The organism is Longimonas haloalkaliphila (assembly GCF_055379825.1).
This window is the reverse complement of sequence record NZ_AP043948.1, coordinates 2,732,387-2,790,057: the sequence shown is the minus strand read 5'-3', so window position 1 is coordinate 2,790,057 and position 57,671 is coordinate 2,732,387. Positions and strand designations below refer to the sequence as shown.

49 protein-coding genes, 1 tRNA gene and 1 CRISPR repeat array (2 of these 51 running past the window's edge) are annotated in these 57,671 nt (G+C 59.5%); of the genes, 37 read left to right on the top strand and 13 right to left on the bottom strand.

Annotated features, from left to right (window positions below):
* The 4 genes from ACZ48V_RS10950 to ACZ48V_RS10935 all read left to right on the top strand — a co-directional run.
* On the top strand, positions 1–175 hold the 3' portion of the coding sequence (locus ACZ48V_RS10950) for a DUF6850 family outer membrane beta-barrel protein (protein ID WP_464539080.1). Its footprint begins 1,385 nt before the window's first position; 175 of the gene's 1,560 nt are visible here — the last part of the coding sequence; its start codon lies off the left edge, out of view; the stop codon is at positions 173–175.
* A gap of 41 nt (positions 176–216) precedes the next feature.
* The gene (locus ACZ48V_RS10945; RefSeq protein ID WP_464539079.1) at positions 217–1,173 is read left to right on the top strand and encodes a hypothetical protein; all 957 of its coding nucleotides are present in this window, start codon (positions 217–219) and stop codon (positions 1,171–1,173) included.
* 233 nt (positions 1,174–1,406) lie between these two features.
* Positions 1,407–2,321, top strand: coding sequence for an MBL fold metallo-hydrolase (locus ACZ48V_RS10940; RefSeq protein ID WP_464539078.1), 915 nt, complete (start codon positions 1,407–1,409; stop codon positions 2,319–2,321).
* A 290-nt stretch (positions 2,322–2,611) separates the two neighbouring features.
* A complete protein-coding gene (locus ACZ48V_RS10935) occupies positions 2,612–3,412 on the top strand; it encodes a S1/P1 nuclease (protein ID WP_464539077.1) in 801 nt (266 codons plus the stop codon).
* Between the two features lie 25 nt (positions 3,413–3,437).
* Here ACZ48V_RS10935 and ACZ48V_RS10930 read toward each other — a convergent pair whose 3' ends face one another.
* Both ACZ48V_RS10930 and ACZ48V_RS10925 read right to left on the bottom strand, forming a co-directional pair.
* A complete protein-coding gene (locus tag ACZ48V_RS10930) occupies positions 3,438–4,202 on the bottom strand; it encodes a pirin family protein (RefSeq protein ID WP_464539075.1) in 765 nt (254 codons plus the stop codon).
* A 198-nt stretch (positions 4,203–4,400) separates the two neighbouring features.
* Positions 4,401–5,003, bottom strand: a complete 603-nt coding sequence (locus ACZ48V_RS10925) for an HD domain-containing protein (RefSeq protein WP_464539073.1) — start codon at positions 5,001–5,003, stop codon at positions 4,401–4,403.
* A 370-nt stretch (positions 5,004–5,373) separates the two neighbouring features.
* On the opposite strand from ACZ48V_RS10925, the gene ACZ48V_RS10920 reads away from it, so the two are divergent.
* The 3 genes from ACZ48V_RS10920 to ACZ48V_RS10910 all read left to right on the top strand — a co-directional run bounded on the left by ACZ48V_RS10920 (position 5,374) and on the right by ACZ48V_RS10910 (position 14,618).
* Entirely contained in the window at positions 5,374–7,914 is a 2,541-nt protein-coding gene (locus tag ACZ48V_RS10920) for a hypothetical protein (RefSeq protein WP_464539071.1), read from the top strand.
* 146 nt (positions 7,915–8,060) lie between these two features.
* The gene (locus ACZ48V_RS10915; RefSeq protein WP_464539069.1) at positions 8,061–13,706 is read left to right on the top strand and encodes an alpha-2-macroglobulin family protein; all 5,646 of its coding nucleotides are present in this window, start codon (positions 8,061–8,063) and stop codon (positions 13,704–13,706) included.
* A 69-nt stretch (positions 13,707–13,775) separates the two neighbouring features.
* On the top strand, positions 13,776–14,618 hold the full coding sequence (locus tag ACZ48V_RS10910; RefSeq protein ID WP_464539067.1) for a nucleotidyltransferase family protein: 843 nt from the start codon (positions 13,776–13,778) through the stop codon (positions 14,616–14,618).
* A 79-nt stretch (positions 14,619–14,697) separates the two neighbouring features.
* On the opposite strand, the gene ACZ48V_RS10905 is transcribed toward ACZ48V_RS10910, so the two are convergent.
* The 3 genes from ACZ48V_RS10905 to ACZ48V_RS10895 form a co-directional block, all read right to left on the bottom strand.
* A complete protein-coding gene (locus ACZ48V_RS10905; protein WP_464539065.1) occupies positions 14,698–15,186 on the bottom strand; it encodes an outer membrane protein in 489 nt (162 codons plus the stop codon).
* A 179-nt stretch (positions 15,187–15,365) separates the two neighbouring features.
* Positions 15,366–15,527, bottom strand: a complete 162-nt coding sequence (locus ACZ48V_RS10900) for a DUF3309 family protein (RefSeq protein WP_464539063.1) — start codon at positions 15,525–15,527, stop codon at positions 15,366–15,368.
* Positions 15,528–15,692: 165 nt separating this feature from the next.
* Positions 15,693–15,833 (bottom strand): hypothetical protein, encoded by a 141-nt coding sequence (locus ACZ48V_RS10895; RefSeq protein ID WP_464539061.1) that lies wholly within the window; start codon positions 15,831–15,833, stop codon positions 15,693–15,695.
* 645 nt (positions 15,834–16,478) lie between these two features.
* Between ACZ48V_RS10895 and ACZ48V_RS10890 the strand changes: the two genes are divergently transcribed.
* Positions 16,479–17,624 (top strand): transposase, encoded by a 1,146-nt coding sequence (locus ACZ48V_RS10890; protein ID WP_464538259.1) that lies wholly within the window; start codon positions 16,479–16,481, stop codon positions 17,622–17,624.
* 436 nt (positions 17,625–18,060) lie between these two features.
* Here ACZ48V_RS10890 and ACZ48V_RS10885 read toward each other — a convergent pair whose 3' ends face one another.
* Positions 18,061–18,921 carry an esterase/lipase family protein gene (locus ACZ48V_RS10885; RefSeq protein WP_464539059.1) on the bottom strand — a complete coding sequence of 287 codons (861 nt, stop codon included), beginning with the start codon at positions 18,919–18,921 and terminating at the stop codon, positions 18,061–18,063.
* 251 nt (positions 18,922–19,172) lie between these two features.
* Between ACZ48V_RS10885 and ACZ48V_RS10880 the strand changes: the two genes are divergently transcribed.
* Complete coding sequence (locus ACZ48V_RS10880; protein ID WP_464539057.1) at positions 19,173–19,805, top strand: lysostaphin resistance A-like protein; 633 nt, start codon at positions 19,173–19,175, stop codon at positions 19,803–19,805.
* A gap of 54 nt (positions 19,806–19,859) precedes the next feature.
* Here ACZ48V_RS10880 and ACZ48V_RS10875 read toward each other — a convergent pair whose 3' ends face one another.
* Entirely contained in the window at positions 19,860–21,179 is a 1,320-nt protein-coding gene (locus ACZ48V_RS10875) for a GTPase family protein (protein WP_464539055.1), read from the bottom strand.
* Between the two features lie 298 nt (positions 21,180–21,477).
* On the opposite strand from ACZ48V_RS10875, the gene ACZ48V_RS10870 reads away from it, so the two are divergent.
* From ACZ48V_RS10870 to ACZ48V_RS10860, 3 genes are all read left to right on the top strand, one after another.
* Positions 21,478–22,134: an energy transducer TonB gene (locus ACZ48V_RS10870; RefSeq protein WP_464539053.1), complete on the top strand. Its 657-nt coding sequence runs from the start codon at positions 21,478–21,480 to the stop codon at positions 22,132–22,134.
* 360 nt (positions 22,135–22,494) lie between these two features.
* A complete protein-coding gene (locus ACZ48V_RS10865; RefSeq protein ID WP_464539051.1) occupies positions 22,495–23,763 on the top strand; it encodes a DUF4236 domain-containing protein in 1,269 nt (422 codons plus the stop codon).
* A 217-nt stretch (positions 23,764–23,980) separates the two neighbouring features.
* Positions 23,981–24,430, top strand: a complete 450-nt coding sequence (locus ACZ48V_RS10860; protein WP_464539049.1) for a CBS domain-containing protein — start codon at positions 23,981–23,983, stop codon at positions 24,428–24,430.
* Positions 24,431–24,521: 91 nt separating this feature from the next.
* On the opposite strand, the gene ACZ48V_RS10855 is transcribed toward ACZ48V_RS10860, so the two are convergent.
* The gene (locus ACZ48V_RS10855; protein WP_464539047.1) at positions 24,522–25,250 is read right to left on the bottom strand and encodes a polyprenol monophosphomannose synthase; all 729 of its coding nucleotides are present in this window, start codon (positions 25,248–25,250) and stop codon (positions 24,522–24,524) included.
* 381 nt (positions 25,251–25,631) lie between these two features.
* On the opposite strand from ACZ48V_RS10855, the gene pdhA reads away from it, so the two are divergent.
* The 3 genes from pdhA to ACZ48V_RS10840 all read left to right on the top strand — a co-directional run bounded on the left by pdhA (position 25,632) and on the right by ACZ48V_RS10840 (position 29,362).
* The gene (gene pdhA / locus ACZ48V_RS10850; protein WP_464539045.1) at positions 25,632–26,810 is read left to right on the top strand and encodes a pyruvate dehydrogenase (acetyl-transferring) E1 component subunit alpha; all 1,179 of its coding nucleotides are present in this window, start codon (positions 25,632–25,634) and stop codon (positions 26,808–26,810) included.
* A gap of 72 nt (positions 26,811–26,882) precedes the next feature.
* Positions 26,883–27,869 (top strand): pyruvate dehydrogenase complex E1 component subunit beta, encoded by a 987-nt coding sequence (locus ACZ48V_RS10845; protein ID WP_464539043.1) that lies wholly within the window; start codon positions 26,883–26,885, stop codon positions 27,867–27,869.
* A gap of 116 nt (positions 27,870–27,985) precedes the next feature.
* Positions 27,986–29,362 carry a pyruvate dehydrogenase complex dihydrolipoamide acetyltransferase gene (locus ACZ48V_RS10840; protein ID WP_464539041.1) on the top strand — a complete coding sequence of 459 codons (1,377 nt, stop codon included), beginning with the start codon at positions 27,986–27,988 and terminating at the stop codon, positions 29,360–29,362.
* A gap of 212 nt (positions 29,363–29,574) precedes the next feature.
* Here ACZ48V_RS10840 and ACZ48V_RS10835 read toward each other — a convergent pair whose 3' ends face one another.
* On the bottom strand, positions 29,575–29,913 hold the full coding sequence (locus tag ACZ48V_RS10835) for a tRNA-binding protein (RefSeq protein WP_464539039.1): 339 nt from the start codon (positions 29,911–29,913) through the stop codon (positions 29,575–29,577).
* A gap of 274 nt (positions 29,914–30,187) precedes the next feature.
* Here ACZ48V_RS10835 and ACZ48V_RS10830 point away from each other — a divergent pair, with 274 nt between their 5' ends.
* A complete protein-coding gene (locus ACZ48V_RS10830; protein WP_464539037.1) occupies positions 30,188–31,006 on the top strand; it encodes a metallophosphoesterase family protein in 819 nt (272 codons plus the stop codon).
* Positions 31,007–31,167: 161 nt separating this feature from the next.
* Here the strand turns inward: ACZ48V_RS10830 and pckA are convergent, their stop codons facing one another.
* Positions 31,168–32,763 carry a phosphoenolpyruvate carboxykinase (ATP) gene (gene pckA / locus ACZ48V_RS10825; RefSeq protein WP_464539035.1) on the bottom strand — a complete coding sequence of 532 codons (1,596 nt, stop codon included), beginning with the start codon at positions 32,761–32,763 and terminating at the stop codon, positions 31,168–31,170.
* A 352-nt stretch (positions 32,764–33,115) separates the two neighbouring features.
* Between pckA and ACZ48V_RS10820 the strand changes: the two genes are divergently transcribed.
* The 4 genes from ACZ48V_RS10820 to ACZ48V_RS10805 all read left to right on the top strand — a co-directional run bounded on the left by ACZ48V_RS10820 (position 33,116) and on the right by ACZ48V_RS10805 (position 36,543).
* Complete coding sequence (locus ACZ48V_RS10820; RefSeq protein WP_464539033.1) at positions 33,116–33,946, top strand: UbiA family prenyltransferase; 831 nt, start codon at positions 33,116–33,118, stop codon at positions 33,944–33,946.
* 125 nt (positions 33,947–34,071) lie between these two features.
* A complete protein-coding gene (tilS, locus tag ACZ48V_RS10815) occupies positions 34,072–35,463 on the top strand; it encodes a tRNA lysidine(34) synthetase TilS (RefSeq protein ID WP_464539031.1) in 1,392 nt (463 codons plus the stop codon).
* Between the two features lie 95 nt (positions 35,464–35,558).
* Positions 35,559–36,149 carry a hypoxanthine phosphoribosyltransferase gene (gene hpt / locus ACZ48V_RS10810; RefSeq protein ID WP_464539029.1) on the top strand — a complete coding sequence of 197 codons (591 nt, stop codon included), beginning with the start codon at positions 35,559–35,561 and terminating at the stop codon, positions 36,147–36,149.
* 178 nt (positions 36,150–36,327) lie between these two features.
* Positions 36,328–36,543, top strand: a complete 216-nt coding sequence (locus ACZ48V_RS10805) for a hypothetical protein (RefSeq protein ID WP_464539027.1) — start codon at positions 36,328–36,330, stop codon at positions 36,541–36,543.
* 983 nt (positions 36,544–37,526) lie between these two features.
* On the opposite strand, the gene ACZ48V_RS10800 is transcribed toward ACZ48V_RS10805, so the two are convergent.
* Positions 37,527–37,602: transfer RNA gene (locus ACZ48V_RS10800), tRNA-Arg, on the bottom strand.
* Between the two features lie 163 nt (positions 37,603–37,765).
* Between ACZ48V_RS10800 and ACZ48V_RS10795 the strand changes: the two genes are divergently transcribed.
* The 17 genes from ACZ48V_RS10795 to cas2 all read left to right on the top strand — a co-directional run bounded on the left by ACZ48V_RS10795 (position 37,766) and on the right by cas2 (position 52,983).
* Positions 37,766–38,749: an alpha/beta fold hydrolase gene (locus ACZ48V_RS10795; RefSeq protein ID WP_464539025.1), complete on the top strand. Its 984-nt coding sequence runs from the start codon at positions 37,766–37,768 to the stop codon at positions 38,747–38,749.
* A complete protein-coding gene (locus ACZ48V_RS10790; protein WP_464539023.1) occupies positions 38,742–39,950 on the top strand; it encodes an aminotransferase class V-fold PLP-dependent enzyme in 1,209 nt (402 codons plus the stop codon). The genes ACZ48V_RS10795 and ACZ48V_RS10790 overlap by 8 nt, the downstream gene beginning before the upstream one ends.
* Before the next feature lie 323 nt (positions 39,951–40,273).
* A complete protein-coding gene (locus ACZ48V_RS10785) occupies positions 40,274–40,819 on the top strand; it encodes a CIA30 family protein (protein WP_464539021.1) in 546 nt (181 codons plus the stop codon).
* Between the two features lie 85 nt (positions 40,820–40,904).
* On the top strand, positions 40,905–41,441 hold the full coding sequence (msrA, locus tag ACZ48V_RS10780) for a peptide-methionine (S)-S-oxide reductase MsrA (protein ID WP_464539019.1): 537 nt from the start codon (positions 40,905–40,907) through the stop codon (positions 41,439–41,441).
* Between the two features lie 71 nt (positions 41,442–41,512).
* On the top strand, positions 41,513–41,746 hold the full coding sequence (locus tag ACZ48V_RS10775) for an SEC-C metal-binding domain-containing protein (RefSeq protein WP_464539017.1): 234 nt from the start codon (positions 41,513–41,515) through the stop codon (positions 41,744–41,746).
* A 171-nt stretch (positions 41,747–41,917) separates the two neighbouring features.
* Positions 41,918–42,109, top strand: a complete 192-nt coding sequence (locus ACZ48V_RS10770; RefSeq protein WP_464539015.1) for a hypothetical protein — start codon at positions 41,918–41,920, stop codon at positions 42,107–42,109.
* Between the two features lie 288 nt (positions 42,110–42,397).
* On the top strand, positions 42,398–43,387 hold the full coding sequence (locus ACZ48V_RS10765; RefSeq protein WP_464539013.1) for a helix-turn-helix transcriptional regulator: 990 nt from the start codon (positions 42,398–42,400) through the stop codon (positions 43,385–43,387).
* Positions 43,388–43,501: 114 nt separating this feature from the next.
* A complete protein-coding gene (locus ACZ48V_RS10760; RefSeq protein ID WP_464539011.1) occupies positions 43,502–43,777 on the top strand; it encodes a hypothetical protein in 276 nt (91 codons plus the stop codon).
* Positions 43,778–43,865: 88 nt separating this feature from the next.
* Positions 43,866–44,534 carry a CRISPR-associated endoribonuclease Cas6 gene (locus ACZ48V_RS10755; protein WP_464539009.1) on the top strand — a complete coding sequence of 223 codons (669 nt, stop codon included), beginning with the start codon at positions 43,866–43,868 and terminating at the stop codon, positions 44,532–44,534.
* Positions 44,535–44,561: 27 nt separating this feature from the next.
* Positions 44,562–45,191: a transposase gene (locus tag ACZ48V_RS10750; protein WP_464539007.1), complete on the top strand. Its 630-nt coding sequence runs from the start codon at positions 44,562–44,564 to the stop codon at positions 45,189–45,191.
* Positions 45,192–45,201: 10 nt separating this feature from the next.
* Positions 45,202–45,999, top strand: a complete 798-nt coding sequence (locus ACZ48V_RS10745; RefSeq protein ID WP_464539005.1) for a hypothetical protein — start codon at positions 45,202–45,204, stop codon at positions 45,997–45,999.
* A gap of 552 nt (positions 46,000–46,551) precedes the next feature.
* Positions 46,552–47,583, top strand: coding sequence for a hypothetical protein (locus ACZ48V_RS10740; protein ID WP_464539003.1), 1,032 nt, complete (start codon positions 46,552–46,554; stop codon positions 47,581–47,583).
* A 60-nt stretch (positions 47,584–47,643) separates the two neighbouring features.
* The gene (gene cas7p / locus ACZ48V_RS10735; RefSeq protein ID WP_464539001.1) at positions 47,644–48,573 is read left to right on the top strand and encodes a type I-PGING CRISPR-associated protein Cas7/Csp1; all 930 of its coding nucleotides are present in this window, start codon (positions 47,644–47,646) and stop codon (positions 48,571–48,573) included.
* Positions 48,574–48,623: 50 nt separating this feature from the next.
* Entirely contained in the window at positions 48,624–50,870 is a 2,247-nt protein-coding gene (gene cas3, locus ACZ48V_RS10730) for a CRISPR-associated helicase Cas3' (RefSeq protein ID WP_464538999.1), read from the top strand.
* 108 nt (positions 50,871–50,978) lie between these two features.
* Positions 50,979–51,530, top strand: coding sequence for a CRISPR-associated protein Cas4 (gene cas4 / locus ACZ48V_RS10725; protein ID WP_464538997.1), 552 nt, complete (start codon positions 50,979–50,981; stop codon positions 51,528–51,530).
* A 60-nt stretch (positions 51,531–51,590) separates the two neighbouring features.
* On the top strand, positions 51,591–52,667 hold the full coding sequence (cas1b, locus tag ACZ48V_RS10720; protein WP_464538995.1) for a type I-B CRISPR-associated endonuclease Cas1b: 1,077 nt from the start codon (positions 51,591–51,593) through the stop codon (positions 52,665–52,667).
* Positions 52,668–52,719: 52 nt separating this feature from the next.
* Positions 52,720–52,983: a CRISPR-associated endonuclease Cas2 gene (gene cas2 / locus ACZ48V_RS10715; protein WP_464538993.1), complete on the top strand. Its 264-nt coding sequence runs from the start codon at positions 52,720–52,722 to the stop codon at positions 52,981–52,983.
* A 251-nt stretch (positions 52,984–53,234) separates the two neighbouring features.
* A CRISPR array of direct repeats spans positions 53,235–54,717; the repeat unit is 30 nt; unit sequence CCTTTAATCGCACCTTTGAGGTATTGAAAT.
* 968 nt (positions 54,718–55,685) lie between these two features.
* Here the strand turns inward: cas2 and ACZ48V_RS10710 are convergent.
* Both ACZ48V_RS10710 and murA read right to left on the bottom strand, forming a co-directional pair.
* On the bottom strand, positions 55,686–56,564 hold the full coding sequence (locus ACZ48V_RS10710; protein WP_464538991.1) for a hypothetical protein: 879 nt from the start codon (positions 56,562–56,564) through the stop codon (positions 55,686–55,688).
* 80 nt (positions 56,565–56,644) lie between these two features.
* Positions 56,645–57,671, bottom strand: partial view of a UDP-N-acetylglucosamine 1-carboxyvinyltransferase gene (gene murA / locus ACZ48V_RS10705; protein ID WP_464538989.1) — the 3' portion only. 293 nt of this gene lie beyond the right edge of the window; 1,027 of the gene's 1,320 nt are visible here — the last part of the coding sequence; the start codon falls outside the window, past its right edge; its stop codon occupies positions 56,645–56,647.

The following is a 57,671-nucleotide window of genomic DNA, read 5'->3' as shown; positions in this document are numbered from 1 at the left end:
CTACAGCACGGCTCGATGGGCTACGCGGATGCACATGGGTATTGGGTGGCGTTCTTCAGGTGCCGACTCGGACCGGCTCCGGCTGTCGGTGACGGGCGACTACAGCCGGGCACAAGCCCCCACCGAAGCATCACGCCATGCACTCCGCATCACGCTACACGTGCTTGGGCGATAACCATCTACCTAATTTTCTGCTCCATGTAAACGTCTTTTACCATGCGCCTCATTACTATACACACTTCGTCTCGCCCTATTCGTGTTCCGTTGCTCATTGGAGCAATCGTTACGGCATTCCTGCTGACAGGCTGTGCATCCGTCGGCCCAGACCTCGCGCAAGAGGAGACTGCATCGTGGCAAGAGGAGCCTTGCTTTCCTGTAGAGCAGTTAAACGATGACGATCGTGCACTGGCCGACTCGCTCATGCAGGATGCCGTCAACTACCAGGCTCTGTACACGCTTGTGGGCGACCTGAAACCCATGAGTACGCTGGTGCAGAAACGATTTACCCTGGCACGCCCCGACTCGGTAGTAGCAGGCGTGCGAGATGCGATGAAGGGGGAGGCAGCGCAAGCAGCCTATAACGATGCAGACCAACTGCACCGGGTGGCCGATGCGCTCTCCTGCGGGGCGGTCCAGACCGTCGTCGTTCCGTTCAACGCAACGCGCGAGGGAAACCGCACAGTGCAGACACTTCTTGTAGATCAGCGCACTTTTGAGCGTACACTGGAAGATGACGCTCCCTTCTGGGGCCAGTGGGCCTTTACGCCGAATGCAGATCCAGCAACGATTATCACAACTGTGGAGCATGAGGCATCGCTCGATCGCTTCCGCGGATACGGATACCTGTTTGGATATCCCGAGCATGCCGTTACGTTTTTCGTGGAAGCGGCACGAACTGGAGAAGATGAGGACATATTCGTTGAGCGCGACTTCTTCCACATTCCCACAGCAAAGGCTGAAACGAATCGGTTTACGTATGCCGTGCCGAAAGGGTACGTGCCTGCCGAGCCAGACTCTGCGATCCACCGTCGGGCCATGGAGATTCTAACCGTGTATCGTGAACGGCGTGCCCATCACATAGAACAAAACGACACACTGCAGCCGGTTGAACTGCTGCGTGAATGGTACCGTGAAGAACCTGAGCTTGACCCACGCCGTCCAGGCACACAGTGAAAAAGAAAGCCGACAACGAACTGGTAGACCGGTAGATGTAGGCACAGGAACGCCGTCTGCGAACAATTGCCTGCAAGCAAAGGGCTTTCACTTTCGACAGGTGATTGCACGTCACGTGCAGCAGACGGTAGGGTAGAGCCGGGATCGGCATGGGATGTATTGAGTTGATTGGCGTAACATCAGAGGTGCCTTGTACATCCTAACGATTCTCCAACCAGATCGCCGACAAACCCATGCACACACGACGTTCTTTTCTTCGCATTGCAGGTACCAGTGCGGCGGCGCTTCCGTTTTTGCCCACGTTGCTGCGGGGCCGCCCTGCACCGACCGCCTCAGACTTTGAGATGCTCCGGCGAGGGGTAGGCACCTTCACCGCGCAAGGGGGCACCATCGGGTGGCTTGTGCGTGACGGGGCGGTCGTTGTGGTCGATTCGCAGTTTCCGGATTCGGCGGAGCGCTGCTGGAACGGCATTGCCGAGCGCACCGACCGCGGACTCGATCTGTTCATCAACACGCATCACCACGGCGACCACACGGCGGGCAATGGCGTGTTTGCCGCACAAACCGACCGGCTCGTTGCCCATGCCAACGTGCCCGACCTGCAGCGCGCCGCAGCCGACGCGGATGAGGCCGATAGCCTTACGTATCCGAGCGAGACGTACAATGAAGCGTGGTCGGAGACGATCGGGGATGAGACGATCCGGCTGTATCACAATGGGGCCGCGCACACAGGGGGCGATACGGTGGTGCACTTCGAAGAGGCCAACGTAGCGCACATGGGCGATCTGGTGTTCAACCGGGTGTATCCGTTCATCGATATTGATGGGGGCGCCTCAACAGAGGGCTGGATCGACACGCTCGAAACGATGCATGCGCTCTTCGACGACGACACGATCCTGATCCACGGGCATGGCGCGCCCGATGCGGGCATTACCGGGGGACGCGGCGACCTGCTGCAGATGCGGGACTTCCTGGCGGCACTGCGCGGGTTTGTTGTTGAGGGCGTGCAGGCAGGCACTGCGGTGGATGAGCTGGCAGAGGTGAGCCGTATTCCGGACTTTGAGGAATATGCCCGCGACGACTGGCCGCTTCCGCTGTCGCGCTGCATCCGGGCGGTCTACCGGGAAGAGACGGCGAACGAGGAATAGTGAGAGGGGTGATCTGAGGCGTTGCGAGGCCGAGGCGTTGCGGGGCCGGCGTATGAAAGGGCCCAGGGCAAAGGGGCATCGCGTGGGTGTATAGCATCTGCACAGGCACACAAGCGAAGGCCGTACGCCGATGGAAACGGCGTTCTATCGGGATACGCTCAACCGGAGGCCCGGCAGCAACGCTACCCATAACACAGGATGCTGCGCCTCTCCCCTGAATAGCCACAGAGCAAAGCACACGCGCCTATTCTTGGCGCCTACTTCTTGATATCCACAGACGAGCCACACGGATGAGAACGCACAGCACACGTATCTTTTGCATCGCAGCACTCGCGCTTGGACTGGTCGCCGCGAGTCCGGTTATGGCCTCGGAGATGTGGGGGCGGGTTGGCCACTACGTAACGGGAGAGATTGCCCGGCAGCACCTGTCGGATGACGTGCTCGCTACGGTCGAGGATGTGCTGGGTGAGGAGTCGCTGGTGGAGGCGACCACGTGGATGGACCGCGTGCGCCCGACCGATGCGTTTCGGCACACCGCCGACTGGCACTGGGTGACGATTCCGCCCGACACGACCTACGACCAGGCACATAAAAATCCGAATGGCGACATCATCGCGGCACTGGAGCGGAAGATTACGGCGCTGAAGGCGGGGGGACTCGATGCAGAGACCGAGCGTGAGCATCTGAAGATGGTGATTCACATGATCGGGGACATCCACCAGCCGCTGCATGTGGGCACGGGCGAGGACGGCGGTGGCAACGACGTGCGTGTCTGCTGGCTGGGCGAGGCGTCGAACCTGCACCGCGTGTGGGACACGGGCATGCTGGTGTCGTGGAGCGACGACCATGAGACATGGGCTAATGCCATCAATCTGGCAACCGACGAGCAGGTGGCGGCCTGGCAGCAGGCTACGGTGCGCCGCTGGGCCGAGGAGTCGGTCAGCTACCGCGACGCGGTCTACGACGTGCCCGAGAATCACGAGATCGGCTGGACGTATCGTAACGAGAACATGTACATTGTGGAGAAGCGGCTGCTGCAGGCAGGCGTCCGCATCGCAGGCGTGTTGACCGATATCTACGGGGAGAGCTAACCGGGGCGTGCAAGATGCCTGTGGGCTATGTCCACAGGCGGGGAACGTTCATGCGGACGTCAAAGAGGAGTACTTCGCTGTCGGCTGTGGCAGTAAGGGTAAGCGCGTCAATGTGGGTAAGTCCTACGCCGTCGCCCGAGCGTAGGATGAGGGCGTCGGGGCCAGTTTCTATGGTGAGCTCGCCATCAACGACCTGTAGCCAGGCGCCGCGTCCGGCGTCGAGGGGATGCGTGGTCGTGTCGCCCGGAGCGAAGAGCCCCGCATACACGAACGCATCTGTGTTAATCGGCACCGTGTCCCCACGTCCGTCGGGCGAGACGTAGCCCCGGAGCTGCCCCTGGCGCTCAGCGGGTGTGTACTTTTTTTGTCCGTAGTAGAAGTCGGTGCCGGGGCGGTCGGGCACGAGCCACATCTGGTAATTGTGCTCGACGGTGTCGTGCAGATTTTCTTCGGAGTGGACCATGCCGCGGCTTCCGGCGCTGATGAGTTGCATCTCGCCTGCGTTCACCTCGGCGGTGTGGCCCTGGTTGTCGCCGTGAGTGAGCGTACCGGAGGATACGTACGTCAGGATCTCGGCATCGCGATGCGGATGCGCGCTAAAGCCTTCGTGGGGCTGGATGTGATTCTCGACCATGACGCGCAGCGGGCCAAAGTGCACCCACTCGGGGTCGTGGTAGTTGGCAAAGGAGAACGTCATCCAGTTGTCGGCCCAGCCGAAGTCCTCAAACCCACGCTCGTCGCTGCGGCGTAGGCGAATGGTGGGCGTGTCGGAGGCAGCGGTTGTAGACATAACGGTTGGTGGTCTGCACTACGAGTGGAGTATGTGAGTTCGTATGTTGCAACACGCACACGGGAGATCAACAGATTCCTTGTGTGATGCCTGTTCCGGGTTGGTTACGTGGGAGGACCGTAGCCGAAGCCTGGGGGGCCTTGGCACGAACGTCTCTGGCGGTGAAAAGAAGCTTTTGTGTCCAGGATGCAGCCTGCGCTACTCGTTCTCCTCGGCACGTCGTGCGGTTTCGGTATCGAGGACGGTGCGGATTTCAGCGAGCAGCGGATGCGCATCGGTGTAGGCGCGCCCGTACTCCAGATTGAAGCGATAGTCGAAATCGGGTGGATTGTCGCCCTGCGTGTGCTGCAGCAGCGTTTCGAGCTTGTCGAGGCCCTTCGCAAGCTGCGCTTCCGGCGAAGTGGCGGCTTCGTACTCGTCCCACAGCGCCATAAACTCGTTTTGCTGATGCGCGGGCAGCGGCGCAATGAGTGCCTGAACGTCGCGGCGTTCCTGGGTCGCCTTGTCGCCGGTATCGGACTGCTCGGGCGCGGGGATGTCGCCATGAATGGCCTCACCCAGGTCGTGGATCAGACACATCTTGATGAGGCGCATGCCATCCACCTCTGGAAACCGATCATGCAAGAGCATCGCCATCAGGCAGAGGCGCCAGGTGTGAGCGGCTACGCTCTCGGGGCGTCCGTCCTGCGTGTAGCTGGAGCGCAGCGTATCTTTGAGGGCTTCGGCGCGGCGCAGAAAATCGAGCATGCCGGTCCAGTCGGCGGGGGAGCCGTCGGGCGAAGCAGTTTCAGAGGAAGCCATGAGCGGGTGTTCAGTCCAGGGAATGCATGCGACACAACGGATGAGATGCGACGGCATGGCATCAGGGCAAGATCCACAAGGTGTATGCTGAGCATACATCTCGGCACGTCCTTCAAGCTACGTGTAGACCGTTGCTCTGCGGCATGTCCGCTCGCATCTCAAAAAACCGTGTTGTAGATTAGGCGCTATTCGGCATGGGCCCTGGGGCCGTTCTTTGTAGACGATTTTTCTTCATAGGTAGCTTATGGACGGTATACGATACACACGGCATGCAGTAGGTGTGTTTTGGACAATGCTCTGCTTCGGGGCCATAGCGTGGACGGCCCCGGCCGTTACCGCGGCGGAAAACGAGCGCCATCGACACGCAGCTATGCACACGGTGCGGCCCGACACGTTGGAACTCGACCGCACCCTCGAAGAGGCGACGGACTTCTTTCGTCAGTTGCGTGAGGAGGTAGAGACCCTGGACCACACAAGCACAGAAGTAGATCGGGCGGCTCCCCAGCAGCTTGACTGCGACCGGGTGCGGCTCTCCCAGTACGAGGCGCGCCCCTTCACGCTGATCGAGATCCGCGGCATCCCCGACGACATTGACGGCCCCATTCGACTGAATCTGCTCATCGACGGCGAGTCGGCTGGGCGCACCCTGGCAGAGCGCACGGCCTCCAACACATTCGTGATGAAGGCGCCGGTCAACCCCACATTTTCGCTGAGGGCCATTCAGGTGGAGATGCAGTTCATGGATACCCTCAGCGACTGCGATGCCTTTGCATTTGCAATTCAGCCGCTGGAAGAAGCCCCTGGGTTCTTCAACCAGGTTGTAGATGACCTGGAGACGAAAGCGGAAATGTTTGCGGTACACCAAGACGCTGCAAGCGCCGATCTGGGGGCAGAAGCTATTGAGACCGCTCTGTATCACCAGCGACCGTTGATTATGGCAACGCGCCTGGTGCAGGGATCGGAGGAGCGTCCGCCGCTGCGTGAGGCGCTGTCATATGCCTCGTACAGCGATTACATTACGCCCGAGGAATGGACGGTCATCGAGGCGATATACGCAGCGGGCACCACAACCGGCACAGCAGGGCGCCCGGTGCTTCCGCAGGGCGATGCCTTCTTTCGAGACGCTACGGGGCACCGGCAGATACTCAACCGAGCGCGCCCGCTTCTGGCCGATGCTTCGTCTATGTTTGGGCAGTCCCCTGCGAACCGAGCCCGCTATCGGCCAAGATACGCCACGGCAGAACACGCATCGAATAGCTGCGACACGCCATTCTACAGCCCAACCGCGGCAGAATTGCAAGGCTACTTTGCTGCACAGCGTGCTGCCGAGCAAGATATTGAGGTGCTCGACGACATGGGTACGTGGATCGAGAACGCCCAGGTGGCGCTTCTTGCAGTTGGGGCATTCATGGGTCCCAAAGGCGCTGCCGGGTCACGGGCCGCTGCGGTATCGCTGACCAACGCAATGGGACTGCATACTACCCTCATCAGCGCCATGAACGAAATGATGCATGCCGTCTACCCGAGCGAGCTGGGTGGACTGCGCGTTGAGCACGACGGGCCCTATGCGTTCTGGGAAGACGATGAGGTGATGGATGTGACCTGGACGGCTGCTGAGATCAACGCATACAGCCAGCGCTTCGATTTTAGCCAGGTGGCGGCCGATGTGACATGGGCCATTGGCGGCGGAAAAGCCATCGAATCCCTCTTTCGAAGAGTCCCGATCCAAGATAAATGGAAGTCCGATCTGTCTGAAGAGGCCACAGGGGTGGGGGCGGGTAATCTGATTCCTGACGTAGAATCGCAGGCGTTTCAGATCCCGGGCTGTACGTTTGGTCCGGTAGACGTGACGGACGAGCCCTGGACGATTTCGCGTCCGGGCACGCTGGGCCGCGAAGTGGTCGAGCGCATTGCGCATCAGCAGTTCAACGTGATTCGGGAAGGCCGCGGCCGGGCTACCGTCTGTGTGGCTGCTGAACTCGTTGAGCCAGGCAGCAGCGGATGCCTGGCGGCGGTTCCGTTCCAGGACATCGACGTGAACACCGAGGCGATTGACGTGCGCATCGCAACCGCCTCAGGAGCCACAGCGCGAATGTCGATGCAGGTGTCTCCGGGCGAGGCGGTCGACTTGCGGGGACGTGTGCGCTATGCCAACAACGAGAAGCTCCAGTGGAGCGTTGACACGCCCGGGCACATGGTGACCCCAATAGACAACCTGGGCCATGCGGCAACGGTGCAGACCTCGAACAACGAGGACGACTTTCCCGTCACGGTCACCGCCGAAAGCATATCCACCACCGGACTGCGTGCCCGTCCCGATTCGCCCCGCCGATACGATTGGATGGTCATTAACGCCGAGGAGGAAAACGAGACGTTCAGCTGCCTCAACGAGTTCGAGATTGCGATGACCGAGCTCGACCAGTGCTCGTTTGTGGCGTACGTAGACGGCACGCTGCCTGGAAGCGGACGCCGGGCTCCTGCGCATCCCATATCAGAATGCGTTACCGGGACGATTCAGTCGTGGCAGTCCAACGAACATGGGATGCAGCACCTTGAACTGCGAGGCACCTTCGACGACGGCACCATGCAGACCACACTTCGCTTTGATGATCCCGGGGCACACACCCTCGAAACGACTGATTTTGGCATGTACGGACGCCTCATGAAAGCCATTGAAGAGCCAATCCGGTCGCCAACAGGGGGGGCAGCTGGCACACGCAAGCAGCCGCGCCTCTCGGAAGCGCTTGAGTTGCAGACAGGCATGCTCACGGTCTATCCGCTGGCCGGCATGCCGTCGTTCTTTGGCGGACGCTTCGAAGCGCATCTGGTGCCTATTGGACGTTCAGGCCGCTTGCAGGGAACGAGTTACGACGTGCAGGGCATGCTGATGGGTGGGCCGCGCTGTCGTTAGAGGAGCTATCGTTAGAGCGTAGGAGGCGATGAGCGCTCCCAAGCACGTGCAAAGTGCAGGTGTGAACGCAAGCTGTTCGCATTCGAGGGATGCGCGTGCTACATTGCAATTAACCTGTTGCCTACGCTCTACCGACCTCTATATTCATGCCGCTTCGTTTTGATTGGATCGTGGTGCTCAGCGGGATTCTGATCGGTCTGTTGTTTGGAGGATGCGGGGGGTCCTCCTCCTCGACCAGCGAGGCCCCCGAATCCCTGAGCGACCGCGCTGTAACCGAGCGCTTTACGCCCACGCTCGACGGCCCGCTGCGCCTGCTGGCTGTGAGCCCACGCGGCACACGCACTCGGTACCAGCCGCGCCAGGCCATCACCGCCACGTTTAGCCGACCCATGGTGGCCCTGGGGGATACCGAGGCACCGCCCGATTCAGCACTCACCGTCGAGCCTGCGGTTGACGGCACCTTCCGGTGGGAGGGCACGCAGACGCTCGTGTTTACGCCCGAGCAGGACTTGCCGCCAGCTACGCAGTTCACCGTTACCGTGCATCCGGTGCTCACGTCCACCGAAGGCGATCAGATGCAGGAGCCGTACACCTGGACGTTCGAGACGGTGCGTCCGCAGATCGTGTCCACCACGCCCGCCGATGGGGAGCGCTTTGCCCCGCTCGACCAGCCGCTGCGCCTGCGCTTCAATCTGCCGGTGGATGCCACGGCCGCACAGCGCTTCCTTGACTCCGACCGCCTGCCCATTGGCCTTGCCGAGAACGACGGCGATAGCACGCTGGTGCTGCCCCTCAGCGCCGAGCTCGCACAGGGCACCGAGTACGCGCTCACGGCCGCTGCGGGCCTGCCCACCACCGCCGGACCGCTGGGCACAGCCGATGCCATGCGCATCCAGTTTCGTACCTACCCGCCGCTTGCGCTGCAGGCGCTCGACCAATCCAGCTGGCAGTATCCCGACGACCAGGGTCGCTTTGCGCCCGACCAGGGGCTCACGCTGCTCTTCAGCACGCCGGTGCGCTTCGGCGATCTGCGCGCGGCGCTCTCGATGGAGCCCGCCATCGAGTGGCCGCCCGGTACCGGCGCACGCGACAGCTATACCTCCACCGAGCACACGATCTCCGTGCCGCTGCAAGCCGAAACCAACTACACGCTCCGCATCGAAAACCTCACCGATCGCTTCGGGCAGACGCTTCCGGCAACCGAACGCACGTTCGAGACGCGCGCCTACGCGCCGTCGCTACAAGTGCCGGAGGGCGCAATGGTTGTCGAATCCAACCAGGAACGCGCCCTGCCGGTACGCTATGTGAATGTGACGGACGTGCGGATTGGCGCGGAGGTGATTTCGCGCGAGGAGATTGTGCCGGCCTACTACACGTACGACCGCCCACACCGCGAGGACGCACGAGATCCGGTGCCGTTTCAGCGCACGTGGACGCTCGACGAATCACGCACCGAGCGCCGCATCACGCCGCTGCATTTCGATTCGCTACTCACCGACAATCGCGGCGTTGTGGGCTGGCAGCTTAATCACGACCGCGACGCCGAGGATTCGCGCACGCATCGCGGGCTGGCTCAGTACACCGATCTGGGCCTCACCGCCAAGTTTAGTCCGCACCAGAGCCTGCTGCTCGTTACCACGCTCGACCAGGCCGAGCCCGTTGCCGATGCCGCAGTCGAAATCCGCAGCCGCGACAACCGTGTGCTGTGGACGGGCACCACCGGTGCCGACGGACGTGCCGACTTTCCTGGCTGGACGGAGCTGCTCGACGATCCGGGCGAGGGCGTGCCCGATCTCTTTGCGATTGTGGAGCACGAGGGGGACCTCGCCTTCACCAGCAGCGAGTACGGAAGTGGAATCCAGGCGTATCGGTTTGGGATTCAGAGCAGCTGGCGTCCCGAGCCGATTACGCGTACCGGCACCATCTTCACCGACCGCGGCCTCTACAAGGCGGGCGATACGGTGCATATCAAAGGCATCCTGCGCAGCCGCACCGATCGCGACTGGCAGCCCATCACCGACTCGCTGCGAATGGTTGTGCACGACCCGCGTGACGAGGTGGTGCTCGATGAACGGCTCACCGCCTCCGACCTGGGCAGCTTCGACACCACCTGGCGCGCTCCCCGTGGCGCCGCACAGGGCGACTACGATGTGCAGGTGGGGCTGGTCGACGATACCACCCTTACCGCCGAGCGCCGCTGGAACCGCGAAGGCATCGCCAGCGGCACGTTTCAGATCGAGTCGTTCCGCCAGGCGGCATTCACCGTCGAGGCCAGCAGCGCCGCTGATGCGTACGTAGCAGGCGATTTCTTTGAAGGTACGCTCTCGGCGCGCTACCTCTTCGGGGCCGGACTGCCCGGCGCATCCGCCTTTCTCCGTGTGCGCCAGAGCAGCACGCGCCACCAGCCGCCCGGATACGACGACTACCAGTTCGGTCCGATGAGCGGATACGACTACAACACCCTGTTGGAGCAAGACACCACGCTCAGCGCCGACAGCGACGTCTCGGTGCGCGTGCCCACTGAAGGCAATGCCGACGGCCACCCCATGCGTCTTACGTGGACGGGACGCGTCACCGACGCTGCCCAGCAAGAAATCGCTGGGCGCACCACCACGATGGTGCATCCAGGGCAGTTCTACATCGGTGTGCAGCCCTCTACCTCGTATCTCGACATGAGCGAGACCGATGCGCTTACCGTCGATCTCATCACCGTTGATCCGAACGGGCGGCCCGAGGGCGACCATGAGATCAATGTGGAACTGGTGCGCAAAGAGTGGAACAGCGTGCGCGAGGTCGGCTCCGACGGACGGATGACCTGGCGCAGCGAAGAGACCGAAGTGCCCGTGGCCGATACCACCCTCACCTCGCAGTCCGACACCGCCCAGCGCGCCGCCTTTACCATCCCTCAGGGTGGGCTCTACGAAGTGCGCGCCACCGCCACCGACATCCGCGGCAACGCCCTGAAGACCGAGGCCACCGTCTACGCCAGCGGGTCGGGCTACGTAGCCTGGCAGCGCGAAGACGACGATCAGATCGAGCTTGTATCCGATCAAGACACCTACGCGCCCGGTGAAACCGCACGCATCATGGTGCCCTCGCCCTTCGAGGAAGCCACCGCGCTCATCACCATCGAGCGTGACGGCATCTTGCACAGCCGCGTGGAAACGCTCACGGGCAGCGCCCCGCAGATCGAGATTGACATCGAAGACGACTACCTGCCCAACGTGTACGCGAGTGTCATCCTGCTCAACGAACGCACTGCGCCTCCACAAGCCACTGCCGATCCGGGAGCGCCTGCGTTTCGGGTGGGATACGTTGAGCTTCCGGTGGATGCGAGCGAACGTCGCATCTTCGTAGACATCGAACCCGACACCGACACCTACCGTCCCGGCGACACCGTTACGGTGGATATGCAGCTTCGCGATGACACCGGACAGGGCGTGCCGGGCGAGATCACCTTCAGCGCGGCGGACGCGGGCGTGCTCAACCTCATCGGCTACGCGCTCCCCGATCCGTTCGACACGTTCTACGGCACGCGTCCCCTCAGCGTAACCACCACCGAAACGCGCTCCGCGATTGTGAAGCAACGTTCAGGCGATGACAACGTCGTCAAGTCAGCGATGCCGATTGGTGGAGGAGGCGGCGAGGAGTCCATGCGCACCGATTTTTCGCCGCTTGCACACTGGGATGCTGCCGTAGAAACTGACAGCCGGGGCCGGGCACAGCTCTCATTTGAACTGCCCGAGCAGCTCACCACCATGCGCCTGATGGCCACCGGGCACACACCCACGCATCAGTTTGGCAACGGGCAGACCGACATCACCGTCACCAAGCCGCTGGTGCTGCAGTCGGGACTGCCGCGCTTTATTCACGAGGGCGACACTTTCGCGGCGCGCGTGCTCGTCACCAATCGCACCGATACCGAAGGCACCGCCGAGGTGCAGATCGACGCCGAGAACCTGGCGCTCTCTGAAACCATCACGCAGTCCGTGACGCTGGCACCGGGCGCCACCCAGGCGGTTACGTTCCGCGCCGAAGCGCCTGCTGCCGACACCGCCCGCGTGGCGTTTCGCGCCCAGATGAACGGCGAAACGGATGCCCTGCGCATCCCCCTGCCCATAACGCGCAGCACGACCACCGACGTGCAGGCCACCTTCGCCTCGACCGAGGGCACCGCCACCGAAACGTTGCGTCCGCCGCCCGACCGCGTGCCCGGTACTGGCCAACTCGACGTGCGGCTGGCCTCCACCGCGCTCACCGGACTCGACGGCGCGCTGGAGCACCTGTTCACGTATCCATACGGATGCATCGAACAGCAGACCTCGCGCATCCGTCCGCTGCTGTTGGCACCGGGTTTGGTGGATGCGTTTGGTTTGGCGCTGCCGTTCGACAGTCGCGATGCAGCTATTGCCGACTGGCGCGACGACCTCAGCCGCTTCTGGACCGGCGACGGCTTTGCGATGTGGCCCGGCAGTTCAACCGCGCAGCCGTATCTTACCGGATACGTAGCGCTGGCGCTGGCCGAGGCCGACGAAGCCGGATATGATGTGCCGCAGCCCCTCACCGAAAACGCCCTCGACGCGCTCGAAGAATGGGTGCGCAACCCGAGTGATCGTCCCGACTACTACAGCAGCGCCGTCTGGGCCGACACCCGCGCGCTGATGCTCTACGCGCTGGCCCGCCACGGGCGCGTGGTCACGTCGGAGCTCTCGGTGCTTGCCGACAATCCACCGAACTCGCCCGACGGACTCAGCTACCTGCTGCGCGCCCTGCACACCACCGACAGCGCCGCTCTCGCATCCCGCCGCACCGCCATTGCCGACCGGCTGCGCGCCCAGATCCGCGTTGAATCGACGCAGGCCTATCTTGCGGCACCCGACGACAACCGCTTCGGCTGGATCTTCGCCAGCGATGCCCGTGCCACCGCGTTTGGGCTCTCGGCGCTCCTGGTGCACGACGCATCGAGCGACTTTCAGCCGTTGGCACAGCGCATGGTGCAGTACTTGATCGACGAACGCACACAGGGACACTGGACCTCCACCCAGGACAACGCCGCTGTGGTAGAAGCCTTCGATCGCTACGTCGAGGCCTACGAAGCCGAAACACCTGACTTTGCGGCGACGGTCGAGTTGGCCGGACGTGAGATTCTGACCGCGGCCTTCCGCACCCGCACGCTCGACACGCGGAACGTGATCGTTCCTGAATCCGATCTGCCCGACGGTGAGACGCCGATCCGCATCCAAAAAGACGACGGCCCCGGACGCCTCTACTACACCGCCCGCCTGGAGACAGCAACGACCGCTCCGGTGGAGGCCCGCGAGCAAGGGCTACGCGTAGAGCGCACCCTCGAACTGCTGGACACAGATGGCGAAGTCGCACGCACGCTCAATCCCAACGCCGACGGCATGCGCCAGATCGCAGAAGGCAGCCTCGTGCGCGTCACGCTGCGCCTGAACAGCCCAACCGATCGCAACTACGTGGTCGTCGATGACCCGCTGCCTGCTGGACTGGAAACGCTGAATAGCGCGTTTGAAACGACGGATACCGGGCTGCTTCGCGATGCCGACACCGGACAGGATCGCTGGTGGGGTTCGTTCAACCACACCGAGGAGCAGGATACGCGGGTCTTGCTCTTTGCCGACTACCTTCGGCGCGGCACGCACACCTACCGCTACGTGGCGCGCGCCACCACGAGCGGCACGTTTGTGCACCCGGCCGTAGAGGCCGAGCTCATGTACCGCCCCGAGACGCGGGGGCGTACGGCCACGGAACGGCTGGTGGTGGGGGAGTGAGACCCCGGGTAGTGCCAGTCCCGTCCCATAATTCGACTATGCTTGCTCATCATCCCCACGTCCAGGTCCATGCGCGCGATTATACTTGCTGCTGGATTTGGCACGCGTCTGCGTCCGCTCACAGACGATACCCCGAAGCCGCTCCTAAAGGTTGCGGGGCGGCCGATCGTGGACTACCTTATCGAACAGGTCATCAGCTGGCCGGAGATGGATTTCATCCATGTGGCGATCAACGACCGGCATCCAGCGGCTTTTGCGGCGTGGCAGTCTGAGTGGCAGCCAACGATGAACGCGCACGGTATAGATCTGCAGCTGCACAACAACGGGGTGCGTAGCAGCGAAGAGCGGTTGGGAGCAGTCGGCGATCTGCATGCCGTTCTGGAGTGCATTGGCACCGAACAGCCAGCCCTGGTGGCAGCCGGAGACAGCCTGTTTCGCGTTGTGCTCCGGCCGATGGTCGAGCGCTTTCTGAACCACGAACAGAGTCAGGCGCTGGCCCTCTTCTCACAGGATGCAGACGAGCGGACGCATACCAGCGTCTTCGATCTTGACGATGCCGGTTCTGTGAATGCCGATCGTATGAATGCCATTCGCGTGCAGGGCCTCGTGCATGCCCCTGACGATCCGCCCTCCGTGTGGACCAGCCCGGCCTGCTATCTGCTCACGCCGCAAGCACTCGGCTACGTGGCGCCCTATCTCGAACAGGGCCGCGACGCGGATACGCTTGGACGCTTTATTGACGCGCTTGCGCAGCGGTATCCTGTAGAGGCGTTCACGATGCCCCGACAGACCGGGCTTCGGTTTCACGTAAATACGCCCGCTCAGTACCATGCAGCTAACAAAACGCTGTTCGGGGAAGACGTAATGATTGATTTCGATGCCTCTTCGAAAGAGGAGGAAAGAGAAACATAACGGCCGAATAATACCAACCGCGTACGTCTCGCAGAGACACGATTGTAATGCTTTGGCCGGTTTTGGTGTCAAATTGCTGTCATATCTTGACAAGAAATCCGGCAGAGAAACCAAGCCGGTCGAAGGTGCTTCCGAGCGTGAGTTGGGACTGAGTAAATAGAGTGATAATCTGCACATCGATTTCGAGGCCGCCTACCAGATTTAACCCCAGATCTGTTTCGCTACCGAGCCCGGTTCGTCCCGAAATGCGCGTGACCCCACCTCCAGCCCCTAAATAAGGCGAGAACCATCGCGCGAGGTCAATCAGGTAGTGGGCGTTCAGGTCGACGGTAAAGATCGTGGCATCGTCTTCGGACGCGTAGACGTCGAACGCACCGCTTGCCTGAAGAGGAAAACCTTCACCGGTAACACGGATGGTGCCCCCAATCGCCGTCTCGTCGATATCAGCTACGTCGATGGTTACCCGAGGACCGATCTTGAGATCCAGATTGCGCTGAGCATGAGCCTGCGGTACGGTCAGTAGAAGACAAGCAATTATGAGCGATGCACTTAACGGAAGAAGTCGCATGAGCAAAAGGTCGGTTGTAGAAAAAGAAAAATAGGAGACACAGCCGCTCGATAGAACGGTGTAATATCAGTCGACATGCTTTATTGGTTTATGGAGTATGGGCGAGTGAGCACGAAAAAAGAGCGCAGTGCACGTTTGCTCCTCCAGTAGTTTCCTTCAAAGGCTCTACAGAGCCAGAGCTATATATTGCCAGTCAAAAACATGATTAGGACGACGATGAGAACAAGTCCAACGACACCTCCACCTCCAGCAAGTACATTATTTCCACTTCTGTAGCCAGCACCTCCCCCAACTACAGCAAGAATCAAAAACACGATTAGAATCAACACAAGAAAACTCATATCAGACTGTTTTTTACATTTATAAAATCATGTCTGCGCGTACATCTACATTATTTTTGAACATTGCTATTGTGATTCCGAGAACTCACGTCTCCCTCCAACTCGAGTCGTCGGAGGGAGTTAAATACGTGAGTAAAGATTCCTAAACCAGCCGCAAAGCCGTCTTTATTTCTTCTCAGTCATAGGGCGTTTGTCTTTTCTCCCCTTTTCGCTCTTGGGATTCTTGTTTCTATCTTTCTCGCTCATGGGATTTTTGTCTTTTCCCTTTTGCGACGGAGATTGTTCTTTTTTCTTCGGGTTATTCATGGTAGGCCGTGTATCGGTTGGTGAATGTAACTCGTAACGCGATCAGAGAAACCAAACCATCGTAGCAGCTCAGTCTGCCTGCCTGCAGGGTAAGCCGGTCGATGTGAACGAATGTCATTCGGGCACTGACCCTCTTCCCATGCAATACCTAATATGACGAACAACGCGGTCGGCAGTACCCGATGTTTGGTGTGGCCGGTACCAACGGATTAGACCGATGCACAGTAAGAAACCGTTCTTTAACGAGGTGCGCGAAGCGGTTGGCCGCGTGTACGTTTGCAGTTTGCTTTTACCCCCCTCAACGGAGTTCCTATCGGTTCCAAGTGGATATCATCTACGCTAATGAGGACAATCCCCCTTGAGTCGTCGGATTGCTCAACCCAGAAGGGTACCGCTGAATATGATGAACAGGAGCTGCTCATCAAGAAGACAGATATGCAAGGTAGAGCTCATCAAAACGCATGTAGCGTTTACCAACATCGATCGATAAAGCAACTGCGTTTTTTCGACGACCTGGATGGTGGCATGTACACCAGTCATTCTGTGGCCCGTGCCACATCAGACATGTAGGACTTACGCAGTTGCCTAATAATTTTTGTAGTTTCAAGTTATCCACGCTTTACAATGCCGATTTAAGGTCTCCCGATGAATCCTCCCAAAGTCGACGACCTCGACTACATCCACTTTCTGATTGCCGCGCAGAAGGAGTTTACCTGCACCGAAGCGTCCCGCTCGTATCCCAAAGGGAAGAATGCTCCGGCGCACGACGCCTTCACCCGCCTGTTGCAGAGACGGCCTCCAGATACGGAGGCGTTGTGGCAGGAAGCGGAGCCGGTCGTGGAAAAAGACGAGGGACTGTTGATCTTCGACGATACGACGTTGGATAAGCCCTACGCCAACAAGATTGAGCATGTTACCTGGCACTGGAGCGGCAAGCACAAGGATGTGGTCAAAGGCATCAATTTACTGACGCTTCTGTGGCGGGGCTCCTCGAATCCGTCGTTGCCTGAGCAGTTGGAAGAGGAGCAGTTGGAAGAAGGGCAGTTGGAGGAAGAAAAGCAGGAGCCCCACGTGCCTTGTGACTTTCGTCTCTACGAGAAAGACGGGAAGACGAAGAACGAGCACTTTCGTGAGATGGCCGCCACCGCCGCTGAACGAGGGTTTGAGCCCAAACACGTCCTGTTCGACAGCTGGTACAGTGGGTTGGACAACCTAAAAACGGTTCGAGATCTGGGATGGACATTTCTCACGCGGCTGAAGAAAAACCGGAAAGTCAATCCCGACGACACCTTCAACCGACAGATTCAGGAGATTACCATTCCCGAAGCGGGACGGACGGTGCACTTGAAGGGATTCGGCTTTGTCAAGGTCTTCCGGACCGTCTCCACAGACGAAGACGCGGAAGATGCCAACGCGGAAGATGCCAACGCGGAAGATGCCAACGCGGAAGATGCCAACGCGGAAGATGGGGGCACGCAAAAACTGCAATACTGGGCGACCAACGACTTGGAGATGCCCGAAGCGAAGCGCAAGCAGCTTGCACGCCGCGCCTGGGGCGTAGAGACCTATCACCGCAGGCTCAAGCAATATTGTGGGGCCGAGCGCTCGCAATGCCAGAGCATCCAGGCGCAGCACAATCACATTCAGATGTCGATCCGCGCTTTTTTGCGGCTGGAACTACACCGCGTGGAGACAGCGATCAGCTTCTACGAGTCAAAAACGGCCATCATTCGGGAGGCCATCCGGGCCTATTTGACGGATCCAACTTACATCCTACCCTCAAGTGCGTAACTCCTAACATGTTTGTGCGTCCGTCGGAGGCCAGGCTCATATGCCGCACCGACACCCGGAGGTAGGACCACTGTACCGCCCCGGCAAACGACATTCACCCTGTTGAATCCGTTATTGTAAAGAAAGTGTATGCAACCTGCGAGACGACATATACACCGGATATCGTGGGCTTTTCGCACGACCGAAGGCCTCAAAAAAGCCCACCACAAATACCCGTTATTGCAGTGATATTTCCATTGCATAGAGTGCAAGATCTCTTTCAGGACCCGTTCCACCACACGTCATGTCCCTGTTCACGTCCCTGTCGCGCATGTCGAACGATCCAGAGCCAACCAACAAATGGGAGAGACCTCACAAGAGCCCGCGAGGCGGCTCTTTCCGAAATGCAAGCAGGATGGAGAAAGAAACGTCTGCCGGAGTGACACCGCATGGCCTGCTACCATCCCGCGTTACACAGCTGCGTAGCAATCTGTGCGTAGAAGGCATTCGCATCAAAGTTCGCCCCGCCAAACCCGGCATCCATGCCGACCTGGCGCACGTGGTCGGCATCTACCGTGCCCTTGAAGGTGCCCCACCGGGCGCTGTCGACCGAGACAAATCCGTCGTTGATGCCCTCGCGCTCGTACAGATGCGTGTTGAAGTAGCGCAGTAGCGGTGTAAGAGGCACCGACGTGTCGCGTCCCGCCTGACCCGCATAAGACCAGTACGTCACGTCCGGGTGGTCGGGCACGTTTGGGTTGAAGCTGTGCTTCATGAACGACGGCGTGAGCTCGCGCACCGTCTGGAGCGAGTTGGCCGAGCCGTCTTCAATGATATGAGTGCCCATCCAGTCGGTAATATCTGCGAGCCAGGAGCGCACCGCATCCGGCTGCTTCAACACCAGGTTGGCCAGTGTCGAACCTCGATGGGGCGTCGATACCGTCACAAGCGCTTTAATGTGCTCGTGCATCCCCATCTGTGCAATGAGGAAGCGTGCATCGAGTCCGCCCATGGAGTGTGCAATGACCGTGACGGTATCGGAGCGGGTCTCCTCCAGAATGTGCTCAATGTGGGCTTGCCACGTCTGGCAGCGTGCCCGCACCGTGTTGTACGGAGATACGTTCGGCGCATAGGCGCGCACGCCCCGCATCCGCAGGTACATCGCCTGCTCATGCAGGTGGCCGCCCCGCCGCAGCGATCCGCCGATGCCAAACCCGTGCATCATAACAACAGGCAATCGCGTCGGAATCACCGAGGGCTGCGGACGCGATTCGAGCCCGGTAAGGCGCTGAAACGCAGAAGCGGAAAAGGTAGGCATAGAAAACAGGGGGATGCGAACGGATACGCACAGCGGAAATCAACGCGTAAACCGGTAGTCGATTCGCAAAGTTGCCTGCGTCACACAAACGTGCGGTTCCTCCGCACCAGCGCATCTGTGCCGCGCAATCAGGGGTGTTCTGGATCGCCTCTCTCGGGGTAACAACCGCGTGCAGGCTTGTTCGTAGGAGCAGCGCACCGCGTCGATACGCTACATCGATACGCGATCCTACACCATAAATACACCTGTGCATGGAAACGCACGCCGAATCCTCCAACTTACCGTCGCCTGACGATAACCCGGCGCGCCCCGATACTGAGGGGCGTATGATGTTCATTACCGGGTTTGTCTTCGAGTGGATGCTGGCAGCGGTAGCGCTTGCCTGGGCCTACTGGCGAGGACTGCCGCTTCTACAGGAGCTAACATGGTCGACCGATCTGCTCATTACGAGTGTGGTGGCTACGGGTCCGCTGGTGGCGGCTCTGCTAATCATGGTGCGCGTGCAGGCCCCCTGGATGCGCAAGATCGAAGCGCACGTGCGCTCGTTTCTGGCGCCGCTGCTCCGGTACGGGGGAATCTCGGGCATGGCAGTGCTTGCTATTGCCGCAGGTGTGGGCGAGGAGTTGCTCTTCCGAGGCGTGCTGCAAGCCGAGTTCATTGCGCCGCTGGGTCCGTGGGGCGCACTGATCGTAGCCAGCATCCTGTTCGGCGTCTGCCACTGGATCACCCCAGCATATGCACTCATCGCCACGATCATGGGGGCCTACCTCGGTGCGCTGTACATGTACACAGGAGGGCTCACCGTCCCGATTCTGGTGCATGCGCTCTACGACTTCATCGCGTTTCTGTACTTTGCTTACACCAACGACCCAGATGGGGCATAGCGCCGCGGAAAGTAGCGCCGTGGAAGAGTAGTGCCTGATGAATAGCACAAGCGTCTAAGAGCCTGTGTGGGAGCCGTTCGATGACCCCTGATCGTCGATCAGGGCGTCGAGGTTGCGGGCTTCGGCAGCCCGCCGCGCCTCTTCGTGCGCCGACTCGAAATGCGCCTGCATGTCGCCCTGCTGATCGGTAATGAAGTAGAGCGTGGCGGTTTTGCCGATCGCCAGCGTAGCCGCATACGCCACACTGGCCGACACGGCCTGTCCGTATCCCGGCACAAACTGAACCAATGCGCGGGCGGCCTCGCGCAGCATGAATCCGGCGCCGACGTTCACGCCCGCGGCTGTCAGAAACTCGCGGGCTGCGCTCATGTCCATACGGCGCCCACCCAGGTAGCCAACCGACATGACGAGAAGCACCTGCGCGGTGGTGATCGGGGCGATGTCTGCAACGGGGGTTGGGGTGGCGGCGATACCGGCACACACGACTGCAGTGCTCTGTGTGAGGCGGTTTGCGAGCTGTTTTTGCAGGGCCTGCATGCGCGAGAGACGCGCAAACTCGACCTGTGCCTCGTCGGGGAGCTGCGTGATGAGGTATTCCACGAGTGCTTCGACATTCCACCGCGTATCAGCCCGTCGGCGCCCGGTCGCGTCCCACGACTGATAGAGCGCCACGCCAAACGTGCGCAGCACCGCGTCGGCCAGCGTCGGGTACGACTGCATCTTCTCGGTGAGGTGGGTCTGGATCGTCTCGATGCGCTGCATCTTCTCATCGAGCTCATCCGGGTCCTCATTTTCGGGACGGTGCAGCTGCACGTATTGCGGCTCAACCAGATCGCAGTGTGTCACAATACCCACGATAGGAGGCAGATGCCCGTGAAGCTGCTTCGCGTCGTGCGCGAGCGACGAAAGCGCCTCCAGGTCGGCATCGATCGCGGCATCAACCTCCTGTGCTTTAATGAGAAAAAGCAGCACATCCGGTGCGGTCTCCTGCATGGCCGCGCGGATCGAGGCCTCCGGCGAGGCGGCCGCATCCACCTCATTCGGATCTGACCCCTCTTGTAGCCCGCGTGTGTCGAGCATCTCGATGGTGCCGAGCGCGCTCTCGTAGGTGTACCACTGCGCCGCTCCCGTCTGGGCGGTCTCGTGGCCGACTGTTGCGACCTCTTCCCCAAAGAGCGCGTTGATGAGCGACGACTTGCCGCTCCCGCGACGTCCGACCAGCGCGAACCGGGCCGCGCGTTTTTCCAGCAGCAGCGCGCGCAGTTCAGCGATGCCGTCGCGCACCTTCCCGAGCAGACGCCCCGGGACCTTGTCGAGGTGATCTTCGAGGAGTTTCAGCGTATCCAGCAGCGGGCGGCGCGACGAGTCAGACATGGCGAGGGATAGCAGGGGCCTAGGCAGAAAGAGGCGAACAGGCGCTCAAGAGTGCAGGCGCATCTGAATCTGCAACTATTTACGATACCCTGGTCTGCAAGTTGCCTTAGACACCTTGGATGCCTGGCATGCAACGCACGCAATGTATCACACGCAATGTACCGATGCACTGGGCACAGCTGTAGGCCAGCGAGCAAACACACGCGAAACATACGTGCAACCGTTCCGTAACCCCTCATCGAACATTCAAATAGGGCAAAGCCCATTCGTACCGCGTTTTCCCGACAGAATACCCACTATGACATCTCGTAAGAAGCCCGAAGCGGATCTGCAACGCGACTATCCGCTCTACATACAGATCGGCATGGTCGTTGCCTTGCTTATCCTCGTTGGAGCGTTCAACCTGAACTACGACTCCCGAGGCGACTTCCAGGTGATGCTCGAAGAGCAGGATGTCGTTGAGATGGAAGAGATCCAGCAGACCGAGCAGGAGGTTACGCCGCCCCCGCCCCCGCGTCCGCCGGTGCCGCTTGAGGTACCTAACGACGAGATCATCGAAGATCAGGATATTGACTGGGACAGCAGCCTCGATCTCGACCAAGCCCTTGATACCGGGCCACCGCCTGCCCCGGAGGAAGAGGAAGAAGAGGAGCAAGAAATCTTCATTGCGGTTGAGGAGAGCCCTGAGCTCATCGGTGGCATGGAGGCGCTCTACGACGAAGTAAGTTATCCTGACTTTGCCCGCCGGGCTGGAATTGAAGGCCGTGTGGTTGTGCAGTTTGTTGTCGATGAAGAAGGCAACGTAACCAACCCGCGTGCCCTGAGCTCCCCGCATCGCACGCTTGAAGAAGAGGCCATTCGTGCCGTGAGCCAGATGAGGTTTACACCTGGGAAACAGCGCAACCGCGCCGTACGAGTGCAGATGTCGCTTCCGGTTGTCTTTCAGCTGAACTAACAACCGAGCCCCGTCCTATGCGGAGCCGCCGTTCCGCGGGGTAAGGTAAACGTACACACGCTACGTAAACGCGCCGTCCAAGCAGTACGCTTGGGCGGCGCGCTTTTTTTGTGGGCGGCCCGAATTCAAAATCATGCTCACAGGTCGTAGCGCGCTGCGTACTTCGTGTTGAGTCTGCATAGGGGGATGCCGGAGAAATAATGGCTGCAGATCAGCAGTATTGCGAAACAGCAACAGACTTCGTTACCCGTATTCGACTGTATTCTCGCAGTGAGGGACCATGTGCCCCGGACCATGTGCTCCCACGTATGAATTGAAAAGTCTGCTCTTCTCTCTTCAGTATCTGTCTCGCGTCGACATATGGCATTCTATCTCCGCAAGCATTTCAACATGGGGCCGCTTCGCATCAACCTCTCGAAAGGGGGTATGGGCCTCTCGGCCGGGGTCACGGGCGCTCGTGTCGGGCTCAACCGCAAGGGTGTTTACGTACATGGCGGACGCCACGGCCTGTATTACCGGAAACACCTCAAGAAAGGGCAGCGAGGTAGAGGAAAGACTGTGCCCGGGCAGCGGGCCCGTCGTGACGACGGCAAGGCAGAGCTCTTCGTGGATACGGGCGCAGCGTACCCGGCGCCGTTCACGCCCGAAGAAGCCCGTCCGCCAGAAGTCGACCTGCCAGCCCTTCCATCGCTATCGCCGCGTCTGGGGTATACGATAGGTATTGGTCTCCTGCTGTCGGTGGTGCTGCTGGTCGTCGCCCCGCCAGCAGGGGGGATTGCGCTGTTCGCTACCGGGGCCGAGGCGATCCGATTTGGATGGATGCGCTCTCGGCGCAACCGCGCTGCCCGTGTGGAATGGGAGAACGTACGTGAGGCCCTTATCGACCAGAATGACGCGTCTCCCCTGCTCGATACGCTCAACCACGCGCTCGGCCCTGCACAGCGCCGGTGGCTACACACGCGCTGCTATGCCCTGCTACTCGACCGGCTGATCGAAGACGGTGACGTGGTAGATGACGATCTCGTGGCCCGTTTCGAAGACGATGCCGCCGTTCCCACGTCTCTACGAAGCACGCTGAAGCAGGTTATCTTTGCAGAAGTCGTCGACGCGGTCGTTGAAGACCATGTACTGACCGAGGAAGAAGAGGAGGCGGTCGACGCGTTGACAGATCGGCTTGGGCTAAGCCAAAGCGACATTGCAGCTGAACGAGCCATGCTCAACGCGCTTCGTGCTGAGCGCGAAGTCCATGCTGCTCCGCTCACTCCTGTTACCAGCAGGGTGTCGCTCAAGCGGGGCGAGGAATGCTACTACGAGACCGAGGCTCGTTTTCTTGTAGAGCGTGTGCAGGAGCGATTTCAGCGCAATAATATCAAATATACGGTTCGCGGGCTGGAGGTCGACATGGAGGGCACGCTGTACCTTACGGACCGCCGCCTGCTGCTCGTGGGCGATGGAACCCGATCGTACCGGCTGCGCCGCGTCCTTGATGAAGAGCTTTCGCTTCATGACAACACCCTGCGTCTTACCCTCGACGAGCGCGTGTCGCAGGTCATCATCAGCACCCCCGATACCCATGTGCTTGCGGCCCATCTCACAAAAGTGCTACGCGAGCACCATGGTGGTGCCTGAAGAGGTACAGGTTCGAAAAGATGTATAAGAGGGCATCTATAACATAGCATCTACAGCTGCGAAGAACGCACAAGCCCCAGGATTACAGCAGGCGACTCCATACTTCAGTGAACAATGCGACAGCCACCTCATATTATCTACACATTCAAGTTCACTGATCGTTCATCTTTTTGACTAAATCGGCAGCGCCCTACGTAGCGTGCCGGGGGAATCAACTATGGAAACGCTTCCAGTCTCAAGCTTACTTGGCCAGAAAGGACGCGAGGTCATCACGACTACGCCGGAAGCCACCGTGCTTGAAGCGATCGAAACGATGGTCGACCACAACGTTGGGTCTATCCTCGCAATGAAGGCAGATCGAATCGCGGGTATCTTCACCGAGCGTGACTACCTGCGGCGTATCGTGCTGCAGGGACGCACCTCTGACACGACACAGGTTAAAGAGGTGATGACAACGGATGTGGTTACGGTGCCGCCGCGTTGTACGGTCGGGGAGTGCATGGAGCTTATGACCGCTCACAAGTGCCGCCACTTGCCTGTTGTGAACGAAGACGGTACGCTGCGCGGACTGGTATCGATTGGCGACTGCGTGAAGTACGTCTCGGAGCGTGCTAAAAACGAGGTAGAGTCGCTCAAGTCGTATATTGCAGGCGGCTACACGGGATAAGTGTATCGACATCCAGAAGCGACCGGCCTTCAGACCAGCGCTGCGCGTCCGTATCCATTATGGCCAGACGGCGGCCAAAGAAGAGCAAATCCTAAAGCCGCCCGATCCAGTCACGCAGGCGCAGTTCCCACACCTTCCAGGCGGCTTCACGTACGATCGCCTTGCTCATCTTAGACTGTCCTTCGCTCCGCTCGGTGAAGATGATGGGGACCTCCTGGATGCGAAAGCCAGCGCGCCATGTGCGAAAGTGCATCTCGACCTGGAACGCGTAGCCGTTTGAGCGCACGCGCTCCAGGTTGAGGTGGGCGGGTACGCGCCGGTGGAAGCACTTGAACCCGGCTGTTACGTCCTTAATGGGCATGCAGGTGATCGCACGCGTGTACATACCCGCCCCATACGAGAGCATCAGGCGGGGAAGCGGCCAGTCAATAACGCGAACGCCCCCTACATAGCGCGACCCAATGGCGAGGTCGGTTTCGTCGGCGGCCACGGGCGCAATGAGGCGGGGCAGATCGTTGGGGTTATGTGAGAGGTCGGCATCCATCTCGCAGATGCAGGTATAATCGCGCTCCAAGGCAAACTGAAAGCCTGCCCGATATGCCGATCCGAGTCCTTGCTTTCCGCTGCGCTCTATCAGAAATATCCGGTTCGGATGCGCGGCCTGGACGTCTTTTACGAGCGTAGCCGTCCCATCCGGAGAGCCGTCGTCAACCACGAGCGCATGCAACGCACCCGGCTGTTGCATCACCTGATGCAACACGGTCCCGATCGTCGCGGATTCGTTGTATGTAGGGATGATGACCAGGGTAGAGGAAGACACAGGCAGTGAAGAGTCGTTAGGACGACAGGATCGGGTAGCGGCGGACGTTGCAGGTGCGGCAGGCCGGTTGCAGTGCGGGCATGTTCGCAGAAAGTAGCAGGCACACAGGCCAAGCGCAATCACAGATGGATGCGGGTGGGTTGACAACCTGCACGTTGGTGCTGTATTTTAATCGAATGCTGCATACAGGGCGAGCGGTCCGGCAACTCCGCAAAGATCGATAGGAAACGCACCTGATTTCGAAAGGAACCGAAACCGTACGATGCAGGGGCTCTTAAAAGGGCTGGCATATACGCAAGCCACTTCCCAACCGGTTGCTGGCTTACGGTTTCTGGCTTAGCGCCCCACGCTATACATCACCTGGAAGATACGCATACGACTATGGCATCGAGTAAAGAGGTAGCAGAAGAAAGCAACGCCCAGGACGCCGCCAACGACGCGTCGGCTGGCGACGGTGTCGCTGAAGATACCCCCAAAGGGCCATGGACAGAACAGTCCATTGCGATTCCATCCGGCCCAATTACGGCGGAGTACAATTTCAATACGTACCCGGCGGATGCATACACGCACGAAGATATCGGGGCGGATGAGGATGAGCTCCTCGAAATGTTCAGGAGCATGATGCTGCAGCGCCGCTTCGAAGAGCGCTGCCGCCAGCAGTACCAGAAGCAGAACATCTCCGGCTTCTTGCACCTCTACATCGGTCAGGAAGCCGTGTCGACCGGGTCGGTTCACGCCATTCGTCTCGGAGAGGATTCGGTGATCACGGCCTACCGCGATCACGGAATCGGCCTGGCGATGGGCTTGGAGCCCGGGCCGGCAATGGCCGAGCTCTTCGGGAAGAGCACTGGATCCTCACGTGGAAAGGGCGGATCAATGCACTTCTTCGATCGCGAACAGCGGCTCTTCGGGGGGCACGGGATTGTTGGCGCGCACGTTCCCCTGGGGGCCGGCATCGCCTTTGCACACAAGTACCGCGGCGAAGACAATGTCTGCCTATGTTTCCTCGGCGACGGAGCCGTGCATCAGGGCGCCTTTCACGAAGCGCTGAACCTTGCTTCGCTCTACGACCTGCCGCTGGTTACCATCATTGAGAACAACCAGTATGCGATGGGCACGGCCGTAGACCGTGCCGCGGCGGAGACGGATCTCTTCAAACAGGCGCTCTCGTACGACATGCCCTCGTCGCTGGTTAGCGGGATGGACGTGTTCAGCATGAACAAGGCGGTGCAAGATCATGCCGAAATGGCCCGTAACGGACAGCCATCGCTGCTGGAGGTGCGTACGTATCGCTACCAGGGCCACTCGATTAGCGATCCGGCTTCTTATCGCAAGGAAGGCGAGCTCGACGACCGTAAGAGCGAAGACGCCATCGTGCGCCTACAGCGCTATCTAACGGAAAACGACATCGCGACCGACGACGAGCTCGATGCGATCGATGACGAGCTGAAACAGATTGTGCTCGACGCCATCGAGTTTGCTGAGGAGAGCGACTTCCCTGACGAGAGTGAGCTCTATGACCACGTATACGCGCAGGAAGACTACTCCTTCCTCAAATAAGCGCGTTCCCACCACCGGCGTACCTACGCCACGCATCCCAACCGATTCTAATCAACGACTGATTTTTCCCTGATGGCTGAACTGCAATTACGTGAGGCAATTCGCGAAGCAATGTCCGAAGAAATGCGTCGCGACGAGAACGTGTTTTTGATGGGCGAGGAGGTTGCCGAATACAACGGAGCCTACAAAGTGAGCAAAGGGATGCTCGACGAGTTTGGCCCCGACCGTGTCATCGATACCCCAATCAGCGAGCTCGGATTTGCCGGACTTGGCATTGGGGCTGCGATGAACGGGCTACGGCCTATCATCGAGTTCATGACGTGGAATTTCTCGTTTGTCGCCTTCGACCAGGTTGTCAATAACGCTGCAAATATTCGCTATATGTCGGGCGGGCAGTTCGGTACGCCGATCGTGTTCCGCGGGCCGAACGGCGCTGCCGGACAGCTGGCTGCTACGCACAGCAACTCGGTCGAAGCCATCTACGCCAACTTTCCCGGTCTGAAGGTCATATCGGTTTCCAACCCCGACGACGCCAAAGGACTGCTCAAGAGCGCTGTGCGCGATGACGATCCGGTGCTGTTCCTTGAAAGTGAACAGATGTACGGCTTGAAGGGAGAGGTCTCTGACGATGAGGACTACACGCTGCCGATTGGTAAAGCGCGTGTGGCCCGTACCGGTGGCGACGTGACCATCGTGGCGCACAACAAAAGCTACTGGCTTGCAATGGATGCCGCAGAGCAGCTGGCCGAGCGAGGCTACGAAGCGGAGGTCATCGACCCACGCACTATTAAGCCGCTCGACATTGAAACGATTGTGGAGTCGGTTGTAAAAACAAACCGCCTCGTCATCGTCGATGAGAGCAACCCGTTTACGAGCTTTGCAAGCGAGGTGTCGCAGCAGGTGCAGGAGCGTGCCTTCGATTACCTGGATGCGCCCGTGACCCGCGTAACCGCTGCCGATACCCCATCACCGTACGCCCCCAACCTGTACAAGGCGTATATGCCGAGCGCTGAGGAGACCGTGGAAGCATGCCTGAGCGTGCTCTACGCGGATGCCTGATCGCAACTGCGGTTATTCGCGGTGGCAGCAGAGCTTTCAAACAGCCTGTGCCGCTCCGCATCCCCCTGTACCACCCATTCTGTTGATACTCACCCGCTGCACCTACGCAACTGCCTATGGCTATCACGATAGAAATGCCCAAACTGAGCGACACCATGGAGGAAGGTGTCCTTTCTGCCTGGCTCGTCGACGAGGGCGATGCTGTATCGGCTGGCGATATTATCGCACAGGTCGAAACCGACAAGGCAACCATGGACTTGGAGGCGTTCGATGAGGGCGTCTTGCTCAAAAAGATGATTGACGAGGGGGATGCAGTGCCCATCGGCGATCTGATCGCGGTGCTGGGCGAGGAGGGCGAAGACATCTCGGACATCGTGGGTGGCGATGCGGCAGGCAATGGCGCGGCCGATGAGGCCTCTGCTGCGGCGTCCGGTGAAACGGCGCCGTCGGAAGACGCTCCTCCTGAGACGGCGGATACAGCTTCTGCGGCCGTGGATGCTCCCTCTGGCGATGGCTCGCTGCAAGATCGCACCCCCGACCCTGTGCCGGCGCCCACCGATGCGAGTGGCGAACGCGTGAAGGCGTCTCCTCTCGCGCGCCGGGTCGCACAGGAGCACGCCGTCGACCTGGGTACCGTCGAAGGAACCGGTCCGAATGGGCGCATTGTGCGCCGCGACGTGGAGGCGGCTCTTGCCGAGCAAGAGGCGGCCCCCGAACCAACCGAAGCAGCAGCCGACACCTCGGCCCCCGAGCCTGCTCCGCAGCCGCAACCAGCGGAGTCGGTCAAGATTGATGTGGGATACGAGACCGAGCCGATCTCACAGATGCGCAAAGCGATTTCGCGGCGCCTGGCGCAGAGCAAGTTTACGGCCCCTCACTTCTACCTTACGATCGACGTTGACATGGCGCGTGCGGCGGAGGTGCGCGCGGAACTCAACGAGCTTGCTGAAGCGAAAGATCGCTCGCGCATCTCGTACAACGACCTGATTACAAAGGCGTGCGCACTGGCGCTGACCGAGCATCCGTACGTGAATGCCTCATACCACGCCGACGAAGGGGAAATCCGCCTCTACGATGACGTGCACGTAGGCATTGCCGTCGCAATCGATGAAGGGCTCATTACGCCGGTTATCCGGAACGCTGGTCAGAAGGGCCTTACGCAGATCGCTGAAGAGACGAGGACGCTCGCTGGCAAAGCGCGCGACCGCGAGCTGCAGCCTGAGGATTACGAAGGGGCAACGTTCACAACGAGTAACCTTGGGATGTTTGGAATCGAGGAGTTCACCGCGATCCTGAATCCGCCCAACGCGGCCATTCTGGCTGTAGGTGGCATCCGCGATGAGCCGGTTGTCGAAGAGGGCGAGATTGTCCCGGGCAAACGCATGAAGGTCACGCTCTCGTGCGACCATCGCGTGGTCGATGGCGCGGTGGGAGCGCAGTTCCTCGATACCATGCGCGGCTATCTCGAAGACCCGATGACGATGCTGTTATAGCAGAGCACTCCCTGTTGGGAAGATCCATCTAATACGCAACACGCACGCCGCAGCCCGAAGCACGATGCTTTCGGCTGCGGCGTTTCTTGTTGGAGAATAGATAGCGTGGAACGGACTGGCGGCGCACACTCTCGCCTGGAAACCAATTCCCAAACAGGCTCTCAGAGTGCACTCACTGCTTCTCTACATACGAAAAGCATGCGGAGTAGGCCCTACACAAGCCGGGCGCCGTCAGGGACATCAGCGTCTGGAGTAGAGAGCACCACCGCGCCGTCATCGCGCCGAAAGCCTGTTACGAGGCACTCCGACATCATCGGGCCAATCTGCTTGGGCGGGAAGTTGACCACGCCCACAACCTGCTTGCCCTGTAGCATCTCTTCCGTGTACAGATCCGTGATCTGCGCGCTGGACCGTAACGTACCGATCTCGGGCCCAAAATCGATCGTCAGTTTGTAGGCCGGAGTGCGGGCCTCCGGAAAGTCCTCCACGTTTATGATCGTGCCCGCACGGAGATCGACCTGCTCAAATTCGCTCCACGTGATCGTACTCATATTATCGTGTCGTTGGTAAAAAATACGGGATGCCTACGTTCGTGCTGTCCGCATGCCAGCAACATCGGCAGGCGGTGCCTGATGAAGATGAAGCATGCGGTAAGAGAAAGCGTTCGGGCTGCGGCTGGTTCGAGAGGGATTCGGTGCGGTGCCGTATGAAGGTGCGGGAGAGCCGCTACCAGGATGCACTGAAAAGATGCACCGAACCGTGTTTATGCGACTCCGTCTGAATATATCATCGCCCACAATCCGTTATCTTGCAGACAACTTTTGCATGGCTTCTGCGCCCTACACCATTGCCCACTGCTCTGATATTCACTTCGGAAAGATTGCGCATACAGAGGTGGTGCCGGCCCTGGTTAACGACATCAACGCACACGACGTTGACATTATAGCGGTGAGCGGCGACCTCACGCAGCGTGCCCGAACAGGCGAGTTTCAGGCAGCCGTAGCCCTAATTGAGCAGTTTGAAGCGCCTGCTCTCGTAGTCCCCGGAAACCACGACGTATACCCCTGGTGGCGTCCGTATCGGCGCCTGTTTACGCCGCTTCGTAAGTATCGGAGGCTTGTACAAGACGAGCTTGCGCCGGAAGCAGTAGACGGCACCATCGCCATGCTGGGACTTTCGTCGCCGCACGGGGCTACCGTCAAGAGCGGACGTCTGCCTGCGGCGGCGCTCGATACCATGCGCGACTTTTTTGATGCGCACGACAATAAGTTTCGGGTGCTGGTGGTGCACCACCACCTGACGCGTATGCAGGAGCTGGGGCGCCACGACATCGTCGGGAATCCTGATGAGGCGCTTGGCGCAGCGGCCGAAGCCCGCATCGACCTGATTCTCTGCGGTCACCTGCACATCTCGCACATCGAGTCGGTCGATGTGGTCCCCGGTGACCACCGTGTTGTTGTAGCCAGTGCCGGTACGGCGACCAGCAGTCGCGGACGCAAGTCAAACAGGGGGATTAACTTTTACAATGTGGTGCGCGTCGAGCACGGCACGTTTTCCATTGAGGAGCGCCGGTACAACAAGAAAGCCAGACAGTTCGAGACGGTACGTACCACTTCGTTTGAGCGTGTGGGCGTGTCTTCATAACACCAATGGAATAACACCGATGGGCCGTTGCATCCCGCGTAAACAAATACAAAAGGGCACCCGCCGCAGTGGACGGATGCCCTTCGGAATAGACATGCGTTGGCACGTACTGTGCTTCTTACAGCTGTTCTCAGAGCCGTTCTCACAGCCAACTGCTGCGCCTACACGCTGGGGGCAGCTGCTTCTACGCCGTTTGTGACGTAGTCAGCATACGTCTTGAAGTTATCCGCGAACATCTGAGCGAGCTGGTTTGCTTGCGCATCGAACGCCTCTTTGTCGCTCCACGTGTTGCGCGGCTGCAGGATCTCATCGGGAACGTTCGGAACGTGGGTGGGCACGTGCATCCCGAACACCGGGTCGGGGACTGTTTCGACGTCGTTCAGCTCATTTTCGAGGATGGCGTCAACCATAGCCCGGGTATAGGGCAAGTCGATGCGGGATCCGGTGCCATACGGGCCGCCTGTGAGCCCGGTGTTAACGAGCCAGCACGTTGCGTTGTGCGTGCGGATCTTTTCGCCCAGCAGCTCAGCATACTCGACGGGGTGCCGCACCATGAACGGTTCGCCGAAACAGGTGCTGAACGTCGCCTTAGGGGCACGCACGCCTCGTTCGGTGCCGGCTACCTTAGCCGTGTAACCCGATAGAAAGTGGAACATCATCTGCTCAGGTGTCAGGCGCGACACCGGTGGAAGCACGCCGAAGGCATCGTACGTCAGAAAGATCACGTGGTCGGGATGCCCGCCCTGGCCTGAGTCTGATGCATTGGGGATGTAGTCAATCGGATACGACCCGCGTGTATTCTTCGTGATGGTGTCGTCCGCAAAGTCCGGACGGCGGGTCTCCGAATCCACAATAACGTTTTCGAGAATCGTGCCAAACCGCTCGGTGGTAGCGTAGATCTCGGGCTCTTGCTCGCGCGTAAGGTCGATCATCTTGGCGTAGCAGCCGCCTTCAAAATTAAACACGCCATTATCGCTCCAGCCATGCTCATCGTCGCCAATCAGCGTGCGACTGGCGTCGGCCGAGAGCGTCGTTTTGCCGGTGCCCGAGAGACCGAAGAAGACGGCGGTAGTGCCGTCAGGATCTTCGTTGGCCGAGCAGTGCATGGGCAGCACGCCGTCGGAGGGGAGCATGTAGTTGAGTACCGAGAAGATGGACTTCTTGATTTCGCCGGCATAGTGCGTACCACCGATCAAGACCAGCTCTTTCTCCATGCTTACGAAGATGGCAGCCTCAGAGTGCGTGTTGTCGCGCTCAGGGTTGGCCTTGTACGAGCACAGATTGAGAACCGTAAAGTCCGGCTCGAAGCCCGAACGGTCTTGCTCGGGACGGCGCACAAACATATTATAGGCAAACAGGCTATGCCAGGCCTTTTCGGTGATGATACGCACAGGCATCGTATAGTCCGTATCGGCACCGGCGTACAGGTCTTGCACAAACAGCGGTTTGCCGGCGGCATGCTCGGTGAGACGCTGCTGCAGGTGGTCGAACGTTTTGGGGTCGGTCGGCTGGTTTACCGCGCCCCAGTTGATTGTGTCAACGTTTGAGGCGTCGCGCACGATGAAGCGGTCTTTGGGACTGCGGCCTGTGTACGGCGCCGTGCGCGTAAGCAAGGGCCCCTGGTCCACAAGCTGGCCTTCGTCGTTAGCCAGAGCCATCTCGTAGAGCACCGGAGGCTTCAAATTGTAGTAGATCGGGCCCGTATCCGATAGGCCCAGCGCACGAAGGTGCGAGGTTACGTGGTCAGGGACAGTCATGATCGTGGGGAATGGATTTGCGTTTGAGGGGCGTAAGCGAGTGTTACGCATCCGAATTATGAGATACACTTCTCAAGAAAGCGCTTCCAAGGTACTTTTGCGACACCTCAATTGAACTAAATGTGAATATAGACTAACGTTGCGCTGCATTTGCTGTGAACATTGGATGCGCCGCAGGAGGTCGAGCAGACGCATGCCTGCCGCGTACTGCATGCCGAATCCATAACGCAGGGTTGTCCGTTTCAGAAAAGCAACTTGTTTTCCGCTGTTTTATTCTGTGGCTGCAGTGCGTTCCCCGTCGTCTTCTGGCACCGCGTCGTCTACAGGTAGATCGTCTGCATGGCATCGTTGGATGCGAAGCGATCCGCTTGTCGTTGCGGGTATTGCGGCAGCACTGATTGCGAGCACCTCGGTGCTGGTCGGGCTGCCACTCGAAGCGCCTGTGCTGTTTGGGATACCGGCAGGCGTGGCGCTGGTGTATCGCTTCGATCGTACGAACCGGGCTGCTACCGAAGACCGGCATCAACACCATGATCGCCGTCAGTGGATACAGGCGCATCCGTACTACGTAGGAGCGACGACGGCGCTTTACGCTGCTGTAGGCGGGGTGGCCTTCTGGATGCTTACGCCGGGGGCTCAGGTGGCGGCAGCAGTGCTGGTTGCGCTGGGTGTGCTCTACGTGTGGCCGCTACATGGCTGGCGGCTCAAGCGCATCGGTACAGCAAAAACGATTGTCGTTACACTGGCCTGGAGCGCAGGCGTTACCGTGCTTCCTCTGCTCCACGTAGGCGAAAGTGTGGGCCCATGGACACTCGTAGGACTCTCTGTGTACCGGGCGGGGTGGCTCTTTCCAAACATCCTATGCAGCGACTGGGCCGACCGTGCATCTGACCTCAGGGCGGGACTTACGACGCTCGCGCACCGCTTGGGCCACCGTGGCGTGCAATACGCAGCAGCCGGGTCTGCGGGGCTTGCGGTGCTGGGGGCCGTTGGCGCAGCATGGGCCACGGGCGAGCCGCTGTGGGTTGCCGAGTCGGTTGCAGCCTCCGGGCTTGCCCTCTACGTGCTCAACTGCCCGAAACACCCCGATGCAACGTACCGGCTGACGCTTGATCTGTATATGGCGCTCCCGGGCGTTATTGCGCTGATGGGTTGGGCTGCAGCGCGGACGGGGGGGCTTTAGCATAATCCCGCCTTACGATTACACGCAGCCTGCAGTCTTTCACGATCCCCAAAAGGAAGAGCAGGGCGCAAGGAGCGCCTCAGTGGCACATACTTTCTTTTCCAACAGGTTAGATGCATCGCTTCATGATTACCCGTGACGCTACCACCCGTGACGCTTCTATTCAGCGCGCTGTATCCTCGGCACTTGGCACGACGAACCTGTCCGATGAAGCGTCTGTCGTGGTAGGCGCCAGCGGCGGCATCGATTCGATGGTGCTCAGCCATGCACTCGCAGCCAGCGGTACGCCAGGGGTGCTCGTGCATGTAAACTACGGACTGCGAGCCGGGGCCGATGCCGATGCGGCGCTGGTGCGGTCATGGGCGCAGGCGCATGTGCCCGAGTGGCCCGTGGTCATCCACAAGGCCGAGGCGCTTACAGGTAACACGCAAGATGCCGCGCGCCGCCTACGGTACGACTTGCTACACCGGGTGGCGGTCAATTACAACAGTCCGACTGTCTGGGTGGCGCACCACCAGCGCGACCAGGTCGAGACGCTGCTACTGCACCTGCTACGTGGCACCGGTCCGCGCGGACTGGCCGGTATGCCCAGGGTGCGCCCCATAAAGCGCGGTGCAGACGTGCAGCTGGTGCGTCCGCTCCTGCACATCTCAAAGGCGGACATTCGGGCCTATGCAGAGGCACATGATGTGCCGTATCGGGTTGACCCGACCAACCAGAGCGATCGGTATGCGCGCAACCGCATCCGAAACGAGGTCTTGCCGCTGCTGGCAGACATTGCCCCGGATGCTGAAGGGCGCATCGCCAACGCTGCCCAGCTCATGCGCGCCTACGTGGAGGAGCACTGGCAGCCTCAGGTAACAGCACAATTCGACGCGGCCTATGACCCACATCCTACCGGCGGAAGGCTGTCGCTCATCGCACTGCGTGAGGCGTCGGCCGTCGTACGCACAGCGCTGATCCGGATGCTCATAGAGCGTACCGTGCCCGAGGCGCCCCGGACGCAGGCGGTAGCGCAGGCGGTGGCGCAGCTGGTGGATGCGCAGGTAGGGCGGCGTGTAGAGGTGGGGCAGGCGGCGGTGTGGCGTACCCGCACGCACCTGCGTCTGGTAGCGGATGCGCCCGAGATGCCCAAGCCGCACCCGGTTCTCCTGGACGGAACGCCTGTGGTGCTTTCTACGGGGACCCTGCGCTGTACGCGACATCAAGGCCCGCTGCAAGGGGGGCTCGACCGGGGGCCGCATCAGATTGTGGGGGATGCGGAGCGTCTGCATCCCCCTGTAACCATCCGCCCCTGGACCCCCGGCGACCGGATGCAGCCGCTGGGAATGCAAGGACACAAGACCGTGAGCGACGTACTGACCGAGGGAGAGGTAGCCCCGCCGGAGCGTCCGTACCAGCTTGTAGTGGAAGACCGGGAGCGGATTTTATGGGTGGTAGGCCACCGTATGCACGAGGCGTTTCGTGTAACCGCTTCCACGAATGAATACGTAATAATGCAGTGGCAGCCGGTGTAAGGAGAACGTCCCCTACCATTTTTGCGATACGCTGTATACTTTTACAGTGTATACTTCGATGTAAACGTCCTTGCTCACAACAGCCCTCTTTACTCATGGCCACCACGCGCGACTTAACCGAGACCGCTCCTCCGCCAACGGACGAGACCATCACATGCCAGGGAGAGCAATTTCGGCTATACCTGACCGATGAAGCCATCCAGAATCGTCTGCGAGAGATCGGGACGGCCATTAGTGAGGAGTACAAAGGGCGCACGCCTATCCTGGTGAGTGTGCTGAATGGGGCGTTTATGGTGACGGCTGATCTGATGCGGTACATCACGATCGACTGCGAGATCGACTTTATGAAGCTGTCGTCGTACGGCGATGAGAAGGTGTCGAGCGGTAATGTAACTGAGCTGAAGCGCATTGATGCCAATCTGCAGGGGCGCGACGTGATCGTGATCGAAGATATTGTCGACACTGGGCTTTCGATGCAGTTCATTCTAAAGAAGATGCAGGTGCATAACCCAGCCTCGCTGCGTACGGTAACGCTTCTGCATAAGCCTACGTCAAACAATACCGATGTGACGTTGGACTATGTTGGATTCGACATCCCGGATCTGTTCGTGATCGGTTATGGGCTTGACTATGGCCAGATTGCGCGCAATCTGCCCCATATCTACATTTTGGATGAAGAGGAGTGAGGGAGCGCGTTAGGTAGCGTCTGAAAACGCCCTGCGGACTGCGCGCCGTCGGGTAGCAGGTCCCCGCACCGTTGGTTTCCAGCGATGTGTTTCCAAGAACAAGCGCTTTGAACGAGGACCCTGTCTGCTACAATGATTGGCCTCCCGATTGCAAAGCGTTCTGAAGGGCGTTCAGTGGTTGAACAAACGGCGGGGACGAGGAACGTACGCGAATGACTGTGTACCGATTGTCGGACTGGTCGGTCGTGAGACCGGATCGCCCCGCTTCCAGGTCTGCCCCGACACAACAACTACAACGCTCCAGGAGGTCGTTACCGAAGAAGCTGGTGAAAAGGCGCTCATTTACACCGATGAAGACCGCTCCTCCCTATGGCTTGAAGATGAGAGGGGATAACATGACGACGAACCGCGAGAACGGATGGCGATCAACCACTCCACTAGTTGGGTGGCTGACCGGGACGGGGGTGGCGTTCGAGAGGTGCACGTGAACGATCGAAGGCATTTGGACGGGCTTACGGAACCCACTTTGGCTGTTTCGAGGCGTACACAAAGACCACCTATCCGGGTATGTCGCAATGTTTGAGTTGGCCTTCCCCCACGACCACGTGCGTCCCGATATGCTACAGCGCATGTGTGGACTGTAGCTTCCCTGTAGACTTAGAACCTGTTTTGATTTCTTAATTTGGGCTGCGATCGGCTCTGCTGGACTGGGGCCGAAGGTCATGCCCCTGGTGCAAATTGCCCCCAATGTCGGCCCGTAGCCCCGGCTACGAACCTCCATCGAGGTCCAATTTTCGCTGCGGCGGCGCTCGCTCTCGCCTACAAACCAAAACCCAAACAGGCTCTAAGGACCACCCCGCCCTTCGGGCACCCCTCCTTTCCGGCTGCGCCGGTAGGAGGGGAATCTGAAAAAGCATCTCCTGACGTGTAGGAAAACGAAAGGAATCGCATCCCGAGAGATTCATTCACTGTGTCATTGCGATACACCGAAGAGAGCGCGGCGCCCCGGCCGTAAGGAAGAAGTGCCCCTGGGGGCAATCTCATGTGTCGCTGTTTGGGGCGGACTGCCTTGGTGGAGCGTAGAGATCGCCACGTTCGTCGCCTGCGCTCCGTCCTCGCGATGATAACCCCGGGTAAGGCTGCCCACCATGTCATTGCGAGGAGCGGTAGCGACGCGGCAATCTCATGGGTCGTTGTTCGAGGCAGACTGCCTTGATGGAGCGCAGAGATTGCCCCCCAAGAGTACTCGTTCGCTGCGCTCCTTCCTTGCGATGACACCTGGAGAGCTGTCGCGTTGTGTCGGTAACGGAGAGAGGCGGCCTACCTTGCTACCTTGAACGGTGTCATTGTAACCCCAGAAGAAACGATCGGACGCTGTGGTACCCCTGCCTGGACTCGAACCAGGATTCCGGGCTTAGGAGGCCCGTGTTCTATCCAGTTGAACTACAGGGGTATGTTGATCGGGGGCAGGAAGGCTACCTCGGGGAGATCCGCCGCGGGGGTGTCGGCGCCATCGCAGATGGCTTTTTCCGGTGCTTCGTATCTCTACGGAATCCCACGCTGCAGGTTGCCAGTAGAGGCGCACCCGATATCTGCTCACGCTTTTCTGCAATGCCATGGCCTCTTCTTCGTTTCCCCGCTGGCTCCGCTGGACGACTGCCGGGGCGGCCTCGGCTGCGCTGGCGATCTCTGCCTACCACCGCAGCTTGCCACCCTCGCACACGCTCGACCCGGCGCTCAATGCGAACACGCGCACCCTGGAGTCCTCGCATGGGCGCCTGCATCTCTACCATCGCCCCGGCACAGGCGCGCCGCTGGTGTTTCTGCACAGCTTCAACGCCGTAGCCTCGCCCATGGAGATGCGTCCGTTGTTCGAACACTACGCCGCGGCCACCGACCGTCCGCTCTGGGCGCTCGACTGGCTCGGGTTTGGACGCTCCGAGCGGGCCGACCGCAGCTACGACCCTTCCGTCTACCAGGACGTGCTCTATGACGTGCTCACCGACGCCGTGAAGGCCCCGGCCGATCTGGTGGCTTGCTCGCTCGGCTCCGAGTTCGCCGCGGCCGTTGCCCTGCAGGCCGCTACGCAGGTGCGGCGCTGCGCGCTGATTGCGCCGACGGGACTCTCCGCCAACCGCGGCCCGTCGCCGTTCGGGCGCCTCGCCGTTAAAACCGCAGCTTCGGTAGGCGGCTTCACCGGACCCTACTTCTGGCTCACGCGCCCCAAATCGCTGCGCCGCTACCTGGCTGCGCAGGTCTTTCTCGACAACGAGGTGCCGGAGGCGCTCGTGCGCTACGGTGCGCAGACGGCCCGCATTCACGGCGCCCCGTATGCGCCGCGTCACTTTGTAGACGGATCGCTCTTTCAGCGCGATATCGACACCGAGGTCTACGCCCGGCTCTACCGGCCCACGCTCATCCTCACACCGCAGACGCCCGACACGACCGTGCAGCGCTTCGATCGGCTGTCTGCGCTGCTCAAGAAGAACCCGCGCTATCTGCATCACGCCGACGTACCCGGCGGACTCCTTCCGCACTGGGAGCGTCCCGAGCCCACTCTCGATGCCCTCGATGCCTTTCTCCTCGCCGATCATGACTGACAACCCTACTGCGTTCGACGTTGCACGGGCCCGCGCTGATACGCCCGGGTGCACCAACATTCTTCACTTTAACAACGCAGGAAGTGCGCTGCCGCCTGAACCGGTGCTTACCGCGCAGACCGAGCATCTGAAGCAGGAGGCTCGCTTTGGCGGATACGAAGCCGCCGACATGGCCGCCGATCGTCTCCAGCATACCTATACCGCCCTCGCGCAGCTGCTGGAGGCTGATGCAGAAGAGATTGCCGTCGTTGAAAATGCCACGCGCGCCTGGGACATGGCGTTCTACGGACTCGACCTGCAGCCCGGCGACCGCATTCTGACTACAGCGGCGTCTTACGCCAGCAACTACATCGCGATGCTGCAGCGCGCCGAGGCGACTGGAGCCGTTGTCGAAGTGGTGCCGGCCGACGCCCACGGCCAGATCGATACCGCCGCGCTGCGCGATATGATCAACGACCGCACCGCACTCATTGCACTCACGCACATCCCCACAAACGGCGGGCTCATCAATCCAGCTGAGGAGGTGGGCGCCATTGCGCAAGATGCCGACGTGCCGTTCTTGCTGGACGCGTGCCAGTCCGCCGGGCAGGTGCCGCTCGATGTAGAGGCGCTCGGCTGCACCATGCTCTCTGCCACCGGACGCAAGTTCCTGCGAGGGCCGCGCGGCACGGGTTTCCTGTATGTGCAGCGCGACTGGATCGAGCGCATCACGCCGCCGCTGCTCGACCTGCACGCGGCCACCCTCACCGGCCCCGACACGTACCGCATCCGCTCCGATGCGCGCCGCTTTGAGAACTGGGAGGGCCACGTAGCCGGCAAAATTGGGCTGGGCGTGGCCGTTGAGTATGCACTGTCGTGGGGGCTCGATGCCATCGCTGCGCGGGTGCAGCACCTGGCCGGGCAGCTGCGTACGGCGCTTGCCGACGTGCACGGCGCTACGGTCTACGACCTGGGCGTGCGCAAGAGCGGCATCGTGACGTTTGGCATTGCCGGGTGGGAGGCGGCAAAGGTTAAGCACCGCCTGCGTACCGAGGGCATGCATGTATCTGTGAGTACGCCTTCGTCTACGCTCCTCGATGCTGAGGCCCGCAACTTGCCCGATCTGGTGCGTGCGTCGGTGCACTACTACAACACCGAGCAAGAGATCGAGCGCTTCGTGGCTACGCTCCAGCAGCGCTTCCCAGCACAGGTGCATCGGTAGCGAACACCCGCCTCAGACGCCGCGTCTGGACGGGGGGGTTGTTCCTTTTACAGAGATGAGGAGTTCCCACCTCAGTCATTGCAATGACGTCATTGCGAGGATGTGGAGAACCATTCCCGTCTCGCGCCATTGTGCAACTGCAATTGCCAGCGAGAAATGCCCAAATTGCGACGTTGTATGATGCGTGTCTGCCGTGGCGCGGCTACGGTGGGGAGACCTATCACGGCGCGACGGGCATTCGAAGACCGTCTGGCGTAGCGCATCTGGCACCCGGTGGACCCGCAAGCGAATCCGTATTCAACCCGCATCTATCCTACCTCGACATGCCGCTATCCTCTGCATCCCTCCAGCCCATAATCGACCAGCCGGGCGACTGGCAGTGTATCAACGACCCGGTGATGGGGGGCGAGTCGACCAGTGAGGTGGTGCAGGCGGAGGCGGGCGTGCTGGGCTTTCGCGGGCGTGTGTCGCTAGCAAATGGAGGCGGATTTGCGTCGGCGCGTGTGACGCATGCGGCGGACCTGTCGGGGGCAACCGGGCTGATGCTGCGTGCGCAGGGTCCGGTGCGCCGCTATCGCCTCACGCTGTTTACCGAGGCGGGCGGGCGCATCAGCTACCGCGTGTCGTTCTGGACGACGACGCAGGCCGCCTGGCACTACCTGCCGTTTGCGCGGCTCCGGGCTATGCGCCGTGGACGGGTCCGGGCGGATGCGCCGCCGTTCGATCCATCGGGGGTGCGCGCTATCGGGTTCTTGATCGGGGATAAGCAGGCGGGCGATTTTGCGCTGCATGTGCATGCGATTGCGCCGTATGGATGCCGGCACGCAGCGGACGCAGGTGACTCAGAGGCGGGCGCAATCATGTTGTAAGATATGCGGCAGGCGGCAATCTTTCGAGGGATGCGGGCGTACGGTTCATATCATTTTACATTCTCCAGCATACAGCAACGCAACTATGGAACAGGCAACGTTGGGAGGTGGATGCTTTTGGTGCCTCGAAGCGGTTTATCAGCAGGTACGCGGCGTGGAGTCGGTCGTGTCGGGCTATGCGGGCGGATACGTGCCGAACCCGACCTACCGGCAGGTCTGCGGCAAAGACACCGGGCACGCTGAGGTGGTTCAGGTTACGTACGACCCCGACGTAGTGTCGTATCGGGCGCTCCTCGAGATCTTCTTTACGATCCACAACCCGACCACCCGTAACCGGGAGGGGGCCGACGTGGGGCCGCAGTATCGCTCGATTATCCTGCATCACAATAAGGCGCAGCAGGAGGCAGCCGAGGTCGTTATTGAGGAGCTCAACGAATCGGTCTTTGACGGCGGAATTGTGACGGAGGTAGAGCCGCTCGACACGTTCTACGAGGCCGAGGCGAACCATCAGGACTACTACGCGAGCAACTCGAACCTGCCGTACTGCCGTGCGGTCATCGATCCGAAGCTGAAGAAACTGCGCCAGAAGCATGCCGACAAGCTCAGCGGGGCGGTAGCGTAGTCCGGTCAACTCAGTCGGCTGCAATGCGTATGGGAGAGCATTGTAGCCTATAATCATTCCTCTATCTTCCTATGGCAAGCGAACCTGGACGAAACGACCCCTGTCCCTGCGAAAGCGGGCGCAAGTACAAGAACTGCTGTCGCGGTACCGATGCCTGGTATCAGAGTGGCACGGTGCAGGGCATCGCGCTTGGTGTCATGATTTTGCTCGGCGTGCTGGTTGTGGGCGGACTGCTCGCGGGCGGCGGCGCGGTAGATTGTCCACCCGGCCAGGTATGGTCGGAGGCGCACGGGCACTGTCACTAAGCTGAAAGCACACCAGGCCCCCTGCTTTTAGCGCCGCTGCGGGCCGATCTGTCGTCGGCCGACCCCTCCTGGTTTGCATCTGAGCGGGGTGTGGTATGACATACCTTCAATCGCACCGTTGAGGTATACGTAACGTCCCAGGGCACTGGGACGCTGTTGCAGTGCCCCTTTTTGTGCGACGATGCCGCTCCGCATGGTAACGCATCGCTCTGGGCGACGCAGGCCCTGCGTCGTTACGGCAGGTTGGGGGCGCGCATCTGGATCTCCCTCGACTTCGCTCGGGACAAGCGCACTGTTGAGGCATACGTAACGCCCCAGCGGCGCTGCCACGCTATGATGATCGGCGAGATCGCCGTCGATTGACCGGTTTCAGGTCTGTCCACGTACTGCCGGGATCGTTGAGCGTACAGGTCCGCGCGTGCAAACAGGGCCGTCGCACAGTCCTGCAACGCAATGCCTGCATCGCAACGTCGCCCGGCCGGGCGACGTTTCTCCCACCAAGGCAGGTTGGCACCGCATCCACCTGTACATGGAGACCAATCCTGCACGGTGGACGGGATCAACTCCTTACTTTTCAATCGCACCTTAGAGGTATACCCCGTCTCTTCGGAGGCATCTTTTCTGATCTGCTCTCTTTGCTCCCTCACTTCCATGCGAACAAAGACTCCCACCCGCGACCGGCTGCTGCACCTGCTGCGCACCGGGCACGTGCTCACGACCAAAGAGGCCGCCGCCAGGCTGGACGTAACCCCGCGCCAGGTGACTCGTGCTGCGAACGCGCTCATCGAAAGCGGACTTCCGGTCCAGGTCACCAAGGCAGGCAAGATGAACCAGTACGCGCTGCCCGAGGCCGAGCGCTATCCCGAGAGCGGAGATCGCTACACCGAAAACCAGCTCCTGGCGCTGATCGTGGCCATTGAAGCTGGACGCTCGCTGCTGCGTCCCACGCCGCTGGCCGCTCCCTTAAAGGCCGTCTACGACGACCTCATGGCACGCATCCCCGAGCAGAACGTGTTCACGCTCGACCCAGATGAAGAGTCGTCGCGCTGGCACTTTCAGGAGGCGCGGTCCGTCCCCATCGACCCCGACATCTTTGAGACGGTGCGGCAAGCGATCCACGAGCAGCGCACCATCAGCATCGACTACATGAACGCCAGCCGGCAGACCCGAAACGAAGGGCGCGTGATTGATCCGCTCGTCATTGGTCCCCAGAACGGCGCCTGGCTCTGCGCCTCCTACTGCCACATGCGCGAGGATATCCGCGACTTCAACCTGGTGGATATCCAGTCCATTGAGGTGCACGACACCCATTTTGAGCCGCCCGAGGACTTCAATCCAGTGCTGCACTTCGACAAGCGCTTTGGCGCCACCACCGGCGAAAATTCCCTCGTCCGTATCCGCGTGTCGCCCACGGTCGCGCCCTACTTTCGGCGCAAAGAATACCACCCCACGCAGCAGATCGACTATGAAGGCGAGGATGGCCACCTCATCGTGTCGTACGACGTGGAGGGGCTCAAAGATATGCATTCGTGGATCCGCTCGTGGGGCCCTGCGGTCACGGTGTTGGAGCCCGAAAAGCTCGTCAAAAAGATTCAGGAGGATGCAGAGGCCGTGGCCGCCGAGTATGCGTCGCAAGCGTGACAGATTGCGGCAGAGCGGCGGATGTATTGTTCCGGACGCGAAATGTCGCGGATCGAACGGGCGGTTTATACCTTCGTGATGCGTTCATGCCCGTTCGCTTCGCCCTGCATCACCATGCCGAATCCGTCGTCGTGTCGCTCCGCCTACGCCATCCACCTGCGCCTGCGCACCGCTGTAGGGGCCCCCGCCGTGCCGTGGATTGAGCCGCCGCTCTTCCTGCGCCGCCCCGATGGCACCCTCGAACTGCTCGGCCAGAGCACAGACCTGCTTCCCACCGTCCGCTTCGTGCTCAGCTACGGACGCTACGCCACGTTGCTTGGCGCGCCCGTACTGCAACGTGCTGTTGTGGAGGAGGCGCGGCGTATCATCGCGTGCTACGAAGATACCTGACGAGACGCCACAGGCGTTGTATCTGAAGCGCCAATCTCCTACCTTGTCAATATACCTCATCGTTTCTGCATCATATCCATCCTCTTACATGCGTCTCAACCTGACCCTCACCCCGTCCACCGAACCCGTCCCGTACGACCATCTACACCAGCTCACCGGCGCGCTCCACAAATGGATTGGTCCCAACAACGACCTGCACGACGGACTGAGTCTCTACAGCTTCGGCTGGCTCAAGCGGAGCACCGGCACGAAAGACGGCCTGCTCTTTCCAAAAGGGGCCGACTGGCGCGTCAGCTTCTACCAGTCCGAAGCCGCCAAAGCCTGCATGGACGGGATGCTCACCGATCCGGCGGTGGCTTATGGGATGCGCGTAGCCGAAGCCAAGGAGCAGCACGTGCCGTCGTTCTCAGCGTCCCACACGTTCAAGGTGGACAGCCCCGTGCTGGCGCGCCAGACCCGCGAGGACGGCAGCCGTGCCCACCTCACATGGGACGACCCGGACGCCGACGCCGCCCTCACGCGCACACTACGCACCAAGCTCTCCGCTGCAGGCCTCGACGTGGACCCGAGCGCGGTGCACGTGCAGTTCGACCGCAGCTACGCGCATCCAAAGACGAAGCTCGTGCGCATCAAACAGACCCAGCACCGCGCCAGCATGTGCCCCGTCATCATCGACGGCCCGCCCGAAGCCATCCAGTTCGCCTGGCTCGTCGGCGTTGGCGACCTCACAGGGAGTGGGTTTGGCGCGCTGCAATGACGACCACGTAGCATACCATCAGGGATCATGCCGTCCGATTACGAAAGATACCACACGCATCACCGGTCGCGCCGCCATCCCGACTGGGATTACACGCAGTCCGCCGCGTACTTTGTGACGATCTGCACCCATCAGCGGGCCCATCTGTTCGGGCGCGTGGTGGATGGGGCGATGCGCTGCACCGCCTTCGGGCGTGTGGCTGCCGAAGAGTGGCACCGCTCCGAAGCAATCCGCGACGAGGTCCACCTGGACGCCTTCGTGGTGATGCCCAACCATATCCACGGGATTGTGGTGATCGCCCCGCCAGATGCCGACGCACCGACCGACCCGCGGGGGTATGCAGTGCGCCCCGCAGACGCCCCGACGCCCCCAGATGCAGACCCCGTAACGTCGTCCGGCCGGACGACGTTACCGGACCAGCCGCGATCACCCTGCGGCCTACAACGCCGGTCCCTCGGATCATGCATCGCCGGGTACAAGGCCGCGGTCACCCGCCGGATCAACCAGATGCGCGACACGCCGGGCGCCCCGGTCTGGCAGCGCAACTACCACGACCACATCATCCGCACCGCAGGCGCCTGGCACCGCATCCGCCGATACATCGACACCAACCCGGCCCGGTGGGACGACGATACGTTTTATTCCGCATCAACCTGAAGTGATCATCATGGACCTTTCGTTTTTCCTTGAACCGCCAGAGCTTGACGTGGCAGCTACGCTCACAGTGGAGGCATTGGCACCGCTTTCTATGTCTACAGCCCAGCCTGGCACCTATTATCGTTCGCAACGTGCACCCACAGACGCGATGCTGTATGGGTTACTGGAAAACGCCATGGGCATCCATCTGCCTGCAGGTGAGCGCAAGAAGACGCTCAAAAAGCTTCGGAAGGCGGCTAAAAAGAAACTGGGCCACGGCCACGAACTGAAGAAAACACCTTGGATCAAAGGACGCAGTGATGCGGAGTCGGGATCGGGATTTGTGAGCGTACTGCAACATCATCTCACGTTTGATACGGCCATTCTCCCCGAGGTGAAGAGCTTTGACGACCTATGGGCCCGCCATGCCCATCGTGCAGACGACTATGAGGGAGGAAGCAGACATAACGATGCTCGGATCACAGGACTTTACAATCGCCTGAACGATGAAGAGGATGACGCAAATTTCATCAGCAGCAAAGGAAGCGCTAACGTGATTGAGCCAGAAGAAATCGAAGCTGCAATACGCGGTGACATAGAAACCCCTAAAGTTCGCCAAAAAGAGTTGAAGGGGTATTTTCCCCAATACTATACAAGCCCTACACCGCGTGAGTACGTCATTCCTCAAAACGCTTATCGGTATCGGATCCAAACCACGGAGACGCTGGTGCAGCAGGTGCAAGATGCTCTTGAAGATCCGGCAGGTCCGCTCTACCTGGGCACCAATGATGTCTGGGTAGAAGCACGTCTCGATATTCTGCAAACCTAACACAAGTCTGATATGCCAGAACGCACACTCCCCGACTTTTTTGCACATACTTATCCACGCTATGGATTGGCTGCGGCAATCGTTGACCAGGATGTACTCGATTGGAAAGACATCCTTTCGGACACAGATCGTCTGCTTGAAACTGCTCGTGTTGCGATAAAGGGAGCAATGAACAGATTTCGCATCCACACCGCTTCTGATTTGGACAACGCAAAAACACTACAGTACCGATACCTTGGAGCAGAAGATATTGAGAAAGGGCAGGGAGCAGAAGATGGGTACTACGTGATGCCTCACGTGATTACAACAGACAGGCAAAGAGGAAATACAATCCAGGCTGTGTGGAATATGTTGGATCGGCTTGATCCACCTGTTAACCTAAATCGCACGGACAAACTTCAGCGATCACTCAGTCCGTTTGCAGCTAAACTTAACGCAGGATCCGCGTCTCTGTCTGATGAACGAACAGATGTTTTAGAAGCTGCATTTTCCCTTGTTGCCAGCATTACGCCACTCAAACCCGCAACACAAGTCGATTTCACCAATCAAGCAATGATCCCAGATCTGGATCTGGCGGGGCTTATTACCTTCGTGCGTCTGTTTCAGCGTATGCAGAGAACTGAAACAGGCAATGGGCTGACCCTCACGCGAAAAGAGAATTCAAACCGCAAACGTCCGCCCATTTTCGATGGCAACTACCCAGATGCCCCGGGCAGTCCGGCCTTTGGTCCTGTTGGTCTGATGGGTGCGATTGGGCAGTGGATGAAACGGGCAGACAGGCAGGCTGATGAGCAGAAGAAAGCCCGCGAGACGCTGGACGCAATGAAGGGTCGTTCCATATACCTGGTGAGCTACGACGGCAATCTGATGCGTCAGGAGTACATGGGACATCATGTGGCTCGTCTCGCCAAGAACTACAACCTGCCTAAGATAATCCAGAGCCTGTACCGCATTCGGTTCTATAATGCGGATCACAACAAGCCCGATAACAACACCCGCGCTACCTTTTTCAGGCTGGCCAGCCGGTTTCTACAGCTGTACACCAAGCCCGCATTCAAAGACTTTCTGGCATACCGGGCTATCTACGAAGCAAACCTTTCACCAATCATAGAGGAGTTCTTTATGGAAGAATACAAGATTGCACCTGGCATCGTTAAATCTGCCCGTGCGTACGGTGCCTACCTGAACGACGTAGCATATTACGCAGCTCGTGAGGAAGTCGACGAAAACAAAGAGCGCGACGACGGTGGAACCGGGCGCGACATTTATGACGCAAAAACACGCGTGCTGGCCCAGTTGGAAAGCACCGCTATGAGTGCGCGCCGTCCCAGCAGCTTGTTTGCACAGATCAACGTCATGGCAGGCCGCATGTCCGGGCGCGACGTCCCCGCCGAAGCCGAGCGGTTCATGGAAGCGGTACAGACCGGCGAAGTCGAGTTCGACGAGGCCAAAGACCTGGTACTTGCCTACATGCGGCTTCGGAAAGATACGCACGATTCATCTGCGCAAGATGGTGCCGAGGCGTCAGATGAAGACACCGATGCTGCTCCCTCCGACGAAGAGGGTTTGACTTTCGTCGAATAAACGCCTCAAAAACCGACGCTCCTACATCAATTTCCACGTATCAAAACCCTCTATTACGTTATGAACAACGTCAAAGGAATCTCTGTCGCTACGCTCGCTCCTATGCAGAATCACACCGCAAATGGTGGAGAGAAGCTACTGGGCAACGCATCATCAATCAAACGCCGCCCGGACGGCAAGGTCTACATTTCGGGGCAGATGCAGCGCCACGCGCTGTTTAGCGCGATTGAGCGCCTCAACATGGAGGACGAAAACCGGGGTGACACGTACGTAGCCAACGGAGACGGCACCACCGATAAAATTGAGGTCGACCTGCGCGCTGACATGGGCGGCTTCATGCATCCCTCGCAGGGCTCTTACAGCGGACGTCGCACAGCGCCAATCAGTGCAACGTTTGCCGTAGCTTCCGAGCCCAGCGACGTGGGCCGCGACCTCCTGATTCGTATCAAGCAGAACGAAAACAAAGACGCCACGCAAAAGCAGGCGCTTGCAACCAACGAGTTCAGCCAGGACGACGACATGCAGATGAGCTTCCATCTGGATGTATCGGCGCTCTCTGTTAGCAAAGCGTTTACCTACGAAGATGAACGCCACGTAGGCACCGAGTACGTCAAGCACGTAGATGAGGCAGAACGCCTCCGTCGCGCAAAGCTCTTCCTGAACGGCACACGGTTTCTGACGGACTACGCGAACCAGGCTCGCAACGCGACGACCGGTGAGCCGCAGAAGGTCTGCATCGTACTCGACACGCGTCTCTCGCGCAAAGCAGCTCGCTTTTTCCAGATGAACGACGCCGAGCGTGAAAACGTGCTGGCTGCGCTTGAAGCACGCGGTGCTCAGTACTTCCTCGGCGATGATACAACCACCGAGGGTCAAAGCGTCCATGAAGCCTACGAAGCGGCTTTGGATGCGCTTGAAGGACTCTATGACCCGACCGACGGAGCCGAACCGATGAGCTTTGAAGTCTTCACGACGGAGTACGAAGGATAGGGCATGTTAGCACTGTTTCTTCATAAGCAGCTCATAAGCGCCAGTCCGCTATGTCCAGACCTACTCTTGCCAAAACTGATGGCACCACGCTGCGTGATCACACGCAGCACGTGATTGACGAAGCGGTCCGGCACTTGGATGCGTTTCCGTTTCTCGAAGAAAAGTACGAAGCGCAAACCGGTGAACCGCTTCGCCCACAGGTGGTCCGTGCTGCTATGTACCACGATCAGGGCAAAGCAGCCAAGCCGTGGCAAGACGCATGCTGGGCTGACTACAACAATCAGTCAGGGCGTAACCTAATGAAAGTGGGGATGCGTCACGAAATTGCGTCGCTGGCATGGATCGACAGTAAGGGCATTGAGCTCACGTTTCCTGAACGGGCGGCGATTGCTGCTCATCATAGCAAACTCAGCTACCGCCAGAAGCATCGCTGGCTCGAAGACAAAGGGGGAGAGTTTGAAGCGTACTGGGATGAGTTCGATAACCGAGCGCGTCAGTGGACACTCGACCCGCCACCCGATCTCAAGCAGCGAGCCCTTCGTGAGCGATTTCGCATTAGTGGCGTGCGAACCATGCTCCGTATGGCCGATGTCCGCGCCAGCATCAAGGAGCAAGAAAAGTGGGTGCCTGATCTGAACGATCTTCAGTTCAACTACGATTTTCCGTATGACGCTCCACGCGGCGTGCAGAAAGCGATCGAAGACGGATGGGACGAACCAGTCATGATCCTGCGCGCACCTACCGGAAGCGGTAAGACGGATGCAGCACTGCTTTGGGCGAAGCACCAGATCGACGAAGGCTGTGCGGACCGGTGCGTGATTGCGATGCCCACGCGGTTTACATCCAACTCGCTTGCGCTTGACGTAGACGATAGCGTAAGTCGAGCCGGCCTCTACCACTCAAGCGCGTGGTACGCACGCCATAAAGAAAAGGCGGACCAGAGCCGCGAGGCCAAACACAAGGCCCAAGAGCAGCATCGACACGCTCGGCTCCTGGCAACACCTGTTAACGTCTCAACGATCGACCATCTGCTGATTAGCCTCACTGGCACACGCGAGGACCATCATAACATCTTTTACCACCTGTGTAACAGCTGTGTGGTCATTGATGAGGCGGACTTCTACGACCCGTTTGTTCAGGCCAACCTGCAGGAGCTGCTGGAAGTGCTCCAGCTATTTGACGTACCGGTGCTCATTATGAGTGCAACGGTTCCTGATGCCGCTAAGTCGTTTTACAGCACTGAGGTGCTGGCTGAAGACACCTCCGACCTTACTCGCACGCGTTGTTTTATCAAAGACGCTGGGGAAGCTGAGACGCCCGAAGACATCCAGTCTGTCTTAGAAGAAGCGGCCCGGCAGCCCGGTGCCATCATCTACGCAAACACGGTAAAGCGAGCGCTGGCCTACTACGATTGGTTTTGTGATCACGCGCGTCAGTATGGCTATGCAGAGAAAGACGTTACGCTCTACCACTCTCGTTTCACCGAGCCCGATAAGAAGCGTATAGAGAATGAGTTGATTGCAGCGCTTGGGGCCAAAGCCTGGGAAAATGGCACAGCAGGAGGCATCGCTGTACTCACCCAAATTGGCGAGATGAGCCTCAACATTAGCGCGCCGTTTATGATGAGTGAATTATGCCCTTATGACCGTCTGGCCCAGCGTGCTGGACGCCTGTCCCGGTTTGAAGACATGCCGCCCGGACCGCTTCATGTTGTGACACCTACAAAAGACGGGGAGCTCTACCCCGCGCCGTACGGATCTCCAGACCAAGAAACGTGGGAGTGGACACCAGCACGAGCACTCGTAGAAACCCAGAAACGGCTCACAGAGACACCGCATTCTGCCCAGGACTTCATTGATGCTGTCGATGCAATCTACGACACGCCCGAGTCTTTTGCACCGGTTTCAGAGCGTACGGAATTCAATCGAAGACAGCTATCCATGCATCTGAAGCAACATTGGCTGATTGTGGCTGCTCAATCTCCGGACGAAAAGGAAAACCGAACGGAAGAATGGATGAGCCGCGACATTCTGCCTCAGGAAACCGTGCTCACAGCATGTCCGAGGGACTTTGACACGTATCGAGACTACCAAGCGTTCGTGCAGACAAACGGGGTGAGCGTACCGGCATATCAAATCGAAATGGGGCAGCGGATAGGTCGTGTCCCAAACGAACAGGTGCACTTCCATGTCAGCGACGACGAAGAAAGCGCCTGGTATACGCCTGTGTACTCACAAAGCGAAGGTCTCATCTTGGGTATGGATCGCGGTCGATCGGTGCAAGATCGGTGCTTGTAGCAAAGGTCAAGGCATCAAGGCACAAAGTTCCCGACACCAAACGTCGCGCAATCCAGCACGGGCACGTATCATGACAGGGCGTTGTCTGTGCCCTACATCGTGTGTGTTATGAACGCGCCTTCGCACCTCCGCATCGGCGGGATGCTCATTGGCTACTACTGCATTTGCCCGCGCAAGGCGTGGCTGTCGATGCGGGGGCTGTGGATGGAGCAGGAGAGCCAGGCCGTCGCACTGGGGCGGCTGGTGGATCAGTCGAGCTACCAGCGCAAAAAGAAGGCGCTGATGCTGCATGCCGAAGCGCCATGCGGCACGCCGCTCGTGGGTAAGATCGACTGGGCGCAGCTCGACCACGGCGTGCTCCACGAAACCAAGAAAGGCCGCTCGTGCGAGGAGGCCCACATCTGGCAGCTCCGCTTCTGCCTGTGGCTCTTGCGCCTGAACGACGTCACCCGGGCCGACGGCGCGCCCTTTCGGGGCGAACTTAACTACCCAAAGCTACGCCGCACCGAATCGGTCGAACTGGAGCCCGCACACGAATCCCGTCTGGCCGACATGGTGGTCGCCCTGCGTCGTCTGGCAGGTCAAGATACCCCGCCGTCCCGCATCGATACGCGGTCGTTCTGCCGTCGCTGCGCCTACGAGGAGTTGTGTTACGGGTAAGCACCAACGCGCCGTGCTGCATCTGCCTGTTCGTATCCTATCCTGAACCTTCGCATCCCCATGAAACGCCCCTACTACCTCTTTTCGAACGGACGCCTGGCGCGTCATCAGAACTCGCTTCGACTGGAGCGCGCCACCGACGCCCGCACGCCGGGACGGTTGCCCGACGACACGGGCACACCCAGTGGGGAGCCAACCGGGCAGAAGGTGCCGTTCCCCGTTGAAAGCGTCGAATCGCTCTATTGCTTTGGGGAGATCGACATCAACGCCAAGCTGATCACGTTTCTGGCGCAGCACCACGTACCGGTTTTCTTCTTCGACTATTATGGTAACTACACCGCCAGCCTCTACCCGCGCGAGCACCTGCTGTCGGGACGGCTGAAGGTAGCACAGGTGACGCATCACACCGACTCTGAGGACCGCCTCACGCTGGCCCAGGCGTTCGTGCGGGCCGGACTGCACAACATCCGGCGCGTGCTCAAATATTACGCCGCGCGTCTAAACGGGGCCTCCGATGCAGTGGCGGCGGAATCCGACATTGCCGATCTGCAACAGCAAGCCCGCACCGCTGCCGATATTCCGACGCTCATGGGATGCGAGGGGCAGGCGCGCAATACGTACTATAGCACCTGGCCTACACTGCTGGGCACGGCGGGCGAGGCGTTTCCGTATGGGCAGCGCTCGCGGCAGCCGCCCTCCAACGAACTCAACGCGCTCATCAGCTTTGGCAACAGCCTCTGCTACACCGCCTGCCTGCGGCAGCTCTACCACACAGCGCTCGACCCCACGGTAAGCTACCTGCACGAGCCCGGCGACCGCCGCTTCTCGCTCGCGCTGGATCTGGCCGAGGTGTTCAAACCCGTGCTGGTCGACCGGGCGATTTTTCGACTCATCAAAACGCGCCAGATTCAGCCGAAGCACTTCGAAGACCGCCTCGGCGGCACCTACCTGAGTGAGGCCGGACGCAAGATTTTCGTGGAGCACTGGGACGACCGCCTGCGCCAGACCATCAAGCATCGCAGCCTGGGACGCAACGTGAGCTACGGACGCCTCATTCGACTGGATGCGTATGGCCTGGTGCGTCACCTCTGCGATCCGGTCGCCGACCCCTACGAGGGCTTCACGATGGACTGGTAAATCGATGGCGCAACACAGACACACATCCAAAATCTAAAATCCCAACTCCAACATGTACATCATCGCTGTGTACGACGTGAACGTAGACCGCGTCGCCAAAATGCTAAAGCTGTTTCGGCGCTACCTGACCTGGGTGCAGAACTCGGTGTTCGAGGGCGAACTCACGAAGGCGCAGTACGACCAACTCAAGCAGGAGGCCCAGGCCCTCATGGAGCCGACCGAAGATTCAGTCATCGTGTGGCACGTGCGGGCCGAGTCGTACATGGAGCGCGAAACGCTGGGCGAGGAGCCGGGCGAAACCGGACGCTTTCTGTGACCCCTGTTTAACGCCGCTCAAGGCTGTTTTGTCGTCGGCCTCGGTCGATTTTTGGAAAAACGGCACCCACAACCATCGTGCCACACTCCAAAATTTATGGATATGAAGCGTAGAACCAACGAGTTAGCGAATGTCGTCGTCCCCCCGGGGGGTTATGCACTACCGGAGGGTGACGAGATCTACGGACCCGGCACAACAAAAAACCGGCGTTCATTTGCATCTAAGCGGGCTAATATCCATATTCTGAAAGGCCTTTAATCGCACCTTTGAGGTATTGAAATTGTCGTCTTCTATGTCCTGCAGGATGGGGCGCATCCCCCTTTAATCGCACCTTTGAGGTATTGAAATGGGCGTCAGCTCCCACACGAAGCGTGTCGGTGCGCACCTTTAATCGCACCTTTGAGGTATTGAAATGTCTGCCATCGCCTCCTCGCGCATTGTGGTCACGACCTTTAATCGCACCTTTGAGGTATTGAAATGGGCGTCAGCTCCCACACGAAGCGTGTCGGTGCGCACCTTTAATCGCACCTTTGAGGTATTGAAATGTCTGCCATCGCCTCCTCGCGCATTGTGGTCACGACCTTTAATCGCACCTTTGAGGTATTGAAATGGGCGTCAGCTCCCACACGAAGCGTGTCGGTGCGCACCTTTAATCGCACCTTTGAGGTATTGAAATGTCTGCCATCGCCTCCTCGCGCATTGTGGTCACGACCTTTAATCGCACCTTTGAGGTATTGAAATCTATCGACCGGATCTTTTGATCTTCGAAGGTACTGACCTTTAATCGCACCTTTGAGGTATTGAAATCGAAAGCAGACACGTCCGGCTCCTGCGTGCCCCAGCCTTTAATCGCACCTTTGAGGTATTGAAATTGGTATCGACGCGTTCGCCGTCTTTGTTGGTGTAGGACCTTTAATCGCACCTTTGAGGTATTGAAATTGCCATTGCTCCGCTTCGGGCGTGGCGGGGGCGGTAACCTTTAATCGCACCTTTGAGGTATTGAAATTCAAGCGCGTTTCGAGGGCGTTGTTGATGCGCTCCTCCTTTAATCGCACCTTTGAGGTATTGAAATCCGAATGTGAAGAACGCATTCACAATACCACGTAGGCCTTTAATCGCACCTTTGAGGTATTGAAATCGCGCCTGGAGTGGACTACTATGGAGCGTAGGCGGCCCTTTAATCGCACCTTTGAGGTATTGAAATCAGATGTCCGGGCTGCTGGGTAAGCCGTCATGGCGGCCCTTTAATCGCACCTTTGAGGTATTGAAATATCCTTGAGGGCGTGCTGCTGCGCGTGCAAGACAATGCCTTTAATCGCACCTTTGAGGTATTGAAATTATCCACGCCCGTCTCCAGTGTCCAGCGCCCGCCTTCCTTTAATCGCACCTTTGAGGTATTGAAATCGAAACTCGACCCAGTCAATGAGGGAGTCCGGCGGCCTTTAATCGCACCTTTGAGGTATTGAAATGTGGGGCCCGCGCCACGCTGGCGCTTTTGCAATCACTCCTTTTAATCGCACCTTTGAGGTATTGAAATTTTGCATTTCGCTTGCTGGCGCGGAGCGGCTCCGGCTTTTAATCGCACCTTTGAGGTATTGAAATAGGGGCTGCGCACTGCTGACACGCCCGACCACCTTGCTTTTAATCGCACCTTTGAGGTATTGAAATTCTTGTAGCCCATGCGACTCAAAGAACCGCATGCCGCTTTTAATCGCACCTTTGAGGTATACGTAACGTCCCAGGGCACTGGGACGCTGTTGCGGAGCCCTCTTCGCATACGAGATGGTGCAGGAGTGTGCTTGGACACACGTTCCTGAGTGGTTGGTGTCCCATCGCCTCGGATGGTGATGCCCCGCCGCGTGGAGAGATCGTGCTTTATGCGCCGACGCAGGGCCCTGCGTCGTTACGGTAGGTTGGGGGCGCGCATCTGGAGTTCCCTCGGTTTCGCTCGGGACAAGCGCACCGTGGAGGTATACGTAACGTCCCAGGGCACTGGGACGCTGTTGTAGAGCTTCCTTCGCATGCAGAGGAAGAGCATGAGGTTGAGGTCGCGCTACTTTGGATGGCAGATGCCGCTCCGCATGGCAACGTATTGCTCCGGGCGACGCAGGCCCTGCGTCGTTACATCAGATTGGAGGGCGCGCACCTGGTGTGTGCTCGGTTTCGCTCGGGACAAGCGCACCGTGGAGGTATACGTAACGTCCCAGGGCACTGGGACGCTGTTGTAGAGCTTCCTTCGCATGCAGAGGAAGAGCATGAGGTTGAGGTCGCGCTACTTTGGATGGCAGATGCCGTCCCGCATGGTAACGCATCGCTCCGGGCGACGCAGGGCCCTGCGTCGTTACGACTGGTCAGTAGCCCCCGACGAGACACGTCTGCCCTGGCACGGCTTTGGGACGGGCACACCTTTGAGATAGATGTAACATCCCAGCGGCGCTACCACGTTATGATGAGATGATCGGAGGGATCGCCGTCGGTTGACCGGGGCAGGCCTGTCCACGCAGTGCCGGGATCCCTGAGCCCACAGCTTCGCGCGTACATACAGTACATACAGACAGTGCCGTCGCACAGTCCTGCAAACCGATGCGTACCCCGTAACGACGACCGGCCGTTCGAGGTTACCCTTACCAGGGCAGCACTTGCTTTTAATCGCACCTTTGAGGTACACGTAACGTCTTTGAGCTTCAAAACTGTGGCTCCGCTTAACATGCGGATATAAACACGATCAGAACAAGAATGACTGCTCCCCACACCATTTTGCGTGTGCTGAAGAAGCTACCTGAGGACTGATTGCCAGCATCTTTTCCAGAAGTCCTCCCTCCAGTCCTTGAAACGTTGAGTGTAGTTTCAGAAATATCTTCTTCTGAAACTACGAAGTTCGACTCTTCATCCTCTTTGAACGTCGGGGTAAAATTCCCTTTCGCGTATTTGTAGAGATTGGAAATGACAGGACGCACGTAGACGGCAACTTCTCTGACTTTGTCTTCGTCATACTTGGTACGTGTGTAATACTCCCAGTCTGGACTCGTACCTGGATTTATCGTATCAGGAAACGACTCAAGTGTCTCTTTCGCCTGTTTCTTGTTGAATACAGGACACAGTTCGCATGACTTGGAACGCTTTCTCAGCTCTTTTTCGATTGCCGGTTTGTCCACGTGCCAAACGCCAGCGCTGTCAAAGTTCCCTTTACTTATTCCACCAAAACGCCACTTCCCAGTAGGCATTCGAAGATTTTTGCATCCCCATATATTCCATTCACCATCTTCTTTCCCGAAGCAATACTGTTCGGGGGAGTCATCCTTTTTACGTCTTAGAAAGCACGATACGCCGTCCTGCAGAAGAGGGCCTTTAGAGCGCTCTTTTCCATTGACAGAAAACGATGAGGATTTCCAACGACGAACTAACTCCCAGATTTCTTCGGCAAGTTCTACCTCGCTAACACCTAGCTCAACAGAGTGAAGCTCGTCATCTTCATCGTCAAGTTGATATGACTGATGGTTTTCAGCGAGTTCGACAGCCTCGTCATAGTATCGCGAACTACTATAGCCGAATTCTATTCTGAAAAAAGATGTGTCGCTCATGGAAAGGAACGGTTGTCCTGTGGAAGATATGGTAATGAGTCAGCGCAAACATAAATCAAAGTGTTCACTTAGTCAAGAGACTACGCCGTGCGCTCGGCGATCCGCTCGGGCTCGGAAAACTCGTCGTACTGCTCGCGGTGGATGTCGATACCGGCCTGCTGCAGCTTCTGCTCCAGGTTCTCGTAGCCCCGATCCAGATGGTAGACGCGCAGCACGTCGGTCGTGCCCTCCGCTACCATACCCGCCAGCACCAGCGAGACGCTCGCCCGCAGGTCGGTGCTCATTACCGTGGCCGCCTTGAAGTCCGTCGGTCCGTGAATCGTGGCCGTGTCGCCTTTGACCGATGCATCCAGCCCCATGCGCTGCAGCTCGGGGATGTGCTTAAACCGGTCGTCGTAAATCGTGTCGGTGATGCGCGTGGTGCCGTCGGCATGCGCCATGAGCACGCCCCACTGCGCCTGCAGGTCGGTCGGGAAGCCGGGATACGTCGCCGTCGCAATCGACGTTGGGCGGATGCGGTCAGGCGGTGTAATGGTGACTACATCGTCCTCGTACACGATCGTGGCTCCTGTATCGGCAACGTGCTTTTTGAACGCGGCGCCCAGATGGGGGTGGTGTCCGTTTTCAACGCGAAAAGGCACGCCCGGCTCGCCAGCGAGCAGCGCCGCCACCATGAACGTTCCCATCTCGATCCGATCGGGAGTGTTGCGCACCGACACCGGCTCCAGCGCATCGACGCCTTGCACCTCGATAGTGCGGGTGCCAAGCCCGTCGATCTGTGCGCCCATTTGCTTCAGGGTTTCGCCAAACGCCACCACGTCGGGCTCCTGGGCTGCGTTCTCAATGCGCGACCCGCCCCGGGCCGTCACCGCACCCAGCAGCAGGTTGATCGTAGCGCCCACGCTCGACGGCTCCATCCGAAACGAGCCGCCCTGCAGGCGTCCGTTCGGCGTAGAGGCCACCACGTAGCCCTGGTCAAGCTCGATCGACGCGCCGAACGCCTTCATGCCCTCAAGGTGCAGGTCGACCGGACGCGGCCCCCAAGCGCATCCGCCCGGAAGCGACACACGCGCTTGCCCGCAGCGCCCGACCAGAGCGCCCAGCATA

Coding starts and splice junctions, on each gene's coding strand:
- ACZ48V_RS10860 (WP_464539049.1), top strand. CDS start 23,981: ATGGAAACGCTTCCAGTCTCAAGCTTACTTGGCCAGAAAGGACGCGAG.
- ACZ48V_RS10790 (WP_464539023.1), top strand. CDS start 38,742: ATGACTGACAACCCTACTGCGTTCGACGTTGCACGGGCCCGCGCTGAT.
- cas4 (WP_464538997.1), top strand. CDS start 50,979: ATGAACGCGCCTTCGCACCTCCGCATCGGCGGGATGCTCATTGGCTAC.
- msrA (WP_464539019.1), top strand. CDS start 40,905: ATGGAACAGGCAACGTTGGGAGGTGGATGCTTTTGGTGCCTCGAAGCG.
- pdhA (WP_464539045.1), top strand. CDS start 25,632: ATGGCATCGAGTAAAGAGGTAGCAGAAGAAAGCAACGCCCAGGACGCC.
- ACZ48V_RS10840 (WP_464539041.1), top strand. CDS start 27,986: ATGGCTATCACGATAGAAATGCCCAAACTGAGCGACACCATGGAGGAA.
- ACZ48V_RS10750 (WP_464539007.1), top strand. CDS start 44,562: ATGCCGTCCGATTACGAAAGATACCACACGCATCACCGGTCGCGCCGC.
- ACZ48V_RS10760 (WP_464539011.1), top strand. CDS start 43,502: ATGCCGAATCCGTCGTCGTGTCGCTCCGCCTACGCCATCCACCTGCGC.
- cas2 (WP_464538993.1), top strand. CDS start 52,720: ATGTACATCATCGCTGTGTACGACGTGAACGTAGACCGCGTCGCCAAA.
- ACZ48V_RS10905 (WP_464539065.1), bottom strand. CDS start 15,186: ATGCGACTTCTTCCGTTAAGTGCATCGCTCATAATTGCTTGTCTTCTA.
- tilS (WP_464539031.1), top strand. CDS start 34,072: ATGATTACCCGTGACGCTACCACCCGTGACGCTTCTATTCAGCGCGCT.
- ACZ48V_RS10945 (WP_464539079.1), top strand. CDS start 217: ATGCGCCTCATTACTATACACACTTCGTCTCGCCCTATTCGTGTTCCG.
- ACZ48V_RS10745 (WP_464539005.1), top strand. CDS start 45,202: ATGGACCTTTCGTTTTTCCTTGAACCGCCAGAGCTTGACGTGGCAGCT.
- ACZ48V_RS10880 (WP_464539057.1), top strand. CDS start 19,173: ATGGAAACGCACGCCGAATCCTCCAACTTACCGTCGCCTGACGATAAC.
- ACZ48V_RS10755 (WP_464539009.1), top strand. CDS start 43,866: ATGCGTCTCAACCTGACCCTCACCCCGTCCACCGAACCCGTCCCGTAC.
- ACZ48V_RS10820 (WP_464539033.1), top strand. CDS start 33,116: ATGCGAAGCGATCCGCTTGTCGTTGCGGGTATTGCGGCAGCACTGATT.
- ACZ48V_RS10925 (WP_464539073.1), bottom strand. CDS start 5,003: ATGGCTTCCTCTGAAACTGCTTCGCCCGACGGCTCCCCCGCCGACTGG.
- cas7p (WP_464539001.1), top strand. CDS start 47,644: ATGAACAACGTCAAAGGAATCTCTGTCGCTACGCTCGCTCCTATGCAG.
- ACZ48V_RS10740 (WP_464539003.1), top strand. CDS start 46,552: ATGATCCCAGATCTGGATCTGGCGGGGCTTATTACCTTCGTGCGTCTG.
- ACZ48V_RS10835 (WP_464539039.1), bottom strand. CDS start 29,913: ATGAGTACGATCACGTGGAGCGAATTTGAGCAGGTCGATCTCCGTGCG.
- ACZ48V_RS10775 (WP_464539017.1), top strand. CDS start 41,513: ATGGCAAGCGAACCTGGACGAAACGACCCCTGTCCCTGCGAAAGCGGG.
- cas3 (WP_464538999.1), top strand. CDS start 48,624: ATGTCCAGACCTACTCTTGCCAAAACTGATGGCACCACGCTGCGTGAT.
- ACZ48V_RS10710 (WP_464538991.1), bottom strand. CDS start 56,564: ATGAGCGACACATCTTTTTTCAGAATAGAATTCGGCTATAGTAGTTCG.
- ACZ48V_RS10795 (WP_464539025.1), top strand. CDS start 37,766: ATGGCCTCTTCTTCGTTTCCCCGCTGGCTCCGCTGGACGACTGCCGGG.
- ACZ48V_RS10765 (WP_464539013.1), top strand. CDS start 42,398: ATGCGAACAAAGACTCCCACCCGCGACCGGCTGCTGCACCTGCTGCGC.
- ACZ48V_RS10845 (WP_464539043.1), top strand. CDS start 26,883: ATGGCTGAACTGCAATTACGTGAGGCAATTCGCGAAGCAATGTCCGAA.
- ACZ48V_RS10885 (WP_464539059.1), bottom strand. CDS start 18,921: ATGCCTACCTTTTCCGCTTCTGCGTTTCAGCGCCTTACCGGGCTCGAA.
- ACZ48V_RS10890 (WP_464538259.1), top strand. CDS start 16,479: ATGAATCCTCCCAAAGTCGACGACCTCGACTACATCCACTTTCTGATT.
- cas1b (WP_464538995.1), top strand. CDS start 51,591: ATGAAACGCCCCTACTACCTCTTTTCGAACGGACGCCTGGCGCGTCAT.
- ACZ48V_RS10865 (WP_464539051.1), top strand. CDS start 22,495: ATGGCATTCTATCTCCGCAAGCATTTCAACATGGGGCCGCTTCGCATC.
- ACZ48V_RS10785 (WP_464539021.1), top strand. CDS start 40,274: ATGCCGCTATCCTCTGCATCCCTCCAGCCCATAATCGACCAGCCGGGC.
- hpt (WP_464539029.1), top strand. CDS start 35,559: ATGGCCACCACGCGCGACTTAACCGAGACCGCTCCTCCGCCAACGGAC.
- ACZ48V_RS10900 (WP_464539063.1), bottom strand. CDS start 15,527: ATGAGTTTTCTTGTGTTGATTCTAATCGTGTTTTTGATTCTTGCTGTA.
- ACZ48V_RS10935 (WP_464539077.1), top strand. CDS start 2,612: ATGAGAACGCACAGCACACGTATCTTTTGCATCGCAGCACTCGCGCTT.
- ACZ48V_RS10875 (WP_464539055.1), bottom strand. CDS start 21,179: ATGTCTGACTCGTCGCGCCGCCCGCTGCTGGATACGCTGAAACTCCTC.
- ACZ48V_RS10915 (WP_464539069.1), top strand. CDS start 8,061: ATGCCGCTTCGTTTTGATTGGATCGTGGTGCTCAGCGGGATTCTGATC.
- ACZ48V_RS10910 (WP_464539067.1), top strand. CDS start 13,776: ATGCGCGCGATTATACTTGCTGCTGGATTTGGCACGCGTCTGCGTCCG.
- ACZ48V_RS10830 (WP_464539037.1), top strand. CDS start 30,188: ATGGCTTCTGCGCCCTACACCATTGCCCACTGCTCTGATATTCACTTC.
- ACZ48V_RS10895 (WP_464539061.1), bottom strand. CDS start 15,833: ATGAATAACCCGAAGAAAAAAGAACAATCTCCGTCGCAAAAGGGAAAA.
- ACZ48V_RS10930 (WP_464539075.1), bottom strand. CDS start 4,202: ATGTCTACAACCGCTGCCTCCGACACGCCCACCATTCGCCTACGCCGC.
- ACZ48V_RS10940 (WP_464539078.1), top strand. CDS start 1,407: ATGCACACACGACGTTCTTTTCTTCGCATTGCAGGTACCAGTGCGGCG.
- ACZ48V_RS10870 (WP_464539053.1), top strand. CDS start 21,478: ATGACATCTCGTAAGAAGCCCGAAGCGGATCTGCAACGCGACTATCCG.
- pckA (WP_464539035.1), bottom strand. CDS start 32,763: ATGACTGTCCCTGACCACGTAACCTCGCACCTTCGTGCGCTGGGCCTA.
- ACZ48V_RS10920 (WP_464539071.1), top strand. CDS start 5,374: ATGCACACGGTGCGGCCCGACACGTTGGAACTCGACCGCACCCTCGAA.